The 57,671-nt window shown below is 51.7% G+C and carries 52 protein-coding genes (2 of these 52 running past the window's edge); 30 read left to right on the forward strand and 22 right to left on the reverse strand.

The features are described 5' to 3' along the window. Positions 1-537, reverse strand: partial view of an Ig-like domain-containing domain gene (locus tag ACYVBJ_RS05880; protein WP_460981370.1) — the beginning only. The gene continues 1,086 nt to the left of window position 1, outside the view; 537 of the gene's 1,623 nt are visible here — the first part of the coding sequence; it begins with the start codon at positions 535-537; its stop codon lies beyond the left edge, outside the window. A 199-nt stretch (positions 538-736) separates the two neighbouring features. Between ACYVBJ_RS05880 and ACYVBJ_RS05885 the strand changes: the two genes are divergently transcribed. The 7 genes from ACYVBJ_RS05885 (at position 737) to ACYVBJ_RS05915 (ending at position 11,773) form a co-directional block, all read left to right on the forward strand. Further along, positions 737-2,245, forward strand: a complete 1,509-nt coding sequence (locus ACYVBJ_RS05885) for a hypothetical protein (protein ID WP_460981371.1) — start codon at positions 737-739, stop codon at positions 2,243-2,245. 139 nt (positions 2,246-2,384) lie between these two features. Continuing rightward, entirely contained in the window at positions 2,385-2,828 is a 444-nt protein-coding gene (locus tag ACYVBJ_RS05890) for a hypothetical protein (protein WP_460981372.1), read from the forward strand. A 100-nt stretch (positions 2,829-2,928) separates the two neighbouring features. Continuing rightward, a complete protein-coding gene (locus ACYVBJ_RS05895; protein WP_460981373.1) occupies positions 2,929-4,419 on the forward strand; it encodes a hypothetical protein in 1,491 nt (496 codons plus the stop codon). Between the two features lie 94 nt (positions 4,420-4,513). Continuing rightward, positions 4,514-7,957: a hypothetical protein gene (locus ACYVBJ_RS05900; protein WP_460981374.1), complete on the forward strand. Its 3,444-nt coding sequence runs from the start codon at positions 4,514-4,516 to the stop codon at positions 7,955-7,957. Then, a complete protein-coding gene (locus ACYVBJ_RS05905; protein WP_460981375.1) occupies positions 7,957-9,333 on the forward strand; it encodes a hypothetical protein in 1,377 nt (458 codons plus the stop codon). Before ACYVBJ_RS05900 ends, ACYVBJ_RS05905 begins: the two co-directional genes overlap by 1 nt. Before the next feature lie 360 nt (positions 9,334-9,693). Beyond that, positions 9,694-10,272 (forward strand): retropepsin-like aspartic protease family protein, encoded by a 579-nt coding sequence (locus tag ACYVBJ_RS05910; RefSeq protein WP_460981376.1) that lies wholly within the window; start codon positions 9,694-9,696, stop codon positions 10,270-10,272. A 94-nt stretch (positions 10,273-10,366) separates the two neighbouring features. Next, positions 10,367-11,773, forward strand: coding sequence for a WG repeat-containing protein (locus ACYVBJ_RS05915; protein WP_460981377.1), 1,407 nt, complete (start codon positions 10,367-10,369; stop codon positions 11,771-11,773). A gap of 4 nt (positions 11,774-11,777) precedes the next feature. Here ACYVBJ_RS05915 and ACYVBJ_RS05920 read toward each other — a convergent pair whose 3' ends face one another. The 4 genes from ACYVBJ_RS05920 to ACYVBJ_RS05935 all read right to left on the reverse strand — a co-directional run bounded on the left by ACYVBJ_RS05920 (position 11,778) and on the right by ACYVBJ_RS05935 (position 15,367). Continuing rightward, complete coding sequence (locus tag ACYVBJ_RS05920) at positions 11,778-13,043, reverse strand: MFS transporter (protein ID WP_460981378.1); 1,266 nt, start codon at positions 13,041-13,043, stop codon at positions 11,778-11,780. Positions 13,044-13,113: 70 nt separating this feature from the next. After that, positions 13,114-13,986 carry a hypothetical protein gene (locus ACYVBJ_RS05925; RefSeq protein ID WP_460981379.1) on the reverse strand — a complete coding sequence of 291 codons (873 nt, stop codon included), beginning with the start codon at positions 13,984-13,986 and terminating at the stop codon, positions 13,114-13,116. 13 nt (positions 13,987-13,999) lie between these two features. Continuing rightward, entirely contained in the window at positions 14,000-15,007 is a 1,008-nt protein-coding gene (locus ACYVBJ_RS05930) for a hypothetical protein (RefSeq protein WP_460981380.1), read from the reverse strand. A gap of 6 nt (positions 15,008-15,013) precedes the next feature. Beyond that, a complete protein-coding gene (locus ACYVBJ_RS05935) occupies positions 15,014-15,367 on the reverse strand; it encodes a PKD domain-containing protein (RefSeq protein ID WP_460981381.1) in 354 nt (117 codons plus the stop codon). 176 nt (positions 15,368-15,543) lie between these two features. Between ACYVBJ_RS05935 and ACYVBJ_RS05940 the strand changes: the two genes are divergently transcribed. Beyond that, a complete protein-coding gene (locus ACYVBJ_RS05940; protein ID WP_460981382.1) occupies positions 15,544-19,233 on the forward strand; it encodes a PAS domain S-box protein in 3,690 nt (1,229 codons plus the stop codon). Between the two features lie 49 nt (positions 19,234-19,282). On the opposite strand, the gene ACYVBJ_RS05945 is transcribed toward ACYVBJ_RS05940, so the two are convergent. Further along, on the reverse strand, positions 19,283-19,720 hold the full coding sequence (locus tag ACYVBJ_RS05945; RefSeq protein ID WP_460981383.1) for a WapI family immunity protein: 438 nt from the start codon (positions 19,718-19,720) through the stop codon (positions 19,283-19,285). 492 nt (positions 19,721-20,212) lie between these two features. Between ACYVBJ_RS05945 and ACYVBJ_RS05950 the strand changes: the two genes are divergently transcribed. The 4 genes from ACYVBJ_RS05950 to mnmE all read left to right on the forward strand — a co-directional run bounded on the left by ACYVBJ_RS05950 (position 20,213) and on the right by mnmE (position 24,082). Further along, positions 20,213-20,593, forward strand: a complete 381-nt coding sequence (locus tag ACYVBJ_RS05950; RefSeq protein WP_460978177.1) for a response regulator — start codon at positions 20,213-20,215, stop codon at positions 20,591-20,593. 103 nt (positions 20,594-20,696) lie between these two features. Further along, entirely contained in the window at positions 20,697-21,458 is a 762-nt protein-coding gene (locus ACYVBJ_RS05955; protein WP_460981384.1) for an MBL fold metallo-hydrolase, read from the forward strand. 126 nt (positions 21,459-21,584) lie between these two features. Then, positions 21,585-22,619: an oxygenase MpaB family protein gene (locus ACYVBJ_RS05960; protein ID WP_460981385.1), complete on the forward strand. Its 1,035-nt coding sequence runs from the start codon at positions 21,585-21,587 to the stop codon at positions 22,617-22,619. 89 nt (positions 22,620-22,708) lie between these two features. Continuing rightward, positions 22,709-24,082, forward strand: coding sequence for a tRNA uridine-5-carboxymethylaminomethyl(34) synthesis GTPase MnmE (gene mnmE, locus ACYVBJ_RS05965; RefSeq protein ID WP_460982122.1), 1,374 nt, complete (start codon positions 22,709-22,711; stop codon positions 24,080-24,082). 34 nt (positions 24,083-24,116) lie between these two features. Here the strand turns inward: mnmE and ACYVBJ_RS05970 are convergent, their stop codons facing one another. From ACYVBJ_RS05970 to ACYVBJ_RS05990, 5 genes are all read right to left on the reverse strand, one after another. Then, a complete protein-coding gene (locus tag ACYVBJ_RS05970) occupies positions 24,117-25,433 on the reverse strand; it encodes a sugar MFS transporter (protein WP_460981386.1) in 1,317 nt (438 codons plus the stop codon). Between the two features lie 47 nt (positions 25,434-25,480). Continuing rightward, a complete protein-coding gene (locus tag ACYVBJ_RS05975) occupies positions 25,481-26,689 on the reverse strand; it encodes an N-acetylglucosamine-6-phosphate deacetylase (RefSeq protein WP_460981387.1) in 1,209 nt (402 codons plus the stop codon). Next, on the reverse strand, positions 26,686-27,453 hold the full coding sequence (locus ACYVBJ_RS05980) for a glucosamine-6-phosphate deaminase (protein WP_460981388.1): 768 nt from the start codon (positions 27,451-27,453) through the stop codon (positions 26,686-26,688). Before ACYVBJ_RS05980 ends, ACYVBJ_RS05975 begins: the two co-directional genes overlap by 4 nt. Before the next feature lie 73 nt (positions 27,454-27,526). Continuing rightward, positions 27,527-28,894 carry a Gfo/Idh/MocA family protein gene (locus ACYVBJ_RS05985; protein ID WP_460981389.1) on the reverse strand — a complete coding sequence of 456 codons (1,368 nt, stop codon included), beginning with the start codon at positions 28,892-28,894 and terminating at the stop codon, positions 27,527-27,529. A 59-nt stretch (positions 28,895-28,953) separates the two neighbouring features. Continuing rightward, positions 28,954-29,979 (reverse strand): Gfo/Idh/MocA family protein, encoded by a 1,026-nt coding sequence (locus ACYVBJ_RS05990; protein ID WP_460981390.1) that lies wholly within the window; start codon positions 29,977-29,979, stop codon positions 28,954-28,956. Between the two features lie 421 nt (positions 29,980-30,400). On the opposite strand from ACYVBJ_RS05990, the gene dinB reads away from it, so the two are divergent. From dinB to ACYVBJ_RS06025, 7 genes are all read left to right on the forward strand, one after another. Beyond that, on the forward strand, positions 30,401-31,480 hold the full coding sequence (gene dinB / locus ACYVBJ_RS05995) for a DNA polymerase IV (protein WP_460981391.1): 1,080 nt from the start codon (positions 30,401-30,403) through the stop codon (positions 31,478-31,480). 187 nt (positions 31,481-31,667) lie between these two features. Next, complete coding sequence (locus ACYVBJ_RS06000; RefSeq protein WP_460981392.1) at positions 31,668-32,078, forward strand: hypothetical protein; 411 nt, start codon at positions 31,668-31,670, stop codon at positions 32,076-32,078. 108 nt (positions 32,079-32,186) lie between these two features. Then, entirely contained in the window at positions 32,187-33,587 is a 1,401-nt protein-coding gene (locus ACYVBJ_RS06005; RefSeq protein ID WP_460981393.1) for an MFS transporter, read from the forward strand. A gap of 77 nt (positions 33,588-33,664) precedes the next feature. Then, on the forward strand, positions 33,665-33,862 hold the full coding sequence (locus ACYVBJ_RS06010) for a hypothetical protein (protein ID WP_460978165.1): 198 nt from the start codon (positions 33,665-33,667) through the stop codon (positions 33,860-33,862). Then, the gene (locus tag ACYVBJ_RS06015; protein WP_460978164.1) at positions 33,853-34,344 is read left to right on the forward strand and encodes a DUF6036 family nucleotidyltransferase; all 492 of its coding nucleotides are present in this window, start codon (positions 33,853-33,855) and stop codon (positions 34,342-34,344) included. Before ACYVBJ_RS06010 ends, ACYVBJ_RS06015 begins: the two co-directional genes overlap by 10 nt. A gap of 26 nt (positions 34,345-34,370) precedes the next feature. After that, entirely contained in the window at positions 34,371-35,147 is a 777-nt protein-coding gene (locus ACYVBJ_RS06020; protein WP_460981394.1) for an exodeoxyribonuclease III, read from the forward strand. A 62-nt stretch (positions 35,148-35,209) separates the two neighbouring features. Further along, entirely contained in the window at positions 35,210-35,791 is a 582-nt protein-coding gene (locus ACYVBJ_RS06025; RefSeq protein WP_460981395.1) for a pseudouridine synthase, read from the forward strand. 143 nt (positions 35,792-35,934) lie between these two features. On the opposite strand, the gene radC is transcribed toward ACYVBJ_RS06025, so the two are convergent. The 3 genes from radC to ACYVBJ_RS06040 all read right to left on the reverse strand — a co-directional run bounded on the left by radC (position 35,935) and on the right by ACYVBJ_RS06040 (position 37,576). Next, positions 35,935-36,630 (reverse strand): RadC family protein, encoded by a 696-nt coding sequence (gene radC, locus ACYVBJ_RS06030; RefSeq protein ID WP_460981396.1) that lies wholly within the window; start codon positions 36,628-36,630, stop codon positions 35,935-35,937. A gap of 129 nt (positions 36,631-36,759) precedes the next feature. Further along, positions 36,760-37,026: a 30S ribosomal protein S20 gene (rpsT, locus tag ACYVBJ_RS06035; protein ID WP_460978160.1), complete on the reverse strand. Its 267-nt coding sequence runs from the start codon at positions 37,024-37,026 to the stop codon at positions 36,760-36,762. Positions 37,027-37,129: 103 nt separating this feature from the next. Beyond that, on the reverse strand, positions 37,130-37,576 hold the full coding sequence (locus ACYVBJ_RS06040) for a Dabb family protein (protein ID WP_460981397.1): 447 nt from the start codon (positions 37,574-37,576) through the stop codon (positions 37,130-37,132). A gap of 166 nt (positions 37,577-37,742) precedes the next feature. Between ACYVBJ_RS06040 and ACYVBJ_RS06045 the strand changes: the two genes are divergently transcribed. Beyond that, positions 37,743-38,684, forward strand: a complete 942-nt coding sequence (locus ACYVBJ_RS06045; protein WP_460981398.1) for a zinc dependent phospholipase C family protein — start codon at positions 37,743-37,745, stop codon at positions 38,682-38,684. Between the two features lie 68 nt (positions 38,685-38,752). Here ACYVBJ_RS06045 and ACYVBJ_RS06050 read toward each other — a convergent pair whose 3' ends face one another. After that, positions 38,753-39,055 carry a hypothetical protein gene (locus ACYVBJ_RS06050; protein WP_460981399.1) on the reverse strand — a complete coding sequence of 101 codons (303 nt, stop codon included), beginning with the start codon at positions 39,053-39,055 and terminating at the stop codon, positions 38,753-38,755. A 161-nt stretch (positions 39,056-39,216) separates the two neighbouring features. Beyond that, positions 39,217-40,068 carry a sugar phosphate isomerase/epimerase family protein gene (locus ACYVBJ_RS06055; RefSeq protein WP_460981400.1) on the reverse strand — a complete coding sequence of 284 codons (852 nt, stop codon included), beginning with the start codon at positions 40,066-40,068 and terminating at the stop codon, positions 39,217-39,219. 157 nt (positions 40,069-40,225) lie between these two features. Here ACYVBJ_RS06055 and ACYVBJ_RS06060 point away from each other — a divergent pair, with 157 nt between their 5' ends. Beyond that, positions 40,226-41,422, forward strand: coding sequence for a class I SAM-dependent rRNA methyltransferase (locus tag ACYVBJ_RS06060; RefSeq protein WP_460981401.1), 1,197 nt, complete (start codon positions 40,226-40,228; stop codon positions 41,420-41,422). A gap of 235 nt (positions 41,423-41,657) precedes the next feature. Continuing rightward, entirely contained in the window at positions 41,658-43,412 is a 1,755-nt protein-coding gene (locus tag ACYVBJ_RS06065; RefSeq protein WP_460981402.1) for a pyruvate dehydrogenase complex dihydrolipoamide acetyltransferase, read from the forward strand. An 88-nt stretch (positions 43,413-43,500) separates the two neighbouring features. Here the strand turns inward: ACYVBJ_RS06065 and trxA are convergent, their stop codons facing one another. From trxA to ACYVBJ_RS06090, 5 genes are all read right to left on the reverse strand, one after another. After that, positions 43,501-43,845, reverse strand: a complete 345-nt coding sequence (trxA, locus tag ACYVBJ_RS06070) for a thioredoxin (RefSeq protein ID WP_460978154.1) — start codon at positions 43,843-43,845, stop codon at positions 43,501-43,503. Positions 43,846-43,917: 72 nt separating this feature from the next. Then, positions 43,918-47,553, reverse strand: coding sequence for a DNA polymerase III subunit alpha (dnaE, locus tag ACYVBJ_RS06075; protein WP_460981403.1), 3,636 nt, complete (start codon positions 47,551-47,553; stop codon positions 43,918-43,920). Positions 47,554-47,673: 120 nt separating this feature from the next. Continuing rightward, positions 47,674-48,246, reverse strand: a complete 573-nt coding sequence (locus ACYVBJ_RS06080) for a nucleotidyl transferase AbiEii/AbiGii toxin family protein (RefSeq protein WP_460981404.1) — start codon at positions 48,244-48,246, stop codon at positions 47,674-47,676. After that, the gene (locus tag ACYVBJ_RS06085; RefSeq protein ID WP_460981405.1) at positions 48,243-48,539 is read right to left on the reverse strand and encodes a DUF6922 domain-containing protein; all 297 of its coding nucleotides are present in this window, start codon (positions 48,537-48,539) and stop codon (positions 48,243-48,245) included. The genes ACYVBJ_RS06080 and ACYVBJ_RS06085 overlap by 4 nt, the downstream gene beginning before the upstream one ends. Before the next feature lie 10 nt (positions 48,540-48,549). Beyond that, positions 48,550-49,164, reverse strand: a complete 615-nt coding sequence (locus ACYVBJ_RS06090; RefSeq protein WP_460981406.1) for a hypothetical protein — start codon at positions 49,162-49,164, stop codon at positions 48,550-48,552. A gap of 423 nt (positions 49,165-49,587) precedes the next feature. Between ACYVBJ_RS06090 and ACYVBJ_RS06095 the strand changes: the two genes are divergently transcribed. From ACYVBJ_RS06095 to ACYVBJ_RS06110, 4 genes are all read left to right on the forward strand, one after another. Next, complete coding sequence (locus ACYVBJ_RS06095; RefSeq protein WP_460981407.1) at positions 49,588-50,085, forward strand: hypothetical protein; 498 nt, start codon at positions 49,588-49,590, stop codon at positions 50,083-50,085. 34 nt (positions 50,086-50,119) lie between these two features. Next, on the forward strand, positions 50,120-51,451 hold the full coding sequence (locus ACYVBJ_RS06100; protein WP_460981408.1) for a serine hydrolase domain-containing protein: 1,332 nt from the start codon (positions 50,120-50,122) through the stop codon (positions 51,449-51,451). A gap of 93 nt (positions 51,452-51,544) precedes the next feature. After that, positions 51,545-51,973: a nuclear transport factor 2 family protein gene (locus ACYVBJ_RS06105; protein ID WP_460981409.1), complete on the forward strand. Its 429-nt coding sequence runs from the start codon at positions 51,545-51,547 to the stop codon at positions 51,971-51,973. A gap of 164 nt (positions 51,974-52,137) precedes the next feature. After that, positions 52,138-53,085: a polysaccharide deacetylase family protein gene (locus ACYVBJ_RS06110; protein ID WP_460981410.1), complete on the forward strand. Its 948-nt coding sequence runs from the start codon at positions 52,138-52,140 to the stop codon at positions 53,083-53,085. Positions 53,086-53,134: 49 nt separating this feature from the next. On the opposite strand, the gene ACYVBJ_RS06115 is transcribed toward ACYVBJ_RS06110, so the two are convergent. Continuing rightward, entirely contained in the window at positions 53,135-53,650 is a 516-nt protein-coding gene (locus tag ACYVBJ_RS06115) for an acyl-CoA thioesterase (protein ID WP_460981411.1), read from the reverse strand. 165 nt (positions 53,651-53,815) lie between these two features. Here ACYVBJ_RS06115 and ACYVBJ_RS06120 point away from each other — a divergent pair, with 165 nt between their 5' ends. From ACYVBJ_RS06120 to polA, 4 genes are all read left to right on the forward strand, one after another. Continuing rightward, positions 53,816-54,670, forward strand: coding sequence for a sterol desaturase family protein (locus ACYVBJ_RS06120; RefSeq protein ID WP_460981412.1), 855 nt, complete (start codon positions 53,816-53,818; stop codon positions 54,668-54,670). A gap of 225 nt (positions 54,671-54,895) precedes the next feature. Continuing rightward, complete coding sequence (locus ACYVBJ_RS06125; RefSeq protein ID WP_460981413.1) at positions 54,896-55,876, forward strand: fasciclin domain-containing protein; 981 nt, start codon at positions 54,896-54,898, stop codon at positions 55,874-55,876. Between the two features lie 223 nt (positions 55,877-56,099). After that, positions 56,100-57,104, forward strand: a complete 1,005-nt coding sequence (locus ACYVBJ_RS06130; RefSeq protein WP_460981414.1) for a fasciclin domain-containing protein — start codon at positions 56,100-56,102, stop codon at positions 57,102-57,104. 275 nt (positions 57,105-57,379) lie between these two features. Beyond that, on the forward strand, positions 57,380-57,671 hold the beginning of the coding sequence (gene polA, locus ACYVBJ_RS06135; protein WP_460981415.1) for a DNA polymerase I. Its footprint extends 2,804 nt past the window's final position; 292 of the gene's 3,096 nt are visible here — the first part of the coding sequence; the start codon lies at positions 57,380-57,382; the stop codon falls past the right edge of the window.

Genomic DNA, 57,671 nt, shown 5'->3' on the forward strand with positions numbered 1-57,671 from the left:
GGCGAAATAAGCGGGTCGTTTCCGGTTAATCGGCAGGGTATCATTCGGACCGAACAGCCCCACCACGAAGTTGAGAATAGGCAGTCGACTTTCGTCATCGACTACGTTGCCAGTTATATATAGCGAGTCGATCACCGGGCCCGTGCTGAAAACAATCTTCGAGTCGGTCGTTACGTTACGTTCGGTGATATCCTTTATGCCGTCAGAAAAGTTAATGGTGTAGGTTGTGTTCGGTTGCAGCGGTTTATCGAAGTTCAGCCGGAGTCCTTTCGGTAAGGTTTTTACGACAAACGTATTGCTGTCCTGGGGCGTAATGGTGACTTTCTGCTGGATATTTTCGATGTTGACGTACTCGTCGTATTCCAGCTCGATTGACTTGCCTGCGAAGTTTAACTCGCGAATTTTAGGGATGCTGCTGACCAGTTTGGGGGCAATGGTATCTTTTTTTCCGCCGGGGGGCTGGGCCACCTGAGCGCAGTTATGAAACAGAACAGGCAGTAAAAGCAAAAAACAGATGGCGAAATGACGAAACTTCATGTTGTGGGAATCAGACTACAAAGGTAAACGCCCGTTCATGGTTCTTCCGTACCGACTGACATAAAATGGACGTTTGTTTCGTTACGTTAGAGAGAAATTTAAGAAATTTTAAACGCCATCCGCCCGTTGGCGGGTTTGTACAGGGGTGGTTTGGTACTTTTGCCGCTCAATCAACTCCAGTAATCACCAAAAAATATCCATGACCCGCACCCGCCTGTGCCTGTTAGTGCTCATGATTATGTCGGTTGGCTGGCTGGCCAGCTGTTCGAGTCCAACCGACAAACTCGATGATCAGATCAGCGACGCCCTGACAAACGATAATGCTATTGATGCCGAAGAGGCCGACGCGATCCGGGCGTTTATCACCAGCGAAAAAGCCGATCTGGCTGATAACAAGAAAACTGCCAGGTTAGTCACCTCTGCTGGCGATGTAGACGATGCCGCGCTGCTGAAGTACATTCAGCGGAACATGACGTATCGGAAGATGGCCAAAGAAGGCGATGCGCCAGCCGTTTCGCTGTCCGGCGCGGTTACGGCTGCCAAACCTCTCAAACTTAAATTGTACCTCGAAGCCAGCGCGAGCATGTTTCCCTATGATGCGCCCGGCGGCAATGGTTCGTTTAAACGTGCCCTGAACGATGTACTGACTGAATTTGACGCCGTGAATCCGGGGCAAGGTAAGGTATACGTAGTAAACACGGAGGTGAATGAGCTGGGGCTCTCACTCTCGCAGTTTTTCAAGGAAAAAAACATTTTTACCGTCGCCAAAACAAAAGGGAAGACAACCAGCACCGACTTCGAGACGATTTTCAAGACGATCTTGTCCGAAACGTCGGGCGATGATGTAAGCGTTCTGGTGTCTGACCTGATCTACTCCGATGCAAATCTGGCGGGTATGAGTGCGCAGAAAACACTCGATGCCGCCCGCTCCCTGCTGACGACGGTGTTCTCGCCGTATGCCGCTACACATTCCATGCTGGTGCTGAAGCTGAACGCCGACTTCGACGGTACGTATTACAGCTGGAACAACGCCAGGCAGCGCTACAAAGGCGAACGGCCATACTACCTCTGCCTGATTGGACGTAACGAAGCCATGCAGCGCCTATATACTGATCCAACGTACCAGCCCATCCGCCGTTTCGATGAGTTGCCGGGTTTTGAGAATTCCTGGTTCTTTGGTCGGGATACCAAAAGGGAAGCACCGTTTCATACCATTCTGGTAACAGACCCCGCCCGGAAAGGACGTTTCAAACGGGCCAAAGAAGAAGTACGCGAACGTACCAAAGCGGTTCACGCGCTCGAAGACGTACAGCCCGACGTCAGCGACAAAAGCCTAGCTATTCCCGTCGCCGTTGACTTGTCGAACCTGCGTTTACCGGCATCGTTACTAACCGACGCGAGTCAGTACGAAGTTGAGGGTAAAGACAACTTTAAGGTGTCGGCGGTGCAAGCTTATTCGGGCGCGAACGGCACCACGCACAAGCTACTGTTGGTAACGGCGCGCCCGGCCCGTGGCGAACGTACCGCAACCATCCGTCTGCGTCGGCAGTTCCCACCGAAGTGGATTGCTCAAACCAACACGACCAACGATATTGCCCCCGATGCGAGCTCAACTTTTGGCCTGCAAAACCTGCTCCAGGGCGTCGAGCGAGCTTATAACCCCAACAACGAAACCCAATATTTCACGATAACGATCAATTTACAATGAGCGAAAGAACGAATGACCGGGCCGCCGGAGCGGTGAAAGAGCGAATGCTTGCGTTGGGTGTATCTATCAACAATTGTCAATTCAATGTCTTTCACCGTTTATTCACTCTTTCACTCATTCGCTCTTTCACTCTTTAACTATGGAAGAATCTCTCTATAATTTTTACAACCTGTTCGTGAACAGCAGCCTGCTGGAAGATTTGTATCAGGAAGAACTGCTGTCGCCCATGACCTGGACCGCCATTGGCATTGCCTTCGTCGTGGCCTTTGCGTTTTACATCTGGCCGTTCAACCGGGTAAGTTTTAGCGGATTCGGGAGCTGGCTGCTCATGCTGGGCGTAAGTGCGCTGACTCTGTTTATTATTACGCTGGTCACTTGTTACCAGAAAGCCGGGCAGGATATTGCCCGCGACGAAGCCGATCCCGAACAGGGCACCTTATTTGACCAGGGCGTTAGTGTATTTCTGAGCTATGCCTTCGAGATGGCCCTGCTGACGGCTCTTATCTTTTTCATTATCTCGATGGTGATGAAGAACTTCAGTAAGAACGCGAAACACCGGCCCATGCTCTGGCCGTCGAAATAATGTAGAGACGCAAAGGATTGCGTCTCATTGGCGATGGCAAAACCGTCCGGTATCTGAGACGCGCAGGAACGTGTCTCTACGTGTAAACCCAAATTAGACTATGGCAAAATTATTTGTATTCGCCATTGGTGGCACAGGCTCGCGGGTGCTTAAAGCCCTGACGTTTCTGCTGGCATCGGGCGTTAAGATGAACAATACCGATGAGGTGATTCCGATTGTGCTGGACCCTCACGCAACCAACGATGACCTGCTGCGGACGAAAGACCTGCTGCGCGAGTACGGGAACGTTCGCGCCAACCTGCAGAACAAACCAGCATCCGGGTTTTTTAGCACCGAAATCAAGACCCTGAACCGGGCTATCGGTGGTAATGCGACCATCGCCGATACGTATGTGTTCGAGTTGCAGGGCGTTCAGCAGGAGAAGTTTCGCGACTATATCAACTACGAAGGTTTAGACGCTCCCAACAAAGCGCTCGCCAGTCTTCTGTTTTCGGAAGAGAACCTGGAAACGAAGATGGATATCGGGTTCGTCGGTAACCCAAACATCGGAAGTACGGTATTGAATCAGTTCCGGTATTCCGACGTGTTTCAGGCCTTTGCCGAGAACTTCGGGGCTAACGACCGAATCTTTATTGTCAGCTCCATATTCGGCGGTACGGGAGCGGCTGGTTTTCCGATCCTGCTCAAAAACATTCGGGGGGCTCAGGCCATCGGGCAGATTCCGAACCCGGCATTTCTGACCAACGCGAAGATTGGCGCGGTAACGGTTATGCCGTATTTCAGCCTAACCACCAGCGACAATAAACTGATTGACCCGGCTTCGTTTGTCGCCAAGACGAAAGCGGCCCTGAATTACTACCAGAAAGGCGTAAACCCCTCCGTAAACGCGCTGTATTACATCGGCGACGATCAGACGAAAGCCTATGCCTACGACCCTGGTGCGGGTGGGCAGAAAAACGAAGCCCACTTCGTGGAAATGGCGTCGGCCCTGGCCATCGTTGACTTCATGAACATGGGCGATGGTGATCTGAACGTAGTGAACGGCCGTCCGACCAATCCGGTCTACAAGGAGTTTGGGGTTGAGCAGGATGGAACGTCGCTGCAACTGGGCAATCTGGCCGGGGCGACCAAACAACTCATCAACGTACCGTTGGCAAAAATGGCCTTGTTCAGTACGTATCTGAGCCAGCGACTTCGGTCGGCGGCTGGTACGGTGCAGTGGTCCAAGGCGAACCCGCAGATTTCGACTTCGTTCCTGAATTCCAGCTTCTTTAACAGCGTCAAGAACTTCAATACCGGTTTTCGGCAGTGGTTGTCGGAAATGGGGGCGAATAAACGAGCGTTCGAGCCGTTTCTGCTCGACGTAGCAAACCTCGGGCAGACGGTACGTGGCTTTGAACCTAAGAAGAAAGGGCTGTTCGGGGGCGAGTCGGACGTGAAGCTCGATATCGTCGACGACTTCGACCAGACGCTCAACAAGACGGCCGAAGGAAAGGCGTACGTCGGCGAATCGGATAAATTCATTCAGTTATTTTCGGAAGGTACCGAGCGATTCGTCCGCGAGCGGCTGCCGAAAGTGCTTGATTATTAAGGGATAGGGGCGTGGGTGAAGTCAGCGGAATACGTAGCGTCTGTATGTTCAGTTAATTCCTTTTTTTCGCCTACTCCATCAAAAACTACAATAAATGCCAACAACACTTAGCTTACATAACCCTACGCCGGGGCTGCACTGGTACGTAAGTAAGCCCATGGGCACCGACCAGATTGCCGCCATCCGCGACCCTCAGGGTGGTCAGACCGCAAAGCAGCCGACATCTATTCCGAGTCCGTTCGCCCGCATGGACCTGGTTCGGTCGGCTTTCCTGAATCTGGCACTCCGCCCCGATCTCAACGGCACCATGAACGATCAGCGCATCGTGTCCGACGCGCTGGACGTGGGCGAGCTGTTCTTTAATTATGACAAGCTAAAGACCTACATTACCATCACGCCCTTCGACGTTCGCACCGACCTCGAACGGATGCGGCAGTCGACAAACCTGGGGCACCGGCGGCTGGGCGATGCGCTTAAACTGTTTCTGGATCAGGATGCGGCTGAATATAACTTCGGTGATCTGAACCGGCTGTTCATCCTGAGCTACCGGGGGCGGGTGGTGGGTGGTACGTCGCCAAAAACGCTGTTCTTCAGTTCAGGCAATGACCTGAGCTGGGTGGATGTGTCGATGGGAAACGACCGGCTGTTCGACCAGTCCGTTTGTGCGCTGCACCAGCGGGATATTGAATATCAGAAATTCTGGTATGCTCTAAAGCTGTTCATGCCTAATTTCCGGGATCGGTTCCGCGAGGTTGACGATTACCTGAACCGCAGCCGTACGCTGTTGCAGCAGCAAAATCCAAACCTGTTCTACGAACATATCGAGTCACCGAATGGGCAGCCGCTGCTGACGCGTGAGAAATTCGATCAGGATTTCGATGAGTTGACCACCGGTCCTGGCGACGTAGTGGAGGTGCTGGGCTTCCCGCTTCGGAAGAAAAAGTCAGATGTTCGCTCAATTGCGCAGGTTAGTGACTTTATCATCAAGTCGGATAAATTCAACCGGATTCATGGTTCGGCTTTACCCCGGCCGATGGTGTTGCAGAATCGGTTCTATCGGCAGTTTACCTACGTACCGCAGGCGCAGTGGAATCCGAATACCCCCGTGCCGTATTACGTGAAAGAGTCGTGGCGGGATAACCAGCGGGCCCTGCCCGGTCAGCCGGGTAACTATCCCTGGCTCACGGTCAGCGATTTCCTGGAGCCGTACCTGATTCGCCTGCCGTTCCCGATGGATCGCGGTCGGTTCTTTGATGGAAATCTGCAAACACCGGCTACAGACAAAGGCTTTTTGCTGCCGCTGAAGAAAGATTTCTTTGACTTTTTCGACGTAGATGACCTGCTGACGGGCCGCGTTCGGCTGCGTATGACACCGCAGGGGAATGGTATCAACGTAACGCTCGATATTCCAGTAACGGCTCCCAGCCAGCCCGGTAACCAGTTCGTGACCTTCGAGCGGTTGTATGCACAGCCGGTAGGCGTTTACAACTCAGCCGCACCGAACGAGTTGAGTAACGAGGGCGTCATCCTCGAAAACTCATTCACGGTCAACATTTATCCGTTCGTGCGGTCGGGCAGCGTAACCGTACCGGCCGATTATCGGGTACAGTTGATCGAATCGGGTTTTGACAGCCAGAACCAGTACGAGTTAACGTACGTACAGCAACAGAATAACGCCGTCATTCAGCCCGAATCGAAACATCAGCGGACCGTCCGGCAGCAGAATACGGACGGATCGAGTGTTTACTACGTTCTGCGCGAAGAGTTTGATTACCTCCAGACCAACATCCGGGGCGATGGCCGGGAACTGAACGGTATCCTGATTCCGCGCTGGCAGGAGTACAATGGGGGGAGTAAGCAGTTTGCGTTTTCGGTGGACTTCGGTACGACCAACACGCACATCGAGTACAGTGTCGACGGTGGTACACCCCGGCCGTTCGACGTAGCCGAGACAACTCCACAGGTAGCTACGCTGGTGGCTCCAGCGCAGTACAATCCAGCTTTGTTTGAGCTGTTCCTGCTCTATGACCTGGAGTTTGTGCCGCCGACCATCGGTCCGGGTCGTCCGGATAGTTTTCCGACGCGCACGGCCATTGCCGAACCCATGAACCTGAGCTTTAACCAGCAAACCCAGGCGCTGGCTGACTTTAATATTCCGTTCTACGTCGAGCGTCAACCGGCTGGTTCGAACCGCATTACCACGAACCTGAAATGGGCGAAAAACAACGACCAGACCGAACGGCGCGTGGAGGCTTTCCTGGAAGAGCTCTTGATGCTAATCAAGAACAAAGTCCTGACGGAAGGCGGTAATCTGAACCAGACGACGGTTTACTGGTTTTTCCCGGCCAGTATGACGCCCGGTCGCGTGAGTCAGTTGCGCAGCGACTGGCAGGAGTTGTACGATCGTTACATCGGCGGGTCCGCCGGACGTTTGCGTGAGGTGTCGGAGTCGGTGGCACCATTCTACTACTACAAGCAGAACCCAACCCTGAGTGCCTCGGCCAAGCCGGTTATCAACGTGGATATTGGTGGTGGTACGTCCGACGTGGTCGTCTACGAGCGTAACGAACCGCGTCTGTTGACTTCATTCCGATTCGCGGGTAACGCTATTTACGGGGATGCGTTTAGTGAATATGGTGCGGCCAGCCACAACGGATTCGTGCGTAAATATGCCGATCGTATTCAGACGCTGCTGGATAGTCAAAGCCTGGGCAACCTGAGCGACAACAACCGGCGTATGCTGGAGACAAACCGCTCGGAAGACATCATGGCGTTCTGGTTCTCGATTGAGAAAAGTAATGACGTGAAGGCGAAAAGCATGCTGTCGTTCAACGGGATGCTGGCGAAAGACGAAGATTTGAAAGTGGTATTCGTTCTGTTCTACACCGCGCTGATCTACCACATTGCGCAGTTGATGAAACACCGGGGCATTTCGTTACCGGGTGCCATTACGTTCAGTGGGACTGGGTCTAAAGTGCTGACGATCATCAGCTCCGACGATCAGATGCTCGGCAAACTGGCGCGGGTGATTTTCGAGAAAGTTTACGAACAGGAGTACGGCACCAGCGGTCTGACGTTGTTTTACGAGAAGAAAGGACCGAAGGAAGTGACCTGCAAAGGGGCGCTCATGCAGCCGTCGAACAGCCGTCCTGTTGACACCGAAGCTATCAATTACGTCTATCCGGCTACGTTTAACGACGAGTATCCGACGTTGACCTATGCGGATCTGCGCAAGCCCGAGGTGATCGACTCGCTGCTGAAAGAAACCAATGCCTTTATTGATTTCTTCTTCGCGATCAACAACCAATTCAGCTTTGCCCGTAACCTGAACGTATCGTCGCGGTCGCTGGTGATTGCCCAGCAGGAGTTACGGACGCATCTGGATACGTCACTCATGGACGGCGTACAGCGGAAAGAAGGCGAGGTTGCGGCCGAATACAGCGGCATGACCGATGCGCTTGGCGCACCAATTGAAGAAACCTTATTCTTCTACCCGCTGATTGGCGCAATCAATAAATTGGCAAACGCATTGGCTTAATGATGACTACGATGCGGTATAAAACGTTTATCGCACTGGCCGGGTGGCTGACCGCTGTAACACCAGGGGCAGCCCAAACGCCAAACCTCAACCAGCAGGCCGTAGACACCCTGACCAAGGACGTAGCTACGGTCGTCTTCGCGAACATCAGGCAGCCAAAAGCCCAGGAGATTTACCAGCAGTTGCTGGACTGTGGTGATGGCTGCGATGCGCAGACGATTATCCGCACGGTTGGGGGTTGGGATGCCGTTGGGGTTAAGATGGAAGAGTTGAGCACGTTGAAAAACACAGCTCGATTTGTCGGTATGACACCCGGCGAAGCGAACACAGCGATCCGAAATCAGCTGGCTTCGTTCTACGCCCGCTACAAGGACGACCGCAACTACGGTCAACCCCTGAATCCGGCGGTACGTACGCAGATCCTGGCGAAGATCGACCGGATGTTGCCACCGGCTGAGCCACAGGAAACTCCCGCAGCGGTAGCCCAGCAGGGTGCTGCTACCCAGGCGGATGTAGATACGGCATCCGGTGATGAAAGTGGCGTTGATGCTGCCGCGGTACGGATGAGTCAGCTGGAGCGGCAGGCAAAAGAAGAACAGCAAAACCGGGTTTGGATGATGATTGTGAGTGCAATTGCAGGGCTGGTCGTAGGAGCCGCCGTGGTCTATCTGCTGATGGTACGTGGGTTGAAGAACGAAGTGAACCGACTGCGTGACGAGAACGGCCGTCTTAGCCGTTCGGTAGATGCTGCCCAACGTAATAAGCCAGCCAATGGCCCGCGGCAACCTCAGAATGCGCCAAGGGAGCCGCAACCCGATTACAAGCAAAAAGCGGATGCCTACGACATTCTGCTGGCCGAGCTAGGGGCCGATCCGCTGGCCGAAATCCGGCAGTTGAAACAGCAGGCTATGCGTCCAGCATCGACACCGATAATGCGTCCGGCACAGCTAAGCATTGATGAGTCTGCCAACGTAATACAGCCTCGGGAGCCTATACCGCCGGTTCAGCAGCCTATACCACCTGTACCGGCGCAGCCTGGGGCTCCAGTTGGGAGTAGCGTGTTCTACTGTCCACCGCCTGATCCGAACGGGGTGTTCGATGCGGCTCAGCAATCGCCGTCCTTATCACCCGAGTCAGCGTATCGGTTCAGCATTAACCCCGATCGGCCAGACGTAGCGTCGTTTCGGTTCGAGGCAGAACCCGGCCGGCTAGCGCGTTTTATTACGTATCGGAACTACATGATCGAACCCGCCTGCGAGAGTGAGAACAGTTATTCGTCGGCGCATACCCGCATTGTGATGCGCCGGGATGGGGAAGCGATGCTCGAAAACGGGAGCTGGCGCGTCAAAACGAAAGCACAGATTCGGTACGAGTAGGTGAAGTTTTCTATCATTCCAACCGTAGAGAGGAACCTTCTTGCGTAGCAATTATAGCCAGTTGCGGAAGATCCTCTTTACGGTCGAAATGACAAACTCAGTAGGTAAGAATCAACAAAAAACTTGAGTTCTGGATGAAACGGCTGAAGCCATAAGGAGGCAAGGCGTCAGCACTTAGCGGTCGATAATTTTTAGTGATGAATTAGCCTTCTCTTATCCCTAATTCCATTGGGACTTTAACTCTGGGTTGCGTTACTCGGGATTAAAGTCCCATAATTTGTGTTTAAGCGGTATAAACTCCTGGTCGGCAAGTTGATCAAAGGAACGTACTGTCCAACTACTCTATTGAACCAACAACGAATGACTATTCGCTTTTTTGTGTCACTTCTGCTGATTAGCTCGCTGCTGTACCTGTCGGGCTGCTCGGGCTGTTCGCGTTCGGGGAGTCACCAGCCGCGTCGGCAGAAACGGGCCAAAACAGAACAACCGGCTGACAAAGTCGCCCAGACACCGCCCGTAAACGCTAAACCTACCTTAAAACAGATCGGCTCCGGCCCAACGGAAGTGGCGATGGAGAAAGAAAACGGTGTATACAAAGTGCCGGTTACGGTCAATGGCCTGCCCATGAAGTTTATTCTCGATACAGGAGCCAGCCTGATTTCGATGTCGGCAACCGAAGCTGAGTTTATGTACAAACAAGGCGCAATTAGCGACGCGGACATTGTCGGGAAGGCGCGTTTTCAGGATGCCAACGGCGACATTTCGCCAGGATCGGTCGTTCGGTTGAAATCGGTGCAGATTGGCGATCGGGTGCTCCAGAACGTTCACGCCAATATTGTGAGCAGCGCTAAAGCACCCTTACTGCTGGGGCAGTCGGCGTTGTCGCAGTTTGGTACAATTTCGGTCGACTATCGACGTAATGTTGTGACCTTCGACTGATTTTTGCGTTTACGATAGCACAAGCGGAACACTGATCCGGCCGAAGCTTGTTCCATACGTTAGCCAGACCAGAATTTACCTCTACTACCCATCAATGACAGAAACTGAACTGATCGACCGACTGCGCGAAGCCATTGTGCTCGACGGGCCCGATGCCTGGCGGAGTAACGGGTACCTTCAGGATGCTCAACAGGCCGGGCTGACCCTTGAAGCCGCGTTAAAACGAGCGAGCGAGGTTAGTCAGGAGGTGCAGAATAATAGCATTCTGTTTCAGAATATTCATGCCCGCATTGCCCGACTCGCTCAACCGTCCCGCAGCCACCTGATTAGCCAGGACCTGGCTCAGATTGTCAATGCCGCTTCCTCGCTCAACCTGTCGCCCGATTTTGTTCGGAACCGTTGGGTGCCTTCGGTCCTGGCCCGGATCACCAAAGCCAATGCACCACAGCAAACGGCGGAGCCCGTAACGAGTGAGCCGGATCGCTTCGAGGAGTTGATCGAAAGCGAGCCGGAGCCGCCAAAGCCGACAACCGTTCAGCAGATTGACGAACCGGCACCTACAGCTGAGCCTCCTCAACCACCAGCGCCAATCCGTGCAGAGCCGGAAGCGCGCGTTAATCCAGAGCCTGTTCGGGTGACAACTCCAGCGCCTGAGCCGGTCCGTTTGCCCGAGCCGCCGACTCCCATCGTTCGAAAGTATACCGCAAGCCCGGCCCGTATTCGTCGCGGTCAGGCGGTTACGCTGGAATGGGAAGTCGAAAATCTGCTGGCCGTAACGATCGATGATCTGGGCGAAGGGTTGTCGCCGAAGAACCGGGGTTGGGTAAAGCCGACGAAGACAACGGATTATACCCTGTTCGATGCCAATAATAATCCGCTCAGTACCGTTCGGGTCGAGGTGATTCCGCGCGATCGAAGCGGGGTGTATGGAGTGTTGTTCGCGCTGGCGTTGCTGGCCCTGATCTATTGGTTCATAAAAAGCAGCAACTCCCAACAAAATGATCGGGAGCCCGAACGACGGAGCCGAAAGAGTAATCGGACGGAGCAGACCACATCGGGAGTTAGCCAACGGCAGCCCGAACGGGAGGTTGAAACACCGACTACCGATACGCCCCTGCCCCCTGCGGATGAGCCGGCGTCGACGGTAGCGGAGAAGGTCGCCGATCCGGCTGACGAAGCGCCTAAAAAATCATCCGCCAGGGAATCAACCATTCCGGAAGAACCCACTACGCAGCCTGCTACACCGGCCGATGCCCGTAATGGGAAATATGAAGAATCGTTCGGTAATAAACCTTACGACAAAGTTGAATTAGGCACGGACGACCAGGGCTGGCGACGGGCCCGCAGTAATGGCCGCTGGGGTTTTATAAACGAAGCTGACGAATGGGTCATTGAACCGCAGTTTGAAGCCGTTACGCCTTTTAAGGGCAACACGGCTGGCGCTTTTCTCAACGGTCAGCTGATTTCCATTAACCGGAACGGCGAACAGATTCGCCAATAGGGAGCTACGCCATTGTCGGTTCCTCCTGCGCTGGTATCGCCAGTTCGTTCGTTGGGTCGATACGTAGCCAGAGTAACGAACTGCACAGCAGTAAGCCCGCAATCAGGAATAAAGGCAGGTTGAAATCATTCGTCGCCTTGACGATGTAGCCGAATAATACTCCCAAAAATACCGCGCCCAACTGACCGGCCATGTTCATGGCACCCGATACGGTTCCCGACTGACTGCGTCCTACATCATTACAGACCGCAAACGACACGGGTAACGTAAGGTCTTTGAAGCCCATACCCATCGCCAATAAAACAGCCGCTGTCTGGTTATCGGTTGTGATGGCCGACAGAAAAATCACCGCCGACGACAAGCCCATCCCCACAATACCCACCGCCCGACGACCCACGCGTAGGCCGTACCGTTTCGAAAGCCAGTCGCTGATGTAGCCGCCCGTGAGGCAACCGATGGTGCCCAGTACAAACGGTAGCGTAGCGAAAAGCTGCATCTGGCTCTGGTCAAAATGTCGACCTTCTTTGAGGTATGTCGGCAGCCAGCCCGTGAAAAAATAAGCTCCGTACATGTAGAAATGGAACATAAGCATGATCGCCCACATGTTCGGAGTTTTCAGAATGGTCCACCACGGAATGTGATGACTATGTGCCTTGAACCGCCGGTTCGCTTCGATGTGGTGTAGTTCATCGGGCGACACGTCTGGTTTTTCACTGGGAAAATTGCGGAACCAGACGTACCAGCACACCGCCCAGAGAATACCCAGGAAGCCCATCGCGAAAAAGGAAATTCGCCAGCCAAACGTAGCGGCAATGGGAATGACCATCCAGGGGGCTAAGGCACCACCGACGCGACCGGCCGCCCAGATAAATGCCTGCGCCCGCCCCGTTTCCTGACGCGGAAACCAGCGCGATACCACAATCGATGCGTTCGGGTAAGCCCCCGCTTCGCCCGCGCCGAATAAAAAGCGAACAATCAGCAGATAGAGCCAGCTGGTGGCCGTTCCGGTTAAGGCGGTAAAGGTCGACCACCAGATAACGACCCGTGTCAGTACCCGTCGCGGACCCAATCGGTCGCCCATGGCACCGGTAGGCAGCTCAAACAAGGCATACGATAAGGCAAAAGCGCTCAGAATCCATCCCCAGGCATCGTTTTCAATGTGCAGGTCTTGCTTCATGTCGGCCGCTACCAGTGAAATGCAGGTCCGGTCGATATACGTAATGGTCGATAATGCAAACAGAAACGACAGAACACGGGAGCGGTAGTTCATAAAACCAACGATTCAGGAGGGTAGGGTCAGTAGAGCAAAGCGCCTGCATGTCGCTGACTACCCGAACAAATTAAGGGCCTAAGGTGACGGATAGTTTCTGGAACGATGTCCAGTACGCGGAAGTCATCATGCCAATGCCATTTCCCGAAAGCATTCGGAACGGGTAGGGGCTGCTGCGTACTTCCTGTTCATTGACGTAGAAGTAAAGGGCCGCCCCCCGACGGCGAATGCTGAGCCGGTTGCGGTTTCTGTCGACCGGAACGCCGGGAGAAAAGAAGTCGCCGGGCATGTAATCGCTGAACGTAGCACCGTTCGCGACCCGGATGATGGAGATTTCGCCTTTTCCGTTCAACGTAAAGGCACAGAAGTTCAGCGAATCTTTCACCCCAAACAACAATCCCCCCGTCGGGATGCGCCCTGAATCCGCCAACACGTCAACTTTAATGGTGAAGGTATCCGCCCGGTTTAAGTTGATGTCGGGGGGTAAGGCTACGTACGAAAAGGCTACCTGTTTCGTGTTCGCGTTACGCTTGCGAATGTTATAGCGACCCAGACCGATCTGGTATTGATAATCGCCTTTATTACCTGCTTTCCAACCGTTGCGATTGGTGGCAAAGTCACCCGTAAAGGCTGGCCGGAAGCCTGCCACAGCAGACGGTGCAGGAGCCGCCGTTCGCGTGGGTGGAGTAACGGGTTCAACGGTTGATTCGGTCATGCCCGGTTGCCGCGTAACGGGCTCGTTGGTTGGCGTAGCTGCCGTGTTTGTTATTGGCGGGGGCGCTGCTGGCCGGGAACGTATCGGCTGGGTTGGCTTTAAGGTCACCTTTTGCCAATCGCTTGACGCCGAATAGATCACCGCCCTGGCCCGTCGCGTGGCTTGCGCCTGCGTACCGATGGGCAGCACCAAGAAGAGGAGGAGAAGACTTGTTAGTATAGCGCGCATGGCTCAGTAATTGTCAAAATGAATAGCGAAGAACAGCGGTGGGCTGACCCGCCTGCATACCTGGTCGGAGCGTAAGGCCTTCGTTACGTGGCGCTTGATTCTGTTGCTGATTGTTGCGGAGACCTTTGACAAAAGTTAAGATAACGTCCGCAGCGGTCAGAACGATAGCGCCCCGGGTTGCCAGCCAATAATGATGATGATGGTCGTTGGCCGTTTGGTAGAGTGGTTCTCCGGCCGCGGCATTTTTCTGCTCCTGGTAGATCGCGTAGGTATCCTGCGCTTTCTGACGTTCCATAAAGCCATAGACAACCAGCCCATAGGCCGCTACGGTCACTAACGGCCGAAAGCCAATTCGGGGTTTGGGTGTTTGCACGAAAATATTGCCGATGCCGGGCGCAATAGCTGATACCAGAGCCCAGGCTGGCCCGGCGTACCGGCCGCGTGAGACACGTTCCGGAGCGGCATCCGCCGGAGGGAGTAGCGACGGCTGAAGGGGTTTCGGTTCGTTCCGGGGTGTTTGCGGAACGACTGGCGGCTCGGTTACGGGCGCTTTTTGCGGCTCAGTAGTAACCACAGATTCGGTCGGGTTCGGTCTTGTCGGCGCGGCTGGCCTCGGATCGGGGAGCGGTTCGGTTGGTTTGGCGGCAATGGATGGTTCGTTAGGCTTGGGGGCCATAACAACGGGAGGTGGCCCCGACTTAACCAGTACCGTTGCCCGTATTTCCTCGTTCAGCGAATAGCCATTGGCCAGGGCGTCCCACACGATACGTCGTTCGGAACCGGCCGTGATGCGCTTGCCGATGTCACCCCTGACAAATTCAGGCAGAATGCGCAATGCACCCCGCAGTCGACTACGTATCTCGAAATAGATGGAGTCGCCGGGGCGGGCGTTCAGTAGATCATAGCGAATTTCTAGTCGAGATGAATCCGCCACCCGCAGCCGAACGTTGGCAACGCGTTCCTGGGCCCGACCCGGCAACGCCAGCAAAACCCCGACACAAAACAGGATAAGTAAACGCATGATGGATTAGTTACGGACGGTGATTTGGCGGGTTTGGGTAAATTTGTCGTCACACGAGTTAACCAGCACAAGCGTAACGGTGTACGTACCCGGCTTATCGTAGATATACGTAACGCGTGTACCGACGCGGTTAACCCCTTTGCCATCGCCGGGGTCCCAGCCCGCAACGCCAATGTCGCCCTGCGGATTGTCCAGGAAAAACGTAACGTCCAGAAATCCGGCGGTATAGCCGATACCAGCCGACGGCTTCGCGCATACCGGAAAGTTTTTCTTGGTCAGATCATACGGCTCGCAGGCCACGAAGGCAAACAGCAGGAGCAGGTAGGATACACGTCGGAGCATAGCAATGAATGGAGACATAGCAAAGTAACGAATCCGTTTTCAACCACAGCCGATTCGATTAATAAATATGCCTTTCGGCCGAATCGTACGCAGTTTTAAGCGAGTAATTGCCGAAAATCAGCATTTTTTGTAAATTTATCTGTTTCCGTTTGTCAGATTGCAACACGGAGACTGACAAAACTAGTAACTGCACCATGCACTGGTCGGCAAAAACAAAAGATGAACTAGTGGCCGAAATCCAACGGCTGCATCAGGAACGGGATGGCGTACTGACCGCCGAAGCACAACCCGGCTTCGACGTTGAACATACGGTCAATCAATTGAATCTGGTTGGATTTACCATCGAACGCGACGGAACGTTACGGTATGCCAATCCGTATACGTACCGCGTAACGGCCTGGCAACCGGACGATATAGTCGGCAAAAACTTTTTCGATATCCTGATTCCCCCCGTCGATCGGGCCCGGCTCGAACTGGACTTTGAGGAAGCGCTGGCGAAAGGCGGTTTTCTCGAACAAAAAGAAATCAGCCTGTTGGCCCGTAGCGGGGCTACCCGTAACGTCCAGCTCAATTCACTCATTCTGAACGAGTCCGGCGGAACGGTATCGTCGTTTACGGTGATCGGGGAGGACGTAACCAACAAACGGCGGGTGGCTTCGGCCTTATCGAACACGAACGCGCAGTTGCAGGATCTGGTCGACAATACGTCGGATCTGATTCAACTCCTGACGCTGGACGGAAAATTTATTTTCGTAAACCGGGCCTGGCGGGAAGTGCTGGGCTACGGGTCCGAAGAGATTGCCGCCCTGAACCTGCGCGATGTGCTGCACCCCGATTACGCCACCAGCACCCTGTCGCTGCTCAAACGCATTCAGGAAGGCGACAAGCTCCCGTATTTTGAAACCGTGTTCCGGAGTAAGTCCGGTAAAACTCTGTTTCTGTCGGGCAGCGTAAACTGCCGGTTCGACAACGGCCGACCGACCGCATTTCGGTGCATTCTGCACGATACGACCGGTAAAATCAGGGCCGAAAAATCCCAGAAACTGTATTACAGCATTGCCAACTGGACCATCAACACGCCGAACCTCGACGAACTGTATCAGAAAATTCACGAGGAGTTAGGCAACATTATCGACGCCCGTAACTTCTTTATTGCCCTCTACGACTCCAGCAAGACGTATCTGTCGTTTCCGTACTACGTTGATGAATACTTCGGCGGCAATATGCGCTTCACCAAACGTAAGCTTGGCAATGGACTGACCGAATACACCATCCGCGCCAATAAGCCGCTGTTTTTATACGAAAAAGATATTCGTCAACTGGCCGATCAGCACCAGATTGATCTGTATGGCCAGCTTCAGCCGCAGGTTATGCTGACGGCTCCGCTGCGGATTGGCGACGAAATTACGGGGATTATCGGCGTGAAGTCGTACGACGACGCCCGGATCTACGGCCCGCGTGACCTGGAACTGCTCGAATTCATCTCGGGTCAGGTCGCCCTGGCCATTGCCCGCAAACAGTCCGAAGCCGCGCTTGATAAGCAGAATGCCCGGCTGAACGCTATTTTCGACAGCAGTACGTACCTGATCTGGTCGGTCAACAAAGCGCTGAAACTGACCTCGTTTAACAAGAACTACGCCCGACTGATTGAGTATCAACTGGACGAAACGCCGACCTTGCACTCCAGCGCCCCCAATCTGGGCTGGCGAATGATTGGCGACGAAAACCGGAAGATGCTGGAAGAAAAGTACCGCCAGGCATTTCGGGGGTTCGCACAGAATTTTGAGCTTCATTTCGACAACCAGAAAGGAGAGACGTACCTGGAGTTTCACCTGAATCCGATTCTGCTGGCAGGCGGGGTAATTGACGAAGTGTCCGGTATTGCCCGCGACATTACCAACCGGAAGCGGGCCGAAATCGCTACGCGCCAGAGCGAAGAGAAATTCCGGGGTATCTTCGAGAACCTCCAGGACATCTACGCGCGGGTGGATCGGAAAGGACGTATCACCATGATCAGTCCGTCGGTCTTTAAACGCATGGGTTATACACCCGACGAAGTGCTGGGCGAAGACGTAACGAATTTCTTTATTGACAAGAGCATTATCCACCGGGCCATGATCAAGCTCGGGCGCAACCGCAGTCTTCGCAATTTTGAGGCTAGTATGCGTCGCAAAGATGGGTCGGAACGGCAGTTCATGTTTAACATGCTGCTGCTCAACGACGATCCGGCGTCTGACTCGGTCGTGGCGGTGCTGGCGCGCGACATCACAGAACTCAAGCGCCAATCAGCCGAACTGGTCAAAGCCAAAGACGAAGCGGAACGGTCGCTAAAGGTGAAAGAGCGGTTTCTGGCGAATATGAGCCACGAAATCCGCACGCCCATGAATGGCGTTATTGGCATGATCGACCTGCTGAACGATACACAGCTGGACGAGGAGCAGCGCAGTTACGTAAAAACAATCAAACGTTCTTCCGAAACGCTGCTCAACATCCTGAACGACATTCTCGATCTGTCAAAAATTGAAGCCGGTAAGATGGTGCTGCACGAAGCGCCGGTGGCCTTCGCCGAAATCTTCGAGAAGCTCATTGCTTTATTTGGTCAGCAGGCCCACTCAAAAAATAACGAGCTAACGTATCACCTGACGCCCGATTTACCGACGTTCGTAATTGCGGACCAGACGCGGCTGTTACAGGTCTTATCAAACCTGACTTCCAACGCGATTAAATTCACCGAGAACGGCGCGATACGTGTCTACGCTTCGCTGATCAGCAAACGGGGGAAATTCAACCGCATTCGGATTGAGGTCCGGGATTCGGGCATCGGCATCTCGTCGGAAAACATCAACCTTTTGTTCAACTCGTTTAGCCAGGTCGATACGTCGTCGCGTAAATCGTTCGGCGGCACCGGACTCGGGCTGGCCATCTCGAAGGAGCTGGCCCATCTGATGAAAGGCGAGGTCGGTGTGGAATCGGAGGTAGGAAAAGGCAGTACGTTCTGGTTTACGATCGAGTTAAAGGAAACCAGCATCAGCCCCACGCAGCAGACAACCGAAGCCGCCGAAATCACGCTGGCTAACTTCTTCAGCGACTACCACCCGAACGTATTACTGGTCGACGACAATGCTGTAAACCGCAAGGTCGCCAGTGAGATCCTGCGCAAAGCGGGCTGCATTGTCACCACGGCCGACAGTGGCCCAGCCGCCATTGACGCGGTTGCCCAAAGGAGCCTGGACGTACCGCAGGAGCCTTCGTTCGACGTAATCTTCATGGACATTCAAATGCCCGATATGGACGGCGTGGAGACAACCCGGCAGTTACGCGATCAGTTTGGTCAGCGATTGCCAACGGTTGTTGCCATGACGGCGTATTCGATGCGGGAAGACCGGGAGCGCTTCATCAGCCAGGGACTCGACGATTACATCGCCAAGCCGATCCGGGCGCAGAGCCTGATTGCCAAGGTCAAAGAGATTGCCGACGCGAGCCGGGCCAAACACCGTACCGATGTTCCAAAACCCGTGCAGAAACAGCCGGTAGGGCCGGAGCTCACTCTACCCATTATTGACGCTGAGATTGTGGACCAATTGCGTGATATTGGTGGCCAGGAATTGGTCGACAGTATTATGGAGGAGTTTGTTACGGAAGCGACCGAGCTCGTGCATGGTGCCGTTGATGCCTATAAATTAGGCGATATTCCGACCGTTAAGAGCCATTTGCATACCTTGAAAGGGAGCGCCGGAACGATTGGAGTGGCGCGGGTGGCAGACATTGCCCGGACGGCCGAGGGTAAGCTGAAAGTGAACGACACGAGCGGTTTGTCTGATGCGCTGGAAGCCTTACAACACGCATTCGCTGACTTTGTAGAAGAGCTAAGTCACCAGAACTAATTGTTCTCACCCAGTCGGCTTGTTCGTTAAGCCGACTGGGTGAGCTTATTCAATCCCGTACGGGAAAGCGTTGCAGTTGATGGTGCAGATCGGAAATAGCGCCCTGAAGTTCACGTTTGTCGGGCGCTACGGGCAGGTAAAACGGTACGGGCTCCCGTTGCCAGTCAGGCTGCGCATCGGAGCTTAGCTTAATCCGGAACCGATAGTCGCCGTACCCCCTCGATACGTTACTAAATCCCAGTGCGGGCTCAATAAAGGTTAGCTTGGGAGACAGTTCATCTTCGTTGGCTACCGATTGCATCCAGTTGGCCAGGAGTTCAAGCTCCCAGGTTGACAGAATTGAGGCCGTACGCACGCACTCCCGGTTATGGTATTGCGTTTTTAGGCTCACAATAAGCCAGTTGCGGTCTAAGAAGCGGGGTGCATCACTGTATTCGTAATCCAGAATAGTCAGCTCGAAGACACCCTCCGGTCCGGTGAGTCTCATAATCTTAATGGATAAAGTAGAAAAAGAGGAAAGCTTAGCGTACTTCCGCAGCTAAAAACGGGCGGGAAAACCATTCAGTTGCTAACGCGAAGAGAATGGAACAGAGAGCAGACAATCGAAGCCGGTTGAGTTGGCTTGGAAGAATAAAAGTAAAAGAAAAATGGATTGCTTGTGCCGTATTAATACAAATTAATCTCTGCAAAATAGCAATATGCCGAATAGGTAGTCACAGGCTCTGTTTTAAACAGATTGCGTTCGGAGGCTTAGAATTTTTTAATCTGGCCAATTGAATACTTTGATAGACAAAGCCTTATAGTAATTAGCCGAAGCCCTGTCCTGAATCAATCAGCTGTTGTGTCGCCGACAGGAGAGTAGTGAGGTACGAAAAACAAAGGGACTGATAGATGGCTACGTAGTCAGGAGTCGTTTTTGCGTTTGAGTATTTAACTGCTAATTTCACCACGCTAAATGTAACCCGATATCACAAGCCTTATGTCAGCTTCCAAACGCGTCCTGATTGCCGAAGATAGCTCTGTTATCCAGAATCTGGCCCGTAAAATTCTTGAGTTTCAGAACTACGATATCACCGCTGTAAAAAACGGTGAGCAGGTATTGCAAATTCTGGAAAAAGAAGATTTCAGTATCTTATTGTTAGACATCAACATGCCGATTATGGACGGCATGGAGTGCGTTCGACGCGTGCGCGCACTGTCGGACCAGACGAAGGCGAATGTCCCTATTGTAGCCATTACCGGCAACGCCAAAAACTACACCGAAGAAGAGTTCAAAACGGCTGGCTTCAACGATGTGCTGGTGAAACCGTTGAACTTCGATCGGCTGGTTGAGGTCGTTAATCAGTTGACGGATAAATAAAAGCGAAAGAGCGAGAGAGTGAATCGGAACGCCGAACCGGAGCGACAGGCGCTAACCACTCTTTCGTTCCGGTTCGGCGTTCCGATTCACTCTTTCGCTCTCTATGGTTGTTACGCTGCTGGGTACGGGAACGTCGTCGGGGGTGCCGCTGATTGGCTGTACGTGTGAGGTGTGTCGCTCCGTTGACTTTCGGGATAAACGGTTACGGTCGTCCATTCATATCGCCGTCGAGGGCCGCAGCTTCATTGTCGATACGGGCCCCGACTTTCGCCAGCAGGTGCTGCGGCTCAACCTGAACGAACTGGATGCGGTCCTGTTCACCCACGAGCATAAGGACCATACCGCCGGTCTCGATGAGGTTCGGGCGTATAACTTTCGGTCGGGACGCGATATTCCTCTGTACGGCCGTCCAACAGTACTGGCGCAACTGCAACGCGAATTTGCGTACGTCTTTGCAGAGCATAAATATCCGGGCGTTCCCCGCGTCCGAATCAACGAGATCACCAACGAGCCGTTTGAGGTGCTTGGCATTCGCATCATTCCCATCGAAGTAATGCACCATAAGCTGCCCGTTTTTGGGTTTCGCATTGGGGATTTTACCTACCTGACCGACCTCAATTCTATTGCCGAAGAAGAACTGCCCAAAGTAATGGGCACCCGAATTCTGGTGCTTGATGCGCTCCAGCGACAGCCCCACATTTCGCATTTTACCCTGGATCAAGCCGTTGCCTTAGCCGAACGCATCGGTGCGGAGCGTACGTATTTTACGCACATCAGCCATAAACTTGGCCTGCACCGTGAAGTCGAAAAAGAGCTGCCGACAGCGATCCGGCTCGGCTACGATGGCTTGCAGATCAAGCTCTGAGAATAGTTGGGCACCGGCGTGGTCGGGGTAAACCAAATGGGTATACGTACCGTTATCCGTTCAGAAGCTGTTTGCATCAATTCAAGTTGATTAATGTAAACAGCTTCTTACAACCGCAATCAACAAATGCCAGCGCTGATTAAGACCGCCCGTACGATTTCCAGTGACGTATTGCAGCACTATCGTCAGCAGGGCGATGGCCCGGCCGATGCGGTAATTGCGGCTGTGACCGAAGCAGGCGGACCGCAGGCGTTGAGTACATTTATGCGCTGGCTGGCAGATACCAGTACAGTTGATTTGAGTCAGCAGCCAGCGGTTGTTCAGGCGTTCTTCAACGACTATGGCCAATTACCACCCTGGGCTAATCAGGACCAGATGGCGCGGGGCATGGCCTTTTTTCAGAAACATGCCGGACTCGTTGGGCTGGTACTTGGCACCTTTTCCCTGCCGTATTGTTACCTCGGGGCTCACGGGGCGCAGGTATTATGGATGACCGAACGGATCAAAAGCGATACGACCCGGCGTTTGCAGGAAACGGGTGAGTGGGTGTTTGCCGTGAATAACCCGAAAGAGTGGGCAGTCGGCCGCTGCCGTGAGGTAAACGCCATACATCGCACTCTGAAAATCCGGCTCATTCACGCAGCGGTACGTTGGTTTTCGCTGCATAGTGGGCGCTGGAACATGGAATGGGGGTATCCGGTCAATCAGGAAGACATGGCAGGCACGAGTGGGGCGTTTTCGTACATTGTTATCCGTGGCTTACGAAAAGCAGGCGTAAAGGCCAGCGAAGCCGACGAGGAAGCGTACCTGCACCATATCAACGTAGTTGGGTATCTGAACGGGGTGACCGAAGAACTGCTTCCTCAAAACCTGCGGGAAGCATTTCTGCTGGATCGTATGATTGCCAAGCGGCAGTTTGCGCCCTCCGAAGCAGGCATTGGGTTGACAAAATCGCTACTAAACTCGATCGGCGAACAACTCGGCAGCGATACGTTCCGGAACCTGGCAGCGGCTCAAATGCGTTTCTTCCTCGGCGACAGGTACGCTGACCTGTTGGATATCCCCTCCGTTGCGCTCGAAAAGCAGTTGGTGGGAGCCGTGAATAAGTTGCCTATTTTTTCAAAGTTAATTCCTGCCAGACTAACTTCGTCCGCTGCGTGACGATCAACGGATCACACGCCACAGTTGGGACGTAGCGTGTGTAGGCAGTAGCAAATTTATCCGTGACGACAGACCGCAGAGATCCAGAAATTCTTCAGTTAGAGCCCATTGCCGCCCTGGCTACCGCACCCGGAATTGGGGCTATAGCCGTTATTCGCATATCCGGAGAGGGCGCTATTGAACTGACAAATCGTATTTTTCGCGGTAAAAAGTTAACGGGCCAGCCGAGCCACACCGCCCACTTCGGCACCATACGTACTACCGATGGTGGCATCATCGACGAAGTGCTCGTGACGGTATTCCGGACCCCAACGTCGTTCACCAAAGAAGATGTCGTTGAGATTTCGTGCCACGGCTCGGAGTTTATCATCCAGCAGATTCTACGGCGACTCACGCAGGAAGGCGTTCGGCTGGCGCGGCCGGGTGAGTTCACGCAGCGTGCCTTTCTGAACGGGCAGTTTGATCTGGTGCAGGCCGAAGCCGTTGCTGACCTGATTGCCTCTGATTCGGAAGCCAGTCACCGGGCCGCGTTGACCCAGTTACGGGGTGGTTTCTCGAAACAGTTGAACGTATTACGTCAGCAGCTGATCGATTTCGTGGCCCTGGTAGAACTGGAACTGGATTTTGGCGAAGAAGACGTCGAATTCGCGCACCGTGATCAGTTGCGCCAGCTGATGCTCGACATTCGTCGGGTGCTCCATCCACTAATCGAATCGTTTTCGGCGGGTAATGCCATCAAAAATGGCGTTCCTACCGTTATTGTTGGAAAACCCAATGCCGGTAAATCGACCCTGCTGAACGCCTTGCTGAACGAAGAGAAAGCGATTGTGTCGGACATTCCCGGTACAACCCGCGACGTAATCGAAGACGAGTTATTCATTGACGGCATCCGATTCCGGCTGATCGACACGGCGGGGTTACGTCAGGCTACGGACCAGATTGAAGCCATCGGTATTGAGCGTACGCAGCAAAAAATGCGGGATGCGGCCCTGGTCCTTTACCTGTTCGACGGTAAGAACTCGACACCCGACGAACTGATCACCGCGATTCAGGAAGTTCGGGAGAGCGGAAAACCGTATCTGTTGGTTGGTAACAAACTCGACGCCATTACGAGCGAACAGAAGCAGGCGTTGGAGATAGCTGCTGATGAGCCCGTTATCTGGATTTCGGCGAAAGACGCCCGCATTGATGAACTGAAAGCTGCGTTATCCGCTCGGGTACGGACAGACGCGGCTGTGCAGACGGGTAGCGCTGTAGTAACGAATGCCCGTCACCATGAACACTTAACGGGCACCGACAATGCCTTAGCGCGGGCTATAACTGGACTCGACGCTGGCATAACGCCCGATTGGCTGGCGATGGACCTGCGGGTCGCCCTGGAACACCTCGGCCAACTAACGGGTGCGATCTCCACCGACGACTTACTAGACTCCATTTTCAGTAAGTTCTGTATCGGAAAGTAAGTGTGATTAACAGGAATGCTGTGGCGGCCGGGGATTATTGCCAGCGTCTGATTTTGTGGCCGTATGCCGCGTAAAACAACAGGTAGAGATAGCAGGGCAGGAGTATCCAATACGCCTGCTGGAGTGAGAATCGGTCGGCAAAGTAGCCGTATACCAGGGGCATGATCGCGTTGCCACACAGGCCCATGATCATTAGCGAGCTGCCCGATTTAGTGAACCGTCCCAAACCGGCCAGCGCCAGCGGCCATATGCCCGCCCAGACCAGCGAATTAGGCAAACCCAAACTTACCAGAAACCAGAACGAAACGCTCATACTATGGCCAAACAGGGTCAGGTTGCCGGGTGCAGAGAGAATACCTACGCTGAATAATACGCCCAGCAACGTACAGATACGTAACGCGTTGACCTGCCGGATGAAGCGGGGAATGGTAACGATGCCGACGATGTAGCCGCAGATCGTGGCAAACAGAATGTAAGACGGAAACCCTTTCGCGTCGATCAGCGAAACGCCCATCGAAGTAGCGTACCCAATTACCGTGTCGATAGCAATTACCTGCGAGCCGACATGAAAGAAAATCGCCAGCGCGCCCAGCACCAGATGAGGAAATTGCAACACGCTGGTTTTGTCGGAGTTAGCTGCGGAGATTCCCTCGCTTTCGTGCTCAGTGTCAATTTCGGGCAAGGCGGAAAACCGAATAAATAACCCCAGTCCAAAGAGCACCACACTTACGCAGGCATACGGCACGATGACGCGCCGGATCAGTTCGTCCAGTGCTACGTTCCGGTCGGCAGGCGTCATCAGGGGCAATTGCTTAAACAATTCGGCGTCGGACGCCCGCAGAATTACTGCGGCAAACAGCAGGGGCGCGATAATGCCAGCCGTTTTGTTGCAAATACCCATGATACTGATCCGCTGGGCCGCCCGTTCGATAGGCCCTAAAATCGTTACGTAGGGATTCGACGCTGTCTGAAGAACGGCCAGACCGGTACCAAGCGTAAACAGGCCCGTTAAAAACAAGGCGTACGTCCGTGTGAAGGCCGCTGGAACAAAGAGCAGCGCCCCGAACGACATGATGAAGAAACCAATCATCATACCCCGTTTGAATCCCACTTTTTTGAGCAGCCCCGAAGCCGGCATCGACATCACCAGATAGGAAATGTAGAACGCAAAGGCGACCAGATAAGACTGGAAATGCGTCAACTCGCAGGCTATCTTGAAATACGGAATCAGGATGGAATTGATCCAGGTGACAAAACCAAAGACAAAAAACATGATGCCAATAATTACAATAGAACCCGTTACGTTCTGCTTGGTGAGGGACTGGTTGTCTACTACGTCCGGTGTTTCCATGTTTTTTATCGTCGGTTAGTCTGGGTCAATCTGGTTGGGCGTTTCGGTTACCGACTGCCCGTGAGGACGGGCGCTTCTGAATGGGATTGATACACGAGTTTGCCCTGCTTATAGGTTTCGAGAATTTGGATTCCGTCCGTTGTCCGTTGGAACGTAACGAGGTCGGCGGGGGCACTTACCGATAAACCCTGTTGTTGAGGTAAACCCAGACTGCGGCTGGGACCAACGGAGGCCATATCCCAGACCCGGCCCAACGTGCCCAGCTTTCGGTTGAGGAGATGTTGGATTCCCCGGACTAACGGCTGAGCAGAACCCGCCAATACGTTAGGTGAACCCGCCAGGTGCAGTTTTCCTTCCGCCGTTAGCACAACGCGGCCGCCGATATGCGTGCTGTAGGGGCCAGGTGGGCAACCTGCCAGCCCAACACTGTCACTCACCAGAATGGCCTGCTGGCCTTTTACTTTCATGACCACTTTCAGCACCGCATCGGGCAGATGAAACCCATCGGCGATGAGGCAGGCGGTGAGATCATCCTGCGCCAGCTGCTCCCAGATGTAGTTTGGGTGGCGGGGCAGCATCTGATGCGAAGCATTTCCCAGATGAGTCGACATTCGGGCACCAGCCTCCACTGCCTGGCGAATCTGTTCGGGTGTGGCAGCGGTATGACCAATCGAAACAATCACTCCAGCCGCTGCGCACCGCTTGATAAAGTCGGCGGAGCCAGGCCACTCGGGGGAGAGCGTAATGAGTTTGATCCGGTCTCCGGACGCGGCCTGAAACCGCTCGAATAAGGACCAGTCGGGGGCTTTGACATACGCTTTTGGGTGAGCGCCAATAGGACCCTCCTGCGGAGAAATAAATGGACCCTCCAGGTGAATGCCGCCCAGGCAGGCCTTCACCAGCGGAAAACACTGAGAAGCGTCCCGGATGATTTCCAGCGTTTTCAGGATGCGGCTATCTGCGTTGGTAATCACTGTCGGGCAAAACGACGTAACGCCATACCCCCAGAGGGTATGGGTCAGCGTAAGCATGTCCTCGACCGTCAGCGTATCACTGTTGATATCAATACCCTGAAACCCGTTGATCTGTAAATCCGTGAGGCCTGGGCCAATATACGGCAGCTTATCAGACACTTCAGGGCCAGAGGCAAGTTGGCTGATGTGGCCATCCTGTACCGTGACCGTCAAGGGCTCACCGGTCTGGTAATGCAAGCCATTGATAACCTGATCTGTCTGATTCCTGTCTGGTTTCGTCATGCCGTTACGTACCCGTAAGCGTCCTGGTCTACATAGAGCCTACAATCTGGGTGCCGACGTAGAATCGACGCCGGACAAGCTGTCGTGATCGGCCCCTTCAGCATAGTCTGTATGGCCTGGGCCTTTGTTTTGCCCGGCACGACGCAGAACAAATGCTGGCCGGAAAGTAACGTTGGAATGGTCAGGGTCAGAGCCTCTTCGGGAACGGCGTCAAATTGGGGGAAACAGCCATCGTTTACCTGCTGCTGCCGGCAAACCTCGTCGAGCTGCACCCGCTTAATAACTTCCGGATCATCGAAATCAGCTACGGGCGGATCGTTGAAGGCCAGATGGCCGTTTTCCCCGACGCCCAAACAGACGATATCAATTGGCCCCTCGCTGAGAAGTTGTCTGTAGCGCTCACAGGCCGCCGTGGCTCCCGCCGAATCATCAATCAAAAGGACAGTACGGGGATTTACTTTAGCGAATAACTTAGTTGTTAAGAAATGAGCGAACCGCTGGGGTGCATCGGCAGGCAAACCTACGTATTCATCCATGTGAAAAACGTCGATCCGCGCCCAGTCAATTCCATCGGCAGACGCCAGATAATCGAGCATCTCATTCTGGGAAGGGGCGGCCGCAAACACAATGCGAATACTTTCCTTTGCCCGTAATAACTCTTTAATTTCAGCGGCAATATCCTGCCCGGCGGCCGTTCCCATTTCCTGTCGGGTCGTATACACCCGTACCTCTAGGGCATCAACCTGCTCAATCTGTGCACTCATCGGCTTTGTTTTCAACTGAAAAATGAAATGTGGTTACCAGCGCAGGGATGGTAATGCGGTCTTGTTGGTCTCATCAAACCTTCGGTTCCCAGCCCTTCTGATACTCCCGTTTCCAGAGCTTCATTGCATTGGCGTTACGTTGGATATGCCCATTCGTTGGGTCGATGGCCAGAGTGTCGTTGGAACGTAATGCGATGTTGCCTAACTGACAAAGTAAGGTGCTCTGGTGCCCACCGACTATCTCTGAAGCGAGTGCAGTGCCCTTCTTGATTCCGTCAAAAAAGTTCTGAATGTGGATAGCATCCAGCGCCTGCGACGGGTCCATTTTGTTACGTGGGTCGATAGCTAAGTCATTCTTAACGTCTTTCACCAGCTTGTTATCCAGATCATAAATTTTGTAGGAGTTGCCACTCTCGATCAGGAGCGAACCGGTTTCGCCGTAGAACATGACGCCTACGCTGGTGCCTTCAACGGTTCGGCCGTTGCAGCTTCGGCCCTCCCAGGTCATGCTGGTTTTGTTGGGAAATTCCCAGGTGACCACCTGCGTATCGGGCGTTTCCCAGTCGTCCTGGTACCGGTACCGGCCCCCGGAGGAGGTCACGCGTGTTGGATAGTCAACGCCCAGACCCCAGCGCATCAGATCAACCATGTGGGTACCGTTGTTTAGGCATTCGCCCGTGCCCCAGTGCCAGAACCAGTGCCAGTTGTAGTGAATCAGGTTGTCTTTGAAAGGGCGTCGGGGGGCCGGGCCCTGCCACAATTCGTAATCTAACCAGGCCGGAACCGCTGCGTCCTTACCCGTGCCGATGGAGGCTCGATTGTTGGTGTACCAGCCTTTGGCGAAATATGGCCGACCAATGGCTCCGCTTTTAACTTCAGCAATTGCCTTAGCTACGTTAGGCCACGAGCGTCGCTGGTTCCCCATCTGAATGACGTTTTTATGCCGTTTGACGGCTTCCACCAGCAATTCCCCTTCGTGGGGGTTGTGGCTACAAGGCTTTTCGAGGTAAACGTGTTTGCCGGCTGCTGACGCCAGGATCGCTGCGGGCGCGTGCCAGTGGTCTGGCGCGGCAATGATCAGGGCGTCCATATCCTTATTTTCCAGCGCTTTCCGGAAATCGGTTTGCTCTTTCGGCTTTGCTTTTTGGATACGTTCAACGGTTGACAGGCATTTATCAGCCGCCCGTTTATCGACGTCGGATACGGAAATAACGTCGCAGTTTGGCTGAAGGGCAAAATTGCTCGCCAGGGCTAGGCCACGGCTATTGACGCCCATCATACCGACTCGTACCTTTTCGTTGGCCCCCAGTATTCTGGCGTAACTTTTGGCACTAAAACCGGGCAAAATACCACCCACCGATAAGGCTACGGTGCCAGAAATGGCTTTACGGATAAAATCTCGTCGTGAGTCGTCATAATGAGCGCTTTTGGGGTTTTCCATACTGGCAATGATCGTAAGGTTAAGCGTAAATGAGTAGTGTTGGTTGGCCACAAGTTTTATCACTTTACGGCGGCTTTCTTTTTTGCCTTTTCCAGCACGCTGTCCAGGCTTATGGCTATGCCTCCCCGGCGTTTACTTTCGTCAGCGGCTTCCATAAACGCAAAAATTTCGATGGTCTCTTCCGGGCTTACTGGCGGCTTACCAGTTTCAAAATACGTAATGATTTCTTTGAGCAGTGGCTCGTAGCCGCCGTACGGACCAAGTTGAACGTTGCCTGTCTGGGTGTAAACTGTTCCACCGTAATCGTGTTTGCCGGTCCGTGTGCCCCGAAACGTACCAATCCGACCGTCGGCCCAGGTGCCTACCACCATGTCGGTTCCTTCGGTGTTGATACGTACCACTTGCCGACAACCCGTGCCCATGGCTGTATACAACGTTTCTACCCCGTGAACGCCGTACCAGAACAAGTCGGGATGCGTTTTTTCGAGTACGGCCGGGCTGAACGTATCGGCTCCCAATACCTGACGTTTATCAATCCCTTCCATGCCTTTTATGTACCGTAACGAAGACGCCGAAAAGATGGGAATCTTGTACGTTCGGGACAGTTCAAATATGACGATCACATCGCCGAGGGAGGCCGCAATCGGTTTATCAATAAAAACGCGTTTCCCCGCTTTAAGAACCTGAGCTGCCTGCTCCCGATGCAGTCGTCCGTCGTTCGTTTCCAGCAGAATGACATCTACTTTTCTGAGCAGCTCGTCGATGGAATCGACAATGGCCACGTCTAGTTTTTTCACCTCATTGATGTAATCTGGAATTCGTTTCGTACTGCTTTCAATATCCTTACTACCGTAGGGATAAGCGGCAACAACCTTGTAGCCAGCATACTCAGGATTAGCCTCCGCAACATTCAACGCTTTGGTAAATGCTACGCTGTGCGAAGTATCCAGACCAATAATGCCAATCCGTTTTCCATCTTTAGGCGGATTTTTTGCCAATAGGGCTGAACCCCTCATGCTGAACACGAGACTACCTATTGTTGCTTTTTTGAGAAAATTCCGTCGGTTTTGCGTAAGCAGAGGCATAGAATTGAAAAGGAGCAATGGAGGGGTAAACGAATTTCAGCGTAACGATTAATGAGTCATACCTAAGCGAAGTCTGAACGACAACGTAACGGCTCTTTTATAAAATGAAACCTGCCAACAACTTGACCGCGTTTGTTGGGGACATGCTTCATGAAGTAAGGCTCATTGGTTGTTTTTCTACCCAGGATCAGGGATGAGGTACTGAGCTTTTGGCGGCAGATTAGTTGATAGTCAATCGAGATATAAAACAAGTGTACACCGAAGCGAAAATCAGACTTGCGCTGAGAATCAGCTGAGTTTTGCCTTGAAAGCGTGTTTATGGCTAAACAGTATTTGCAGGTAATCATTTAAGCCATCGGTCCCAGTGGCGTGTAATAGACTTTTGCTATATATTTGGTCTGTATAGTAAGAGAGGCTGTTAATGAGCGTAGACCAGCACCGCCGAATCATCCATATTGACATGGACGCGTTTTACGCTTCCGTAGAGCAGCGTGATAACCCAACATTGCGGGGAAAGCCGATAGCCGTGGGCGGGTCGCGCCAGCGCGGTGTAGTGGCTGCGGCAAGCTATGAAGCCCGGCAGTTTGGCGTCCGCTCGGCCATGGCATCAGTGGTCGCCAGTCGTAAGTGTCCCGAACTGATTTTTGTGAAACCCCGATTTGAGGTTTACAAAGCCGTTTCTGCTCAGATTCGGGCTGTTTTCGCTGAGTATACCGAGTTAATCGAGCCGTTATCGCTCGACGAAGCGTATTTGGACGTAACGGCCAGTACGGGCCCTACTCAATCGGCAACCCAGATTGCGCAGGCCATCAAAGAACGGATCAAGGCTGAAACCGACCTGACTGCATCGGCCGGGGTGTCTTACAACAAATTTCTGGCAAAGCTGGCTTCGGATTACCGAAAGCCCGATGGTTTGTTTGTCATTAAGCCGAATCAGGGGCTGGCTTTTGTTGAACAGCTAGCCGTTGGGCAGTTTCATGGGATCGGACGCGTAACGGCTGAAAAAATGAATCAGCTGGGAATTATGACTGGACTGGATCTCCGGCAACAAACGGAACAGTTGCTGACCCGGCACTTTGGCAAAGTAGGGCATCACTACTACTCCATTGCCCGGGCGGTTGACGAACGGCCTGTAACGGCCAATCGGGTTCGTAAGTCGGTCGGTTCGGAAAATACATTCGAGCAGGATTTAACCGACGAAACCGAACTGAAAGAGGGCCTGGAACCGCTCATAAACGACGTATGGACGTACTGTGAACGGACGGGCATAAGCGGACGTACCGTAACGCTGAAAGTAAAATATGCCGATTTTCAGCAGATCACCCGCAGTCATACCACCCTTGGCCTAATTCCCCATATAAGTCACCTGGTACGTATCGTTATGGACCTGCTTGCTTCGGTTGTTCCGCTGGTAAAGCCGGTGCGGTTGCTGGGCGTATCCATGTCGAATCTTCAAGCCGCTGACCCAACCCAGCAGGGACAGCTCCAACTGAACTTATAGTGGGTCTATTGTTAGAACCGGCTTTGCAAGCGTATACTGAGTAGCGTAAATTACCGGCCTGATTGCTTCATAATTAATCACATAAACAAGTTAGGCCAACCAGAAGCACGAGTTAATTGCTTATTTTTAGCCGGGCGATCGGGCTCATTGGTAACTAAATTTCCTCCGTTTATTCGTAACAGTAACTATGAAACGTATCTGTATTGCCTTGGTACTTCTGGTCGGTTTAATCGGCACCTCGACAGCTTCATTCGCGCAGACTAAATCTGTGGAGGACGAAAAATTCGTTTTTCTCAACAACGGCGCAACGGTGGGTATGATCGTTAAATCAGTGCTGAAAGCCGATAAACAGCGGCTTAAACTAACGGACGAGCAACTGCCCAAAGCCAAACAAATCATCACCGACGCCACGGTCAAGTATAACGAGGGTGTGAAGAAGATGAAAGCGTCATCGGGTCTTAATAACAAGAAATTACGGGTTTTTGCGATTGAGGTTGAGACCGAAAAAGTACGCCAGTACAAGGCTATTCTAACGAAGCAGCAGTACGATATACTGGTCGCTAATCACAAGAAAATGTATCCCGAAAGTAAAGTATAGCGGCCCTGCGGATCCCGCAGTTGGGCACCGGGCAAACGGGAACTGATCTTGCACCAATGGCCCAGGTTTTATACCTTCAAGATTTTAAATCTAACCTACGTAACCGTAATGCTTTCTACAACCCGTATTAAGCTTTCCGTCATGATGTTTCTCCAGTTTTTTGTCTGGGGAGCCTGGTACGGACAGATGAGTAAGTACTTATTAACCGAGTTAAAGGCAACCGGCGATCAGGTTGGCAACGCCTATGCTGCCTTTTCGCTGGCGATGATCATTGCGCCCTTTTTTGTGGGAATGATCGCCGACCGATACTTTGCCGCTCAGAAGGTGCTGGGTGTACTTAACCTCCTCGGCGCGGTTGTATTGTTTTTCATCACGCAAAATACGGATCCTAATCAGTTCTTCTATCTGATTCTGGCCTACTGCATTACTTTTGCACCAACGCTCGCGCTGACCAACTCAATTGCCTTCACTCACTTAGATAATGAGGGGTCATATAAATGGTTAAAGATAGTAGGTGGACTTTTGTGTCTTATAGCTGTACCAATCTTTGTTTATTTCCGATTCATTACATCCATTTTTATTGATAGTCTGGTTCCAACAATAGTTCCAGTTGTATTATTAATAATAGGAGGTCTCTTTATCGTTTTTTCACCTACTATAAAAAATAGAGATGCCTTTCCATTTGTCCGGGTAGCTGGTACTTTAGCATGGATTATTGTTACAAATATTGTTGGTTTTCTGGAGCTTGGCGATAAGGTGGCTATATTTCAATTGTCAATGTATTCGGCCGTAGTGCTGGGCATTTTTGCTTTCTTCCTGCCTAACACTCCGCCTAAAGCAACGGTATCTACTTCGTTCTCGCAAATTCTCGGTCTTGATGCATTCAAGCTGTTTAAGGACCGCTCGTTTGCCATCTTCTTTTTGTCGTCAGTGCTGATCTGTATTCCGCTGTCGTTCTATTACGCCATGGCGAATCCGTCCCTAACTGATGGAGGTATGCAGAACGTAGAGAGTAAGATGTCTCTGGGACAAGCTTCAGAAGTGATTTTTATGCTGCTGCTTCCCCTGGCGTATATCCGGCTAGGCGTTAAGAAAATGTTGATCGTTGGCCTGATCGCCTGGATTGTGCGGTTCATCTGCTTTGGCTACGGCGATGCGTCGTCGGAATGGATGCTATACATTGCGATTGTGTTGCATGGTGTCTGTTATGACTTCTTTTTCGTAACAGGCCAGATTTATACCGACAATAAAGCAGGTGAGAAAATTAAATCATCCGCGCAGGGGCTAATTACGCTGGCTACGTATGGCATCGGCATGGGTATCGGTTCGAAGCTGTCGGGTATTGTACTCGATATGTATACGCGCCCGGATGGTACGAAAGACTGGCTGTCGGTGTGGCTCGTTCCGGCCGGTATTGCCGCTGTTGTACTCGTCGTATTTGTTCTGTTGTTTACTGACAAGAAAAAAGTGGTGCCCGCCGAAGATGAACTCGTGACGGGACCGTTGTAAATCGAAGCACGAAAAAGAAGGCAAGAGAACAGGCTGCAATTGGCGGTACTTCTCTTGCTTTTTTATTTTGGGAAACTATGGAAAAGAAGCGACGGATTACGTTCTACACTGACTTAAACGGCCCACACGAAGATCAGGTGCGGGAACAGGTTGCCATGACCCCCGAAGAACGCTGGCAGGTTTTTGTTAAGCTCCGAAGAACCTACTACAGCTTAGTCGGCAATCCGCCTAAACTGACAAAGAGTATTACTATTACTAAGCCGTCATGGATGTAGAAAATTCTGAGTTTTTGGAGTTCGTTAAAGCCGCTGACCAACATGAACTACAATACATTCTTATTGGTGGCTTAGCTATGATTTTAAATGGTGCAGTGCGATTTACGCAGGATGTTGACTTATGGCTTGAACCAACTAATGATAATAAAGATCGTTTCGTTAATTCTTTATTGACATTCGGCTATGATGAAGATCAGGTTAGAGGAATGCGGGAAGCTGATTTCACTCAACCGCAAATGATTCGTATCCACGATATTCCAATGGATGTTCTAACTAGTATCCATCACCGGTTAGACTACTTTGCCTGTAAGAAACGAGCAAAAGCGTTCACAACTAAAGGTGGCCAAACGGTTTATTTTCTACACATAAATGATCTTCGCGAGACAAAAGTATTAGCGCGACGTACTAAAGATTTGAACGACATTGTCATGATCGATGAAATCATCGAAGAAGTAAAACGACAAGGTAAATCGTTAGACTAGTGCTTCGTTCGTCAACACATTTTTCAATGCAACTTATCTCATACAATATCAACGGCATTCGGGCGGCCATGCGTAATGGGCTCATCGACTGGCTGTCGCAGCATAATTTTGATGTTCTCTGCTTTCAGGAAGTGAAGGCTACGACTGACGTAGTTGATCTGAAACCATTTGAAGAACTGGGGTATCAATACCACTGGCATGCCGCCGAAAAGAAAGGGTACTCCGGTGTCGCTACCTTCTCGAAAATTCCACCTACCAACGTAGTGCTGGGCTGTGGATTACCCGTGTATGATTGCGAAGGGCGTATTTTACGTACCGACTTTGGCGATCTGACCGTACTCAATTGCTATTTCCCGTCTGGCACAACGGGCGAAGTACGGCAGGGCGTAAAAATGGAGTTTCTGCGGGACTTTTACGTGTATGTACAGACGCTTCGTCAAACGCGGCCAAAACTGATCGTAGTTGGAGATTACAACATCGCCCATACGCCTATCGACATTCACGATCCGGTACGTAACAAAAATACTACCGGCTTTCTGCCCGAAGAACGTGCCTGGATGGACCAGTGGTTCAGTACCGGCATGACGGACGGGTTTCGCTACAGGCACCCGGAGAGCGTGGCATACAGTTGGTGGAGCTACCGGGCGGGTGCCCGCAGTGGCAACAAAGGCTGGCGTATCGACTACGCATCGGTGACCGACAATCTTCGTGATCAGATCGACGACTGCCGGATGCTACCTGACGCGGTACATGCCGACCATTGCCCGGTTTGGTTGTCAATGAGCGAAAGGGCGAGTGAGTGAACGAGCGAATGTTTTTGGTAGAAGATCACTCGTTCGCTCCTTTGTCATTTGTCTCATTATCAATGTATTATCTAATTTACAAGCCGTATCTGATGCTTTCGCAGTTTAGCCGGGAAGGGGACAAACCCACGCTGGCTGATCTGGAATTCAACTTTCCGAAAGATGTATACCCGGTTGGGCGACTTGATGCGGATAGCGAGGGCCTGTTGTTGCTCACCAGCGACAAACAACTGAACCACCAGCTGCTGAACCCGAAGTTTCGCCACAACCGGACGTATTACGTACAGGTAGATGGTCAGGTAACGGACGAGGCCTGCCGTCAACTTTCCCAAGGGGTTACTATTTCTGTGGACGGCAAGCCTTATCATACGTTACCAGCCGCAGCTCAAGCCATTGGTGAGCCTGCCTTACCTGAACGTAATCCGCCGATTCGCTATCGGGCTACCATACCGACTTCGTGGCTGTCCATTTCGTTGCACGAGGGTAAAAACCGGCAGGTGCGCAAGATGACGGCCACCGTAGGATTTCCCACGTTACGTCTGGTCCGTTGGGCCATTGAGACCCTAACTGCCGAGGGCATGACGCCCGGTCAGGTACGTGAACTCAGCCGGGCAGACGTAATGCAGGGGCTTAAGCTCAAATAGGCATTATCAGTCAGTCATTGTCATTAAATAGTCATCGCTTATTCAAACTGGCGGGAAACGAGTCGATAACGGACTAATCTGCTATGGAATAACGTACTGATAATGAATGACTAATAATGTCTGCTTAACGACCAAAAGTAAGCTTATAAGATGCCTTCATCAGCAAAGCTTAAGTAGGCTTTGTCGGTGAATATGAGGTGATCGAGGACCGGAATGTCCAGCAAACGCCCGGCATCTTTGAGTTTGCGGGTCAGGTCTTTATCGGCTTGGGAGGGCGTCAGGTTTCCGGACGGATGATTGTGCAACAGAATCATTGAAGAAGCAAGGTGCTCGATAGCTTGCTTGAATATAATTTTCGGATCGGCAACGGTTCCTGAAACACCGCCCGCGCTAATCTGTACCGGCCTGAGCACTTCGTTAGCGCGGTTCATGAGCAGGATCCAAAACTCTTCGTGCGGCTTGTCGAGCAGGTGAGGAATCATTTCGTTGTACGCATCGCGCGAGCAGGTGATTTTAGCGCGTTGCGGCCGGTCCTGCTCTTTCCGCCGACGGCCTAATTCAAGCGCAGCTACGATACTAATGGCTTTTGCTTCGCCGATACCCCGAAATTTAGAAAGGTCTTTTATGCTTAATCGAGCTAACTCGTTCAGGTTGTTGCCAACACTTTTCAGAATGATTTTAGCAACATCGACCGCGGTGAGGTCAATCGTTCCCGAGTTGATAAGTATGGCAATCAGCTCGGCCTCCGACAGGGCGGCTTTGCCCTTCAGCATGAGTTTTTCGCGGGGCCGATCTTCTTCCGCCCAGCTTTGAATGGTTCCAGAGTTTTCGTAGATCATTACGGTGCGTAAAATGTAACTATTGGTTTACCTAATAAAGATAATCCGCCAATATTCACCATTTTACGGTATAAAAAAACCTCACCCTATAAAAAGGTAAGGTTTCCGAATACGTAATGCGAGAAGCAATTAAGCTGCAGCTGTCTTCAGGCTATTTACCAGCCGAGCCAGTTTCGACTTATTGTTGGCCGCTTTATTTTTATGAATGATGTTGCGCTTAGCCAGTTTGTCCAGTGCTGACGAAACAGACTTAAACAGTTCAACAGCCATTGCGTGGTCAGTCGTGGTACGTAGTTTTTTTACCATGTTCCGGGTCGTTACGTGCTGGTAACGGTTCAACAGCCGCTTCTTTGCACTCGACCGGATTGCTTTTTTTGCTGATTTATGGTTTGCCATCGGTATAAAAATGAAATCGTTATCGCGATATGAGGGCGCAAAAATAAGAAATTTGGTTAAAATTATCAACGTTCCTCCCAAATTTCTTACGAACGCACGTCACTTAAGGACGAATATCGGCATTGACAATCAACGTATTTTCCCAGACGTTCTTATTTTGGTTAACGAACTGTTTATAAGCGGCACTTTGCTCAAAAATTTTGATGTCGGCTTCCGTCTGAAACGTCAAATAATGCACAACATCGTAGTTCGAGGGCGCCTGATTTGGCAAAATGGTCTTACCCGATGTATAATTGACGATCTGTGGAATTTCATGTTTTAGAGCCGCAAAACTGTTCATGTGCTGCTCTACTGCTGCATTTTCAACACCTTTTTTGAATTTTATGCATACAATCTGCTGTTTCTGGGCTTTTCTTGCAGGTGAATAAGCACCGTAGATTGTTAATGCAAACGAACAAAGAAGGAAAATAATAAGGGTATATCCCCGTGACTTGGCGTTCATGATTAATTGTATTTTAATATATAAACCAAATTTTGTTTCGGTGAACACAACACTTTATCTGAAAAGTTAAATTTGTTGGCGATAAAGTGCTATATTTTGTCAAATGTACAACTGTTTTATTTGGTTAATAGTTTTCGCCGAAATTTTCGCCACTACTGGTAGTGCTGTCGAAGCTCGTTCGGCGCTTGGTAATGAACTTCTGCCGCATTACCAAGTGCACCAACCTAACGTTTTAGGCCTACAACCTCGGTGGGGTTTTTATGCGCATCAGCAGATCAATCGGCTGGCTGTTTTTACGCTGCCAGTGGACATGATTCCGTTTTTCAAAAAGCACATTACGTTTCTAACCGACAACGCCGTCAATCCCGACAAACGCCGGTATGCAGTCGCTGGTGAAGCACCCCGCCATTTTATCGATCTGGATGCCTACGCCGACACGTCGGCGATTACGATACCACGTTATTATAAAGATGCGGCTGACCGGTACGGCGATGATAGCCTGGCACTGCATGGCATCGTGCCCTGGCATATTCAGTTGGCAAAGTATCAGTTGACGGAAGCGTTTAAGCAACGTAACGTTCGGCGAATTTTGCGGGTAGCGGCTGATCTGGGCCATTATATTGCCGATGCGAACGTGCCGCTTCATACCACCCGCAACTACAACGGACAGCTAACTAACCAGCAGGGGATTCATGGGTTCTGGGAGTCACGCCTGCCGGAGTTGTTTAGCACCAATTATGATTTTCTGACGGGCCAGGCCGAGTATATCTATTCGCCCCAGAAATCAGCCTGGCGAGCGGTTTTTAACGCCCATGCCGCGCTGGACTCAGTATTGCGCTTCGAGCGGCAACTCACCGAAGAGGTGGGCGAAAGGCGTAAGTATGGGTTTGAGGAACGTAACGGAATTACCACCAAGGTGTATGCCGCGGACTTTTCTCGACAATACCACGAGCGATTACGTGGGCAGGTCGAACGACAGATGCGGGCGTCGGTAAAAATGGTTGGCGATTTCTGGTACACCTGCTGGGTCGATGCGGGCCAGCCCGATTTGCGAGCGCTGGCGAAATACCAGCTCACCGACGACGAACAGAAAGAAGAAGTCGAGGAAAAGAAAAGCTGGTTGAAACGACTGTTTTCAGCACGTAGCGAAGAATGAGAAGTGGTATTTAGCCGAACTCCACCCCGAGAATCCACTGTCATTTCAGCCGCACTTTTTCATTTGGGTTACTGCCTGATTATTTTAACTGTGTAGTACTGGCTCGAGGTACCTACCCGCACGTAATACAAACCGGGTTCGGTACCTACTTTAACCCGAATACGTTCCAGCGAGTCAGCCTGCTGAAAGGACACATCATCGTATTGCCTCCCCTGCCTGTCAAAACTGCGAACCCAGATCGACTGACCGCTTACGCCCTGACGGCGATTTAATGCCGTAGCTGGGCCACTATCGCCACTAAAGGCTGGCTCACCGTATACTGCCACGGTCGTAATGGTCTCACTTATAGAGTTGTGGATATAAATAAACATTGACTAGGCCGAAATATACGCAGTAACTGAACTGGCTAGTGCGAAGCCAATCGCTTTTGTAGCTAGTCGACTATGTGGAACAGATCTTTGGATTGATTCGGCATATAAAAGCCCTCAACTTAAGTCGAGGGCTCGTCAAATGTGACAATAAGCAATACTTACTATACCGTCAGGGTTTTCATGTATTCAGCATCGTTTTTCATACTGGTCATCACGGCCTGTGGGTATTCTTCCTGCTCAACAATGAAGTACTTGATACCGCTGTCCATCGCAGCGCGTAGCGTTTTCTTGAAATCAACGTCGCCCTTGCCCAAGTCATTCTGCACGGGCTTGCCGTTTACTTTTTTGTAATCTTTAATATGACATAGTTCATAGCGTTTGCCGTATTGTTTCAGGTGGGCTACGGTATCGACGCCTGCTACGTCAATCCAGCACAGATCCAGCTCAAACATTACGTTTTTGGGGTCCGTGTTCGCCAGTAAGTACTCCTGCGGCAGTTTGCCATCCAGCGGCTTAAACGAGTAGTCGTGGTTGTGATACCCGAACTTCAGCCCACCTTTACGAACCTGTTCGCCAACGGTGTTCAGCTTGTCGGCTACTTTTTTCCAGTCGTCAAACGATTTCTGCGGGCCAATGTATGGGCATAGTAAATAGCTCAGGCCAACTTCTTTCGCCATATCGATGCTCTTGTCCAGGTCCTTGTTCATGTCGAAGTGCGTACTGATCATTTTAACGCCCAGACCGTCCAGGAACGATTTCATTTCCTTAGGCTCCAGCCCCCACAGAAATCCTTTAGGGCCGCTATAACTCTCGAACTGCTTGTAGCCCATCTGAGCCAGCTGAGTCATAATGCCTTTGGGATCGTTGGGAAGTACGTCGCGAACGCTGTATAACTGAACACCGAATGGATTAATAGGCTTAGCGGCTGCACCGGCCAGTAAATCGGTTTGACTGAGGGCAAAGGCACCAGCCGTTAAGAGGCCAGACTGTTTTAAAAAGTTGCGTCGTTGCATGGTTGCTATAGGTTTGCAGCAATAAAACGCAAAGGCCGCTTATTTCTACGCAACTACCCTACTTTTTTTGTCGAGAGGGCCGAAACAAAGAGAATCCGAAAAAGACCTCTTACGGCAAAGATGGTCGTTGTATCTTTGCCTTCTTTATCAGGAACGAATGACATTCTCTAAGTTATATCTACAGGCTGGGCGCGACGAAGCCGTCCGGCGGTTTCACCCCTGGGTTTTTTCGCGAGCGATCGGTCGGTACGAAGGTAATCTGGACGACGGCGACGTAGTTGAAGTGTTCGACCGCAAAGAAGAGTACCTGGCCACGGGGCATTATCACAACGGCAGCATCGCGGTCCGTATCTTCTCGTTTGCGGCTACGGCAGGCGGCCCCGTTACGCCCGATCTGCCGTACTGGACGCAAAAGCTAACACACATTCGGAGTATCCGACAGGCGATTGTTACGGGCCAGACGAACTGCTACCGACTGGTTCATGGCGAAGGGGATGGCTGTACAGGCCTGATCATCGATATGTATAATGGCGTAGCGGTTTTGCAGGCTCACTCGATTGGTATGCACCGCGAGCGGCAACTCATCACCGAAGCGCTTAAGGCGGTTTTCGGCAATGAGCTGAAAGCGGTTTACGACAAAAGCGCCGATACTCTGCCTGACGAATACGGCGCTACTGTAACCAACAGCTACTTATACGGACGTACCCCTGTGCCGCATCCCGTGCAGGAGAATGGCAATACGTTTCTGGTCGATTGGATCACGGGGCAGAAAACTGGCTTTTTCCTGGATCAGCGCGACAACCGGGCTCTGCTGGCGCAATACGCGCATGGCAAACGAATCCTGAATGCGTTCTGTTATTCGGGTGGTTTCTCGGTCTATGCACTCAAGGCGGGCGCCAGTCAGGTTCACTCGGTAGACGTATCGCAGAAGGCAATCGATCTGACGAATCGGAACGTCGACGCGAATTTTGGTGAGCAGGAGAAGCAGCACCAGGCCTACGCCGAAGACGTAATGCACTATCTGAAAGGCCACGATCATCAATACGACGTAGTTGTGCTCGACCCCCCCGCTTATGCCAAAAGCTTGTCCGCACGGCACCGGGCGGTGCAGGGATACAAACGCCTGAATGCCGAAGGGCTGCGTCGGGTGGCCAAAGGAGGTATTCTCTTTACGTTCTCCTGCTCTCAGGTGGTTGATCGTGAGTTGTTTTACAATACCATCGTCGCGGCTGCCATCGAAGCTGGTCGGCAGGTGCGCGTTTTGCATCACCTCAGCCAGCCCGCCGACCACCCGGTCAGCCTTTTCCATCCGGAAGGAGGATACCTGAAGGGATTGGTGTTATGGGTGGAGTAAAGGGATGAGTGGACGCAAGGGGAAGAGAGGGGTTATTCGTAAGCACTCGTTCTTTCATCCCCTTCCTGCCACTCTTCCGTTAATAGAAAACAGGAGCAACTGATACAATCTTGGTTGGTTTGCGCTAATTTTGGCCGGTTGTTCTGCCCATTTCCTCCGATGACAATGCGCCACCGGAGGAATCAGCAACGCCCAAACCTATCTCTTGTATAACTCGATACATACATAGCTGCATATGGCTGAATTAATTAGAATGCCCAAGATGAGCGACACCATGACCGAAGGAGTCATTGCGGAGTGGCACAAAAAGGTGGGCGACAAGGTGAAAAGTGGCGACGTACTAGCTGAAGTCGAAACCGATAAAGCGACCATGGACCTGGAGGCCTACGAAGAAGGTACGCTGTTATACATTGGTGTAGAAAAAGGTGCGTCGGTACCTGTAGATGGTGTTCTGGCAGTTATCGGCGCGGACGGGGAAGATTACAATGCGTTGCTCAACGGCACCAGCGGTGGGAGTCAGGAAGCCGCTCCGGCGGCTGAAGCACCTCAACCGACTGCTCCATCCGGTGAGGCACCCGCTCCCAGTGGTGGTGCCGCTGGTGAAGTAGCCACTAACCTGCCGGATAAACAGGCGGTATCGGCAGCTCCGGCAGAGAACGTAAATGCCTCCATCATTCGGATGCCGAAGATGAGTGATACCATGACCGAGGGTACAATTGTCGCCTGGCATAAAAAAGAAGGCGATACCGTTAAGTCGGGTGATATTCTGGCCGAGGTCGAAACCGACAAAGCCACTATGGACCTGGAGGCCTACGAAGAAGGCACCCTGCTTTATATTGGTGTGAAAGAAGGATCGTCGGTAGCCGTCGATGACATTATTGCGGTGGTTGGCGAAAAAGGTGCCAACTTCAAAGTGCTGCTCGACGGTGGGGCTGGTGCACCGGCTCAACCGGCTGCCTCGGGCGATAGCGGTAATGCAACGGCTCAGCAGAATCCGCAGGCCAATGTTCCTGCCAATGCCGCTACCGATCTCTCGTATGGCGGAGAAAAAGACGAAGAAGCGAGTTCAAATGGCCGCGTGAAAGCGTCACCATTAGCGAAACGTATTGCCGAAGAGAAAGGAATTAACCTGGCGCAGGTACAGGGCTCTGGGCCAGAGGGACGTATCGTGAAGAGTGATGTTGAGTCGTTTGTGCCGTCGGCTAAGCCAGCTGCTCAGCCCGTGTCGCAACCGGCTGCCGAGCAAAAGCAGGCTCCGGTCCAGGCGCCAGCGCCCCAGGCAACTTCCGTTGGGGGAGAATATGAGGACATCCCGGTTAGCCAGATGCGCAAAACCATTGCCCGTCGACTAAGCGAAAGCATGTTTACGGCTCCGCACTTCTACCTGACCATGGAAATCAACATGGATAAGGCGATGGAGCTGCGCGGCACCGTAAATGGTGTTAGCCCGGTGAAGGTGTCGTTTAATGATTTCGTGATCAAAGCGGCTGCGTTAGCGCTCAAACAACACCCGAATGTCAATTCATCGTGGCTGGGTGACAAGATCCGCAAATACAAGTACGTCAACATTGGCGTTGCCGTCGCGGTCGACGAAGGCTTGCTCGTACCGGTTGTTCGGAATGCGGATCAGAAAACGCTGTCGACGATCTCGGGAGAGGTGAAGGAAATGGCCGGTAAGGCGAAAGAAAAGAAGCTGCAGCCAAAAGACTGGGAAGGCAGTACGTTCTCAATCTCGAACCTAGGTATGTTCGGCATTGATGAGTTCACGGCCATCATCAACCCACCAGATGCCTGCATTATGGCGATTGGCGCTATCAAACAAAGCGTTAAGTTTGAAGGAGATGCGGCCGGCGTTTCGGTAGCTAAGCCAACGAACGTAATGAAAGTTACGCTCTCCTGCGACCACCGCGTTGTCGATGGAGCTACGGGAGCCGCCTTCCTGCAAACGTTCAAAGAGTTGCTGGAAAATCCGATGCGGATGCTGGTATAAAAAAGGAGAAACGGAAGAAGGGAGAATAGGAAAAGGGAATAACAAACCCCATTCTCTTATCCTCCCTTCTTCCGTTTGTTCTCTAAAACTATAGCGCAGCTGGCTCCATGGCGGCCTGAAGCTTCTGCTCCAGCACGTTGCGGGGAACCGCACCGATTACTTTATCCACTAACTGACCATTTTTGAAGACCATCAGGGTCGGAATGCTGCGGATGCCAAACTTAGCGGGCACCTGAGCGTTTTGGTCAACGTCCATTTTGGCAACGATGGCTTTTCCGTCGTAATCGCTGGCCAGTTGCTCAACAACTGGTCCAATCATTTTACAAGGACCACACCATTCGGCCCAAAAATCTACTAAAACCGGCTTATCTGAATTTATAAGATCTTCGAAATTCGCGTCGGTCGCTTCTACGGCAAGTGATCCTGCTGCCATGAGTGAAATCTGTTTATTGAGTTGAACTTGTTTCTCCCTGATAAACCGAATACACGCCGATTAGTTCCGAAATTACGCGACCTTACACGTTACGCCGTCCATAGCCTCCAGCGCCCGCAGGAGCGTGTTAGCCGGGAAAATCTTTAACGTCCTGGATTGTAAGCTCACTTCGATACGTTCGTTCGGGTCTACTACGTTCAGTGAAAGCGTACACGTACCGGGGTGGGCGCTAACGAGCTCGTTAATCTTCGCGACCAACTGGGCGTTCAACGCATCCAGGGTTAATGAAACGCGCAGCTCCTTGCAGAACTTCTCACGCATTTCCGACAGCAGCCGAATGGTGACGGGTTTGAATTCGAGCTGGTCGGAGTTCCATCGATTCTGCGTTTTGCCGGTGATGTGCAGAAATCGTCCCACCTCAATGTACTGCCCCAACCGGACGTAATCATCACCGAAGAGCGCCAGCTCAATCGACGTACTGTAATCCTCTATCTTGAAGATACAGAACGGATTTCCGTTCTTGGCCACCTTCGTTTGCATAGCCGATACGATGCCGGCAACCTTGATTTCGGGGGCCTTGATCTCGTAGATTTTATCAAGTGTGCAGTTGCAGAAACCATCCAGCTCCAGCTTGAACTCATCCAGCGGGTGACCGGTGATGTAAAAGCCGACTACGTCTTTTTCGTGCTTGAGCTTCTCAATCTGGTTCCATTCGGGCACCGTTGGCGGTTTCGGGCGGGCGAGCATCGGTTCACCGCCCATCATCGCGCCGAACAATGACTGTTGAGCAGCCGCTTTTTCAGCGTGGTAATTGTTGCCGTAACGAATTACCTTGTCCAGGAACGGGGACGTATCACCGTCGGCCATCTCGAAATACTGCGCCCGGTGGTACTCGTCAATGCTGTCGAAGGCTCCCGCATACGCCAGCGATTCCCAGGTCTTTTTATTGACTGTCCGCAGGTTAATCCGGATCGCAAACTCAAAAATATCTTTATAGAAGCCCCCCGCTTTCCGCTCTTCGATGATGGCTTCCACGGCCGCGTCACCGGCACCTTTGATACCACCAAGCCCGAAGCGAATTTCACCTTTCTGATTAACGCCAAACACGCGCTCTGATTCATTCACGTCGGGGCCAAGTACCGGAATACCCAGGTTTTTACACTCTTCGAGGAAGAACGTAATCTTTTCGATGTTACCTAAGCAGCTCGTCAGAACGGCTGCCATGTACTCCGACGGGTAGTACGTTTTCAGGTAGGCCGTCTGGTACGCAACGAAGGCATAACAGGTGGAGTGCGATTTGTTGAAGGCGTAACTGGCGAAGGCTTCCCAGTCAGTCCAGACTTTTTCGCAGATTTTCAGGTTGAGTCCGTTGGCAGCACAGCCGTCCATAAACTTGCCCTTCATCTTATCGAGTACGTCTTTCTGCTTCTTACCCATCGCCTTCCGCAAGACGTCGGCGTCACCTTTGGTGAAGTTGCCGAGCTTCTGCGACAGCAGCATCAACTGCTCCTGATACACGGTAATGCCGTAGGTATCGGACAGGTATTCCTCCATCTCGGGAAGGTCATACTTAACTTCTTCGCGGCCGTGTTTACGGGCAATGTAGTTCGGAATATAGGCAATCGGGCCGGGGCGGTACAAGGCGTTCATGGCAATGAGGTCCTCGAAGCGGTCGGGCTTCAGGTCCTTCATGTGCTTTTTCATACCATCGGATTCGAACTGGAAAATTGCGTTCGTTTCGCCCCGCTGGAACAGCTCGTACGCTTTCGGATCGTCGAGCGGAATGTCGTCAATATCCGTTTCGACGCCGTTCACGAAGAATCCGCCGTAATTTTGCTTAATGAGCCGCAGGCATTCTTTAATGATGGTCAGGTTGCGTAGCCCCAGAAAGTCCATCTTGATAACGCCCGCATCTTCGATCACTTTCCCCTCATACTGGGTGATAATGAGGTTTGTATCTTTCGAGGTTGAGACCGGTACGATGTTCGACAGGTCGTCGGGGGCGATGATGATACCGGCCGCGTGAACGCCTGTGTTACGTACCGTTCCCTCTAACCGACGCGCCTGTTGAAGTACATTCTGTACCTTCTCGGTGTCGATGAGTTTCATTGTTCGGCCCACGCTCTGATCGCCCGCTTCGAGGGCCCGCATCCGCTTCACGTTTTCCACCTCATCGGGCTGAATGACGTTGGCCAATCCGCCGGGCCCTTCAATCGGATCTTCGAAAATCCGACGCAGGGTCATGTTGTACGTCGGCTTATCGGGAACAAGCTTGGCCAGGGCGTTGGCGTCGTTGAGCGGTAAATCCATCACCCGCGATACGTCCTTAATGGCCGATTTGGCGGCCATCGTACCATAGGTCACGATAGCCGCAACCTGCTGCTTACCGTACTTCTGCACGACGTAATCGATTACCTTCTGCCGCCCTTCGTCGTCGAAGTCGGTATCGATATCGGGCATCGACTTCCGGTCGGGGTTGAGGAACCGTTCGAACAGCAGGTCGTATTTTATAGGGTCGATATTCGTAATCCCGATACAATAGGCCACCGCCGAGCCAGCGGCCGAACCCCGGCCCGGCCCCACCATCACGCCCAGGTCGCGCCCGGCCTGAATAAAGTCGGCCACGATGAGAAAGTACCCGGCGAATCCCATCGTTTTGATGGTAAATAGCTCGAAGTCAAGCCGTTCCTGTACGTGACTTTCGATTTCGCCGTAACGTTTTCGGGCTCCTTCGTAGGTCAGGTGTTTCAGAAATTCCCACTGGTTCGCTACGTCATCAGCGTGCAGCTGAAACTCCTGCGGAATCGGGAAATTGGGTAAGAGAATATCACGTTTGAGCTTCAGCGTTTCAACCTTATCAACGATCTCGTTGGTGTTGTCGATGGCCTGCGGCATGTCGTGAAACAGCGTCGTCATCTCCTGCGTGTTCTTAAAATAGAACTGATCGGAGAAGAAGGCAAAGCGCGTGTTTTTGGGCATGGCTTCCTCGTCGTTGAATTCCTTCATCGACGGCGTACTCTGCTTCTCGCCCGTGTTCACGCACAACAAAATATCGTGGGCTACCCAGTCGTCGCGATCAACGTAGTGCGAGTCATTCGACGCAATGATCTTGACGTTATATTTCCTGGCAAACTTGACCAGCACCTCGTTGGCTTTGATCTGGTCGGGAATCTCGTGACGCTGTAGTTCAACGTAGTAATCCTCGCCAAACCGGTCGAGCCACCATTTGAATTCTGCCTCACCGGCTTCTTCGCCTTTTTTAAGGATGGTTTTCGGAACGATGGCCCCAATGCAGCAGGTCGTGGCGATAAGACCTTCTTTGTACTTATCAATAAGCTCTTTTGTAACACGCGGGTATTTGCCATACAGCCCTTCCATGTAGCCCAGCGAACAGAGCTTCGTCAGGTTTTTATAGCCCGTTGGGTTCTTGGCCAAGAGCAACTGATGGTAGCGAATATCCTTTTGCTCTTTGGTGAACTGCTTTTTGTGGTGATCGTCAACGACGTAAAACTCGCAGCCTACGATGGGTTTGATGCCCTGCTTGCTGGCCTCAGCTACAAACTCAAATACGCCGAACATATTACCGTGGTCGGTAATCGCAACGGCGGGCATATTGTCACCTTTAGCCTTCTTAATCAGCTTTTTGATGTCGGCCTGCCCGTCGAGCAGCGAGTATTGGGTGTGCGTGTGGAGGTGAGAGAATTGCATACGTTACGCGGTTTACTGGCTTAAAAATAACCCATCATAATGGGTAAAGTGTAAACGTGTAACAGGAATTTTTAACAGGAATTTATAATGACCTGATGGTAAATCAATTCGGAGGGCGTTCTACAGCAGCTCCTTCACGGCTCCTAAGACTCGTTGTTTCACTTGAGGCCAGGTCAGTTCATTCAATGTTATAGGGTCGGCCTGCTGTTCGGCGTCGTCGAAGTACGTTAGCGAACGGACCACATACCCTGGGTCACTGTTAGTGTATTTGGCTGTAAAAAAGCCAAGTAGCTGAGCTAATGAGAAGTGGTTGAGTAATTCCGCTAAATCCCAAAAATCTTTTTTTGCACCTCGACCACTTACCGCTCCTAGCTTCATGGCACTAACATCTTCTACTGACCAAAAACGTACGCTGGATTGCTCCACAAAGGGGCTGATTAAAGGATAACGATGTGCCAATAAATCCACTTTAACACTCTCTATGAGCAGGCTGAGCGAGTTTTTGGCTTCATCAATCTTTATAGTCTTTGGAAAAGCAGATAAAAGTTCATCAAACACATCCTGGGTTGAAAACGACTGATCAGTAAACAGATCAAGGTCGATTGACAGTCGGTGGCCAAACTGAAGGGCTAAGTTTGTTCCGCCAGCCAATGCGAATGAGTCTAAGAAAGGTTGGTTGAGCAACCTTTTCAATAATTCCAGGGTAGCGGGTTCGACTGTTGCCGGGTATAACATTTGAACTGATTTGGAGCGAGATCGAAGATAGCGCAGCAGAATGACAGTGTTTTCTTTTTTAAATATGCGGCCTGCGTAACTTCGGCTTTGACCCGTTCGTGACCGTAATACTTCAGTATTTCAAGAATATCCGTCCATAAGCCATAATTCATCACCTTTTCGATTACAAACCGGGCATTCGCTTCGTAATCGAGTGACTGCATATCTACGTCCCAAAAGGCGGTGGGCGAGAGGCTGGGTTGGTTAATCATCGAGAAGTAGTCAACTGTTCTGATTTACTAACGTGCTTAGTTCCTTGATCAGCACGTCTGCTCGCTCTGTATAGTTTCCTTGACGCCGTAATGCATTTGGATGACAGATTTGATACGTATGGTAAGGCAATATACCGGGTACAATAAGTCGTTGGATTTGCTTGTCAAGAATTGGCTCGCGGGTGATCTCGTCTGGCTCATCGTAACTGCTGAACGGCTTGTTACTGACCCAGCGGTAGTTATCAAGATGCCAGTTATAAAGGCCATCTTTTGTCATAATTAAAACTATGTCTGGCTTTACAATCCGTATTTCTTCAATCAGTAACTGAATGAATAACTGAAAAAGTTTCCATGCTTCTTTACCCTTTGGCGTTGTTTTGCCGACATCAATCTTCGACAGGTTTGTCCACAGTGTGGCTTTCATAAAATCGTCTTGACCAACGCCTATTGCCTGACTAAAAGCTTCCCGAAACCACCAAAAGGGTGAGTTGTAATGTACACCAGCATTCGTAGTCTGTCCATAGTAAGACATTAGCTCACTGGCTTCGTCTCGCGGGTCATACTGATCTTTACCGGCAGTATACCAGCCAATCTTTACCGGCAGTATACCAGCCAAACGTTTCACGACCAACGAAAAGAATCTTTTTCGGAGCTTTCAGATACGCTTCATCAACTTTCATGAAGAATAGTTTGGAAACCTGATTGGCTTGCCAGTTACATTGGTTAATACACTGTACTACCTGCTCATTAATTTCAGGTAGTATGCGTTTGTACAAAGACAATAAATCTTGGTTTGTGGCTTCGGCTGAGGTGGTGTGGCTGGGTTCCATTTGATGGGTTTGTGTGAATTGATGATAAACCTGACGCTATTAAAATATAACACAGCGATTCGATAAATCTACTGTCAGAATGAATTTGATAACTTGATAAAAGCTCTATGACTTGTTTATAAACGGCATTTTTATGACTTTTCCTGTACGTTTATACTTGGCAAACCCGGCACGGCGTTTGATAGACGAAACAGAACTTAACCCATCTTCAAATCAATATGGCTACGCGTAATGCCGTTCAGTCTCTCCGTAATCTGCTTGTTGCTCTGCTTGTCGTTGGTTCGTTGACTACGGCCTGTAAAAAATCGGGTGGTTCTGATCCCGACGTTGACCCCCGCGATCAATACGTTGGCTCGTATGAAGGCGGTTATCAGGCTACGATCCGGATCGCGGATGGTGATGGACTTGATCCCGAAAGTGGTACGGCGGTCATAACCGTTTCAAAAAGTACGGTGGCCAAACAGCTTTATCTGGACATCCTCTTTAACAACACGACCAAAGAGCGCTTAACAGCTGAACTGACCGACGGCACCAGCTTCACCATTATCGATAAAACGCAGGATCAGATCAGTATAAATAACACGAAAATTGACGCTACATATACGGCTACCGGGGCTTTCGACAAAACGCAGGTTGCCATATCGACAGCCGCACAGGGGCTGCGGGGGGGCGTAAAATACGCGAAATACGGATCGATCACCGGTACGAAGAAATAAGTATCTTAGCGACGGTTCCTAACTCCCGGTTTTCATGAAACTATTTAGTCTAACCGGCCTCCTGATGGCCGGTTATTTTTTGCCCGCTACTGCCCAGTCGACCGTCAGTCCGGCAGCACGTAACAAGTCAGTCCCCGTTCAGGATGTACTAAAAGAGGCCTCGGCCGAATCCGTCGGTATGAGTACGGCCCGTTTGCAGCGAATGGACGCTGTGATCAATGACTACATTGCGAAGGGACGTCAGGCGGGCGTTGGGGTGCTGGTAGCTAGAAATGGCAGTATCGTGTATCACAAAACGTATGGTCTGGATGACATTCAGGCGAAAACGCCACTCAAGCGGGATGCGATTTTCCGCATTGCTTCGCAGACGAAAGCCATTGTGAGCATTGGGCTGATGACTTTGTTTGAAGAAGGGAAATTTCTGCTCGATGACCCGATCTCGAACTATATTCCAGCGTTTAAGAACCCAGGGGTGCTGGACAAATACAACCCGAAAGACACGACCTATACGACGGTTCCGGCGAAGCGGGAGATAACCATTCGCCAATTGTTCACCCATACGTCGGGGATCAGTTATCCATCAATTGGCACAAAAGAGGCCGTCGCTATCTACGCAAAGCATAAAATTCCAAGCGGCATTGGTACCCCAAACCAAAATCTTGAAGAAGCCATGAATCGCCTGGCGGCTTTGCCGTTGGTGCACCAGCCCGGCGAAAAGTGGACGTATGGGCTGAGTGTCGACGTACTGGGTCGACTGATTGAGGTCTTATCCGGGCAGCCGCTCGACCAGTTTCTGCGCACCCGATTGTTTGAGCCGCTGGGCATGAACGATACGTATTTTTATCTGCCGCAAAGCAAGCAAAGTCGCCTGACGCGCGTCTACACCGAAGACTCCACCAAGGCGCTTCGACGTTTGCCCTCCCAGGGTGGTATTTCGGAAGATTACCCAAAACAGCCCGGAACGTATTTCTCCGGCGGTGCGGGTCTGTCGTCGACCCTGTACGACTACGCGATCTTCTTACAGATGATGCTGAACGGCGGGCAATACGGTGGCAAACGGATTCTTAGCCCGACGACCGTACGATTAATCACGACAAACCAGATTGGTGAGCTGAACCAGGGACAGAACAAATTCGGACTCGGCTTTGCCATTACGTCGGAACGTAGTGCGGCCCGTCTGCCGGTTTCGGAAGGTTCGTATAACTGGGGCGGTTTTTTCGGTACTACGTACTGGGTGGACCCGAAAGAAGGGGTAGTGGCGCTGTTGTATACCCAGAAAGCGCCGAACAGTTACGGCGATCTGAACGACAAGTTCAACGTGCTGGTCTATCAGGCGATTACTGAGTCGATGGCGGCAAAGCGGTAGAATTCGTCGGAATTTATCTTTGCAGGAACGTAATCCGGTGTATTCAAATCAGTTCACTACGTTGCCTGACGGCCCTAACAATCGTAAGTTACTATGAAATCTTTCCTAACACTTTGCCTTCTTTTACTTGTTCAGCTTGTACGCGCCCAGAGTGGCGACGAAAAAGCGGTGCTGGATGTTGAAAAACAACGCTTTGACGCCCAGGTAAATAAAGATCAGGCGGTAATGAACAAAGTCCTGGCCGATGATCTGCTGTACACCCACTCTAATGGGAATACGGATGGCAAGCAAGCGTTTATTCAGGCCATCGTCGACGGAAAATCAAACTATACCGGTCTTCAGCCGCAGGAGCAGAAAGTGCGGCTGTATGGCAACACGGCCGTTGTGAACGGAGTTGTGCAGGTGAAAATGAATAACAACAACCAGCCTACCGAATTCAAACTTCGCTATACGGATGTGTACGTGAAAAAAAGCGGTCAGTGGCAGTTGGTCGCCTGGCAGTCGCTGCGACTGACCCAGTAGGGGCTGGTAAAACTAACAATGGGCCATGTAGAATGGGAGACTATCGTGATGATGGTATCCATTTTGCATGGCCTATTTTTATGCGTGAATCAACTAGCTGGTAATCAGTCTCCGCTGGCTACTTCATTCGATTCGCTTAAGTTGACGTAACATTGACTGCACACATGAAGAGAATACTTCACGTATTCACAGTAGGTTACCATGCCTATATAATCGGATTTCTAAATCTGGTCCAGCGGTATATTGATAGTTCAGCATTCCGGAACGAGGAGCAGGATAAGCAGTTCCGGCATAAATCGACCGATCAGGAGCCCGGACCCCCGCGTCTGATTGTTCGTGGCGATGACATGGGTTCGTCTCGCTCGGCTAATGAAGCCATTGTGCGCTGTTTTGAGGAGGGAATTGAAACGTCAATCGAAGTGATGGTACCTCCGCCCTGGTTTCCGGAAGCCGTGGCTATGCTGGCCAGAATCCCGACGGCGGATGTGGGTATTCACTTAACCTTAACCAGCGAGTGGGAAAATGTGAAGTGGCGACCCCTAAGCGATTGCCCCAGCCTGCAGGATGCGAACGGGTATTTCTATCCGATGGTCCAGCCGAACATACATTACCCGAAGCAATCGCTCGTAGAAAACAACTGGAAACTCGCCGACATTGAAAAAGAGTTTAGGGTGCAGATTGAAGTGGCGCAGGAGCACATTCCGCGCATCAGTCACGTTTCGGGGCACATGTATTGCACAAGCATGAACAAGGACGTCAGAGCGCTGGTCCGCCGATTGTGCCAGGAATATAACCTGGGGCATTCAGACGACAGTCTTCGGGCGAAAGGCGTTCGATTTGTCGGCTTTGCGGGCGCTCACACGACGCTGGATGAGAAAGTAGACAGTTTTGAAAAAATGCTGGGAAAGCTGAAACCGGGAAAAACCTATATGTTTATCGAGCATCCAGGCCTGGACACACCCGAAGCGCGGGCCATTCACCACAAGGGGTACGAAAACGTAGCCGCCGACCGGCAGGGCATTACTGACCTCTGGACGCACCCGCGCATTCAGGCGTTGATAACTCAAAAAGGTATTCAACTCATTAGCTACAGTCAGCTAGACCTGCAATAGATACATCTGATAGAAAATACAACCAGCGGCCAGGTCTATGTTACAAACTTTAGACTTTCAGATACTCCCGCAGTTCGGTGGCGTCCTGGGCGTTCATCCGACCGGCGAGAACCAGGCGCAGCTGCCGCCGACGTAAGGCACTTTCGTAGCGGTCTTTTTCCTCATCCGTTTCCGCAATCACCGCCGGTACCTCGATTGGTCGGCCGCTCTGATCGACAGCCACGAAGGTATAAAATGCACTATTCGTGCTCACCCGGACGCCCGCCGGAATGTCTTCCGCCCATACTTCAATAAACACTTCCATCGAGGAGCTGAACGCCCGGGTTACCTGAGCCTTCATGGTCACGATATTGCCCAGCCGGATGGGTTCGGCAAACGATACGTTGTCGACAGAGGCCGTCACGACAATGCGGTTCGAGTGTTTTTGAGCGGCTATGGCCGCGGCAATGTCCATGAAGTGTAGTAAACGGCCGCCCATCAAGTTGTTCAGCGTATTCGTATCGTTGGGAAGCACCATTTCGGTCATTACCGTTATGGACTCTCGGGCGTGTTTGGGTTGGGGCATTGACAATTTAATATTGAGCCGTTAACTGAAACGTACCGGTTGCCCAGTTGGGCCATACCCGGATTCAGCTGCAAACCAACGACGGTTTTTTCAAACTGACAAACCAAACGCTACGTTGATACTGTTTATAGTTGTAGAATAAGTATATAAAATAGGGTAAAACGTATGGAGCGTATCGTCGATTACTTCGAACATATTCCATCGCTGCACCGAAGTCTCATTCTGGTCGGCGGCATCACTATTTTCTGGCTGATCGAAAGCGCAGTGCCCCTGTTCCGGTTCGAATACCGGAAGTTTCACCACGCGGGCATCAATATCTTCTTTACCCTAACGACCATTATCGTCAATTTCGCCCTGGCGTTTATTCTCCTGCAGACCAGCGATTGGACCGTTCGGAATCACGTTGGTTTGCTGCAATGGTTAAACTGGCCGCTTTGGCTGGAGGCTGTGACTGGCCTACTGGCGCTCGATTTGATCGGTGCCTGGCTAGCGCACTGGACGGAGCATCAGGTAAAGTTTTTATGGCGGTTTCATTTGATTCACCATACCGATACGTATGTCGATACGACAACTGCCAATCGGCATCATCCCGGCGAAAGCGTAATTCGGTTTGCCTTCACCACGTTGGCTGTACTCATAGTTGGTGCGCCTATGTGGCTGGTTTTCATGTACCAGGCTTTGTCGGTCGGACTCTCTCAGTTCAACCACGCGAACATCGAGTTACCCCGCTGGGCTGATCGTCTGCTGGGACTGGTGATTGTTACGCCTAATATGCACCATGTGCATCATCATCACATATTGCCGGTTACGAACACCAATTACGGCAACATTTTTCCGTACTGGGACCGGCTCTTTGGGACGTATCACGAGATGGCCGGTAAAGACCTGCACTATGGAATTGATACGCATCCGGAGCCGCACGAACATTCGCACGTTGGCAATCTGCTGAAGATTCCATTCCAGAAATACCGTCCACCAGTCGGGGACACCAAGAAACCGGATCGGGTAACGACCGTGTAAAGGCGGACCGTTTCGTCAACCGATAGCGCTTTATAATGAACATCGGTTGCTCTGGTGGTGCTGGAAATGGGTTAAGTATCCGGCAGGAAAATTTGGGCAAACCAATAAATTGTTTAACAAAAATGAAAATGTATTAAACAAAAGCGCGAAGATCGTGTTTGCCAAATCGAGTAGACAGATGCAGACCTACTCGGTTTCACTTAATTCAACATAAACATACAACGTATGAAAAAAGCATCAGTTGGTCAAAAATGGGCCGGACTAGCCACTTTAGTCATTGCTGGCACATTTGCGCTCTCCGCGTGTAATAACGACGACAACAACAATACCCCACAGCTTCAAACAATAAATGAACTCGTTACGGCAGGGGACCGATTCACACTGCTGGAAGCGGCAGTGGCCCGGGCCGGACTCGGCACTACATTGAGTCAGCCTGGTCCCTTTACCGTTTTTGCTCCATCCGACGATGCATTCCGGGCGGCTGGTTTCGCTGACGTAGCGGCTATTAATGCGGCACCTGATACCACTCTTCGGCGCATTTTGCAATACCATGTGATTAGTGGAACGGCTATTCCTGCGTCTGCCATTACGGCTGGCCAAACGGCTCAACCAACGTCACTCAGCACGAACGGTACGTTGTATATTACCAGAGCTGGTTCAACATCAGCGTCGGGTGGATCGGCTATATCGGTGAATGGTGCCCGCATTCTATCTGCTGATGGACAGGCGAGTAATGGAGTTATTCATGCTATTGACCGGGTGCTGATGCCGGCCAGAGGTAATGTTCTTCAAATAGCCCAAGCCGATACATCGTTAAGTTTATTAGTGGCGGCTGCCGTACGAGGTGGGGCTACAGTTACGTCGGCTCTGGGTGGAACAACTCCCTTGACCGTGTTTGCGCCAACGAACGCAGCTTTTCGCGCGATTGGCTTCACCAGATCCGTTATTGATACAGTGAATGTAGCGCGTCTGACCAGCGTGTTAACCAACCATGTAGTAGCCAATGCTCGGGCGTATTCGCCGACGGTTGCGAGCGGACCGATCACTACCTTTGGAGGAGGATCGGTGACGGCAACAGTGGGCAGTAACAACGCTATTACCCTGCTGAGCCGCGGAAACGGTACGAACGCAGCGAACGTAACAACCGCCGATATCAACGCCACCAACGGGGTCATTCACAAGATTGACCGGGTGCTGTTGCCATAGTTAAACCTTCATCAACATACATTACCCCTGAACAACAAAGCCATTCCGCTGAGCGGGATGGCTTTGTTATAGTATAAAAGCCAGCTTACATACACATAAGCGGCTGAGCACGGCGGTTAACGTAAAGCAGCTTAAACAAAACAGGAAGTAATTCGTTTGCCAGATAGTGACCGGAGTAAATCGCGTACACTAAATATCCCAACTAACTAGCTTATTAACAATTATGTACACCAAACGACACGAAAGCGCCTGGCGTAGAGTGCCTTTGTTAGTGATCCTGGCCGTTGCCGTAACGATGACGGTATCTGCCTGCTGGGACGAAGATAATCCAGACGTGCCTCCTCCACAAAACATTGGTTTATCGGTAATTTCGAACAAGCAGTTAAACTTTTTTGAAGCTGCCGTTAATCGGGCGGGGTTGGCTGCAACACTCAATGGAGCCGGGCCATTCACCATTTTTGCGCCGACAGACGATGCGTTCCGGGCTGCCGGTTTCCCCGACACAGCGGCTATCAATCGAACGCCGGCTGCTACGCTTCAGCAAATTCTATCGTACCACATTATTAATGGGACGGCCATAAATTCGTCGGCTATTGCCGTTGGTCAAACGGCACAGCAGTCGTCGCTAACGAGCAACGGTACGCTGTATATAAGTAAAGCCGCTTCTACATCCGGTACGTCTGGGTCGGCGACAACGGGGATCTCGGTGAACAATGCACGCGTTGTTGTGGCTGACCAGCAGGCTACCAATGGGGTTATTCACCTGATTAATCGGGTGCTGATGCCACCGGCTGGTAACATCTTACAGGTTGTAGCCGCCGATACATCGCTGAGCTTACTGGCAGCTGCCGCTCAATTGGGTGGTGCTACAGTTACGGCAGCCCTGAGTGGCTCAACCGCTTTAACAGTGTTTGCGCCAACCAATGCCGCTTTCCGGGCGGCTGGTTTTGGGTCTGCTGCGGCTCTTCAGGCGGCTCCTCCGGCTACATTAACCGGCATTCTGACGTACCACGTAGCACCGGGTGTTCGGGCCTATTCGCCAACGCTGACTAATGGAGCGGCTATCACGACCTTCCAGGGAGGTTCGGTAACGGCTAATGTGGGTGCTAACAATGCTGTAACCCTAACCGGCCGAGGGAATAATGGCGCTGCGTCGAACGTAGTAGCCGCTGATATTAGCGCTACGAACGGGGTTATCCATAAGATCGATCGAGTGCTATTGCCTTAGATTGATCTCACCTGTACAATCTATGAAAACGAACCGCTTTCAACAAGGCGGTTCGTTTTATTTACAGCCGTTGCAAGCCGAAAGGCTTAGTTTCAGGCGCTTGACAGAGTCCCCGAAACAGGTTCAAGCTCTGTTTAGTTTTACGGGTTAGCCGCCGTATATCTGAATCAAAACCTACCTTTAACCGTTCTGTTTTTGTAGTATTCGTCTGTTTACCGACCTTTGGCAAACTCTGCCGATCGGCCGGAAAGAGACATCTTAGTGATCATTATCGAATGGCCAAACCACAGAAAAAACTCTTTTTGTTAGACGCGCTAGCCCTGATTTACCGCGCTCACTTTGCCTTCAGCAAATCGCCCCGCATTTCATCACGTGGCGTAAATACCTCGGCCATTTTCGGCTTCATGAACGCCATGATCGAGGTACTCACCAAAGAAAAGCCTACCCACCTCGGTGTTGCCTTCGATTCATCGAAAAAGACGTTCCGGCACGAGCAGTTTCCGATGTACAAGGCCACCCGCCAGAAGCAGCCGGAAGATATCAGCGTAGCTACGCCTTACATCAAGC

Source organism: Spirosoma fluminis (genome assembly GCF_054778895.1).

What these genes read in the sequence shown, in the direction of transcription:
- ACYVBJ_RS05885 (WP_460981371.1), top strand. Translation starts at nt 737, where the DNA reads ATGACCCGCACCCGCCTGTGCCTGTTAGTGCTCATGATTATGTCGGTT.
- ACYVBJ_RS05890 (WP_460981372.1), top strand. Translation starts at nt 2,385, where the DNA reads ATGGAAGAATCTCTCTATAATTTTTACAACCTGTTCGTGAACAGCAGC.
- ACYVBJ_RS05895 (WP_460981373.1), top strand. Translation starts at nt 2,929, where the DNA reads ATGGCAAAATTATTTGTATTCGCCATTGGTGGCACAGGCTCGCGGGTG.
- ACYVBJ_RS05900 (WP_460981374.1), top strand. Translation starts at nt 4,514, where the DNA reads ATGCCAACAACACTTAGCTTACATAACCCTACGCCGGGGCTGCACTGG.
- ACYVBJ_RS05905 (WP_460981375.1), top strand. Translation starts at nt 7,957, where the DNA reads ATGATGACTACGATGCGGTATAAAACGTTTATCGCACTGGCCGGGTGG.
- ACYVBJ_RS05910 (WP_460981376.1), top strand. Translation starts at nt 9,694, where the DNA reads ATGACTATTCGCTTTTTTGTGTCACTTCTGCTGATTAGCTCGCTGCTG.
- ACYVBJ_RS05915 (WP_460981377.1), top strand. Translation starts at nt 10,367, where the DNA reads ATGACAGAAACTGAACTGATCGACCGACTGCGCGAAGCCATTGTGCTC.
- ACYVBJ_RS05920 (WP_460981378.1), bottom strand. Translation starts at nt 13,043, where the DNA reads ATGAACTACCGCTCCCGTGTTCTGTCGTTTCTGTTTGCATTATCGACC.
- ACYVBJ_RS05925 (WP_460981379.1), bottom strand. Translation starts at nt 13,986, where the DNA reads ATGCGCGCTATACTAACAAGTCTTCTCCTCCTCTTCTTGGTGCTGCCC.
- ACYVBJ_RS05930 (WP_460981380.1), bottom strand. Translation starts at nt 15,007, where the DNA reads ATGCGTTTACTTATCCTGTTTTGTGTCGGGGTTTTGCTGGCGTTGCCG.
- ACYVBJ_RS05935 (WP_460981381.1), bottom strand. Translation starts at nt 15,367, where the DNA reads ATGTCTCCATTCATTGCTATGCTCCGACGTGTATCCTACCTGCTCCTG.
- ACYVBJ_RS05940 (WP_460981382.1), top strand. Translation starts at nt 15,544, where the DNA reads ATGCACTGGTCGGCAAAAACAAAAGATGAACTAGTGGCCGAAATCCAA.
- ACYVBJ_RS05945 (WP_460981383.1), bottom strand. Translation starts at nt 19,720, where the DNA reads ATGAGACTCACCGGACCGGAGGGTGTCTTCGAGCTGACTATTCTGGAT.
- ACYVBJ_RS05950 (WP_460978177.1), top strand. Translation starts at nt 20,213, where the DNA reads ATGTCAGCTTCCAAACGCGTCCTGATTGCCGAAGATAGCTCTGTTATC.
- ACYVBJ_RS05955 (WP_460981384.1), top strand. Translation starts at nt 20,697, where the DNA reads ATGGTTGTTACGCTGCTGGGTACGGGAACGTCGTCGGGGGTGCCGCTG.
- ACYVBJ_RS05960 (WP_460981385.1), top strand. Translation starts at nt 21,585, where the DNA reads ATGCCAGCGCTGATTAAGACCGCCCGTACGATTTCCAGTGACGTATTG.
- ACYVBJ_RS05970 (WP_460981386.1), bottom strand. Translation starts at nt 25,433, where the DNA reads ATGGAAACACCGGACGTAGTAGACAACCAGTCCCTCACCAAGCAGAAC.
- ACYVBJ_RS05975 (WP_460981387.1), bottom strand. Translation starts at nt 26,689, where the DNA reads ATGACGAAACCAGACAGGAATCAGACAGATCAGGTTATCAATGGCTTG.
- ACYVBJ_RS05980 (WP_460981388.1), bottom strand. Translation starts at nt 27,453, where the DNA reads ATGAGTGCACAGATTGAGCAGGTTGATGCCCTAGAGGTACGGGTGTAT.
- ACYVBJ_RS05985 (WP_460981389.1), bottom strand. Translation starts at nt 28,894, where the DNA reads ATGGAAAACCCCAAAAGCGCTCATTATGACGACTCACGACGAGATTTT.
- ACYVBJ_RS05990 (WP_460981390.1), bottom strand. Translation starts at nt 29,979, where the DNA reads ATGCCTCTGCTTACGCAAAACCGACGGAATTTTCTCAAAAAAGCAACA.
- dinB (WP_460981391.1), top strand. Translation starts at nt 30,401, where the DNA reads ATGAGCGTAGACCAGCACCGCCGAATCATCCATATTGACATGGACGCG.
- ACYVBJ_RS06000 (WP_460981392.1), top strand. Translation starts at nt 31,668, where the DNA reads ATGAAACGTATCTGTATTGCCTTGGTACTTCTGGTCGGTTTAATCGGC.
- ACYVBJ_RS06005 (WP_460981393.1), top strand. Translation starts at nt 32,187, where the DNA reads ATGCTTTCTACAACCCGTATTAAGCTTTCCGTCATGATGTTTCTCCAG.
- ACYVBJ_RS06010 (WP_460978165.1), top strand. Translation starts at nt 33,665, where the DNA reads ATGGAAAAGAAGCGACGGATTACGTTCTACACTGACTTAAACGGCCCA.
- ACYVBJ_RS06015 (WP_460978164.1), top strand. Translation starts at nt 33,853, where the DNA reads ATGGATGTAGAAAATTCTGAGTTTTTGGAGTTCGTTAAAGCCGCTGAC.
- ACYVBJ_RS06020 (WP_460981394.1), top strand. Translation starts at nt 34,371, where the DNA reads ATGCAACTTATCTCATACAATATCAACGGCATTCGGGCGGCCATGCGT.
- ACYVBJ_RS06025 (WP_460981395.1), top strand. Translation starts at nt 35,210, where the DNA reads ATGTATTATCTAATTTACAAGCCGTATCTGATGCTTTCGCAGTTTAGC.
- radC (WP_460981396.1), bottom strand. Translation starts at nt 36,630, where the DNA reads ATGATCTACGAAAACTCTGGAACCATTCAAAGCTGGGCGGAAGAAGAT.
- rpsT (WP_460978160.1), bottom strand. Translation starts at nt 37,026, where the DNA reads ATGGCAAACCATAAATCAGCAAAAAAAGCAATCCGGTCGAGTGCAAAG.
- ACYVBJ_RS06050 (WP_460981399.1), bottom strand. Translation starts at nt 39,055, where the DNA reads ATGTTTATTTATATCCACAACTCTATAAGTGAGACCATTACGACCGTG.
- ACYVBJ_RS06055 (WP_460981400.1), bottom strand. Translation starts at nt 40,068, where the DNA reads ATGCAACGACGCAACTTTTTAAAACAGTCTGGCCTCTTAACGGCTGGT.
- ACYVBJ_RS06060 (WP_460981401.1), top strand. Translation starts at nt 40,226, where the DNA reads ATGACATTCTCTAAGTTATATCTACAGGCTGGGCGCGACGAAGCCGTC.
- ACYVBJ_RS06065 (WP_460981402.1), top strand. Translation starts at nt 41,658, where the DNA reads ATGGCTGAATTAATTAGAATGCCCAAGATGAGCGACACCATGACCGAA.
- trxA (WP_460978154.1), bottom strand. Translation starts at nt 43,845, where the DNA reads ATGGCAGCAGGATCACTTGCCGTAGAAGCGACCGACGCGAATTTCGAA.
- dnaE (WP_460981403.1), bottom strand. Translation starts at nt 47,553, where the DNA reads ATGCAATTCTCTCACCTCCACACGCACACCCAATACTCGCTGCTCGAC.
- ACYVBJ_RS06085 (WP_460981405.1), bottom strand. Translation starts at nt 48,539, where the DNA reads ATGATTAACCAACCCAGCCTCTCGCCCACCGCCTTTTGGGACGTAGAT.
- ACYVBJ_RS06095 (WP_460981407.1), top strand. Translation starts at nt 49,588, where the DNA reads ATGGCTACGCGTAATGCCGTTCAGTCTCTCCGTAATCTGCTTGTTGCT.
- ACYVBJ_RS06100 (WP_460981408.1), top strand. Translation starts at nt 50,120, where the DNA reads ATGAAACTATTTAGTCTAACCGGCCTCCTGATGGCCGGTTATTTTTTG.
- ACYVBJ_RS06105 (WP_460981409.1), top strand. Translation starts at nt 51,545, where the DNA reads ATGAAATCTTTCCTAACACTTTGCCTTCTTTTACTTGTTCAGCTTGTA.
- ACYVBJ_RS06110 (WP_460981410.1), top strand. Translation starts at nt 52,138, where the DNA reads ATGAAGAGAATACTTCACGTATTCACAGTAGGTTACCATGCCTATATA.
- ACYVBJ_RS06115 (WP_460981411.1), bottom strand. Translation starts at nt 53,650, where the DNA reads ATGCCCCAACCCAAACACGCCCGAGAGTCCATAACGGTAATGACCGAA.
- ACYVBJ_RS06120 (WP_460981412.1), top strand. Translation starts at nt 53,816, where the DNA reads ATGGAGCGTATCGTCGATTACTTCGAACATATTCCATCGCTGCACCGA.
- ACYVBJ_RS06125 (WP_460981413.1), top strand. Translation starts at nt 54,896, where the DNA reads ATGAAAAAAGCATCAGTTGGTCAAAAATGGGCCGGACTAGCCACTTTA.
- ACYVBJ_RS06130 (WP_460981414.1), top strand. Translation starts at nt 56,100, where the DNA reads ATGTACACCAAACGACACGAAAGCGCCTGGCGTAGAGTGCCTTTGTTA.